Annotated in this window: 55 protein-coding genes and 5 tRNA genes (2 of these 60 cut by a window edge); 13 read left to right on the forward strand and 47 right to left on the reverse strand. The window is 45.4% G+C overall.

The window, feature by feature from the left end; all coding sequences use genetic code 11:
* The 16 genes from AZI87_RS02605 to pyrF all read right to left on the reverse strand — a co-directional run.
* Positions 1-224: the start of a hypothetical protein gene (locus AZI87_RS02605; protein ID WP_155722483.1), read on the reverse strand. It extends 256 nt beyond the left edge of the window; only the first 224 of its 480 coding nucleotides appear in the window; it begins with the start codon at positions 222-224; the stop codon falls past the left edge of the window.
* Positions 225-328: 104 nt separating this feature from the next.
* Complete coding sequence (locus AZI87_RS02610) at positions 329-1852, reverse strand: pre-toxin TG domain-containing protein (RefSeq protein ID WP_063204870.1); 1524 nt, start codon at positions 1850-1852, stop codon at positions 329-331.
* A gap of 562 nt (positions 1853-2414) precedes the next feature.
* On the reverse strand, positions 2415-2783 hold the full coding sequence (gene rplL / locus AZI87_RS02615) for a 50S ribosomal protein L7/L12 (protein ID WP_063204871.1): 369 nt from the start codon (positions 2781-2783) through the stop codon (positions 2415-2417).
* 65 nt (positions 2784-2848) lie between these two features.
* Positions 2849-3373: a 50S ribosomal protein L10 gene (gene rplJ / locus AZI87_RS02620; RefSeq protein WP_063204872.1), complete on the reverse strand. Its 525-nt coding sequence runs from the start codon at positions 3371-3373 to the stop codon at positions 2849-2851.
* Positions 3374-3596: 223 nt separating this feature from the next.
* A complete protein-coding gene (gene rplA / locus AZI87_RS02625) occupies positions 3597-4304 on the reverse strand; it encodes a 50S ribosomal protein L1 (protein WP_041876464.1) in 708 nt (235 codons plus the stop codon).
* Between the two features lie 9 nt (positions 4305-4313).
* A complete protein-coding gene (gene rplK / locus AZI87_RS02630) occupies positions 4314-4736 on the reverse strand; it encodes a 50S ribosomal protein L11 (protein ID WP_038448239.1) in 423 nt (140 codons plus the stop codon).
* Positions 4737-4825: 89 nt separating this feature from the next.
* The gene (gene nusG, locus AZI87_RS02635; RefSeq protein WP_063204873.1) at positions 4826-5359 is read right to left on the reverse strand and encodes a transcription termination/antitermination protein NusG; all 534 of its coding nucleotides are present in this window, start codon (positions 5357-5359) and stop codon (positions 4826-4828) included.
* 10 nt (positions 5360-5369) lie between these two features.
* The gene (gene secE / locus AZI87_RS02640) at positions 5370-5747 is read right to left on the reverse strand and encodes a preprotein translocase subunit SecE (RefSeq protein WP_063204874.1); all 378 of its coding nucleotides are present in this window, start codon (positions 5745-5747) and stop codon (positions 5370-5372) included.
* Between the two features lie 27 nt (positions 5748-5774).
* A tRNA-Trp gene (locus tag AZI87_RS02645) sits at positions 5775-5850 on the reverse strand.
* A 260-nt stretch (positions 5851-6110) separates the two neighbouring features.
* The gene (gene tuf, locus AZI87_RS02650) at positions 6111-7301 is read right to left on the reverse strand and encodes an elongation factor Tu (protein ID WP_063204875.1); all 1191 of its coding nucleotides are present in this window, start codon (positions 7299-7301) and stop codon (positions 6111-6113) included.
* 87 nt (positions 7302-7388) lie between these two features.
* Positions 7389-7463: transfer RNA gene (locus AZI87_RS02655), tRNA-Thr, on the reverse strand.
* A 151-nt stretch (positions 7464-7614) separates the two neighbouring features.
* A tRNA-Gly gene (locus AZI87_RS02660) sits at positions 7615-7691 on the reverse strand.
* Positions 7692-7756: 65 nt separating this feature from the next.
* Positions 7757-7842, reverse strand: a tRNA-Tyr gene (locus tag AZI87_RS02665).
* Between the two features lie 27 nt (positions 7843-7869).
* Positions 7870-7945 (reverse strand) — tRNA-Thr (locus tag AZI87_RS02670).
* A 67-nt stretch (positions 7946-8012) separates the two neighbouring features.
* Positions 8013-8912, reverse strand: coding sequence for a TrmH family RNA methyltransferase (locus AZI87_RS02675; protein ID WP_063204876.1), 900 nt, complete (start codon positions 8910-8912; stop codon positions 8013-8015).
* Positions 8899-9618, reverse strand: a complete 720-nt coding sequence (gene pyrF, locus AZI87_RS02680; RefSeq protein ID WP_253696365.1) for an orotidine-5'-phosphate decarboxylase — start codon at positions 9616-9618, stop codon at positions 8899-8901. The genes AZI87_RS02675 and pyrF overlap by 14 nt, the downstream gene beginning before the upstream one ends.
* Positions 9619-9780: 162 nt before the next feature.
* On the opposite strand from pyrF, the gene AZI87_RS02685 reads away from it, so the two are divergent.
* Together AZI87_RS02685 and AZI87_RS02690 are read left to right on the forward strand one after the other, a co-directional pair.
* Positions 9781-10203: a hypothetical protein gene (locus tag AZI87_RS02685; protein WP_063204877.1), complete on the forward strand. Its 423-nt coding sequence runs from the start codon at positions 9781-9783 to the stop codon at positions 10201-10203.
* A gap of 138 nt (positions 10204-10341) precedes the next feature.
* Entirely contained in the window at positions 10342-10779 is a 438-nt protein-coding gene (locus tag AZI87_RS02690; RefSeq protein WP_155722484.1) for an Ig-like domain-containing protein, read from the forward strand.
* 33 nt (positions 10780-10812) lie between these two features.
* On the opposite strand, the gene purM is transcribed toward AZI87_RS02690, so the two are convergent.
* The 13 genes from purM to AZI87_RS02755 all read right to left on the reverse strand — a co-directional run bounded on the left by purM (position 10813) and on the right by AZI87_RS02755 (position 25783).
* Entirely contained in the window at positions 10813-11814 is a 1002-nt protein-coding gene (purM, locus tag AZI87_RS02695) for a phosphoribosylformylglycinamidine cyclo-ligase (protein ID WP_063204879.1), read from the reverse strand.
* A 14-nt stretch (positions 11815-11828) separates the two neighbouring features.
* Complete coding sequence (purH, locus tag AZI87_RS02700; protein ID WP_063204880.1) at positions 11829-13349, reverse strand: bifunctional phosphoribosylaminoimidazolecarboxamide formyltransferase/IMP cyclohydrolase; 1521 nt, start codon at positions 13347-13349, stop codon at positions 11829-11831.
* A complete protein-coding gene (locus tag AZI87_RS02705) occupies positions 13346-14080 on the reverse strand; it encodes a phosphoribosylformylglycinamidine synthase subunit PurQ (protein WP_063204881.1) in 735 nt (244 codons plus the stop codon). The genes purH and AZI87_RS02705 overlap by 4 nt, the downstream gene beginning before the upstream one ends.
* Positions 14064-17108, reverse strand: coding sequence for a phosphoribosylformylglycinamidine synthase subunit PurL (locus AZI87_RS02710; RefSeq protein ID WP_063204882.1), 3045 nt, complete (start codon positions 17106-17108; stop codon positions 14064-14066). Before AZI87_RS02710 ends, AZI87_RS02705 begins: the two co-directional genes overlap by 17 nt.
* Positions 17108-17728, reverse strand: a complete 621-nt coding sequence (purN, locus tag AZI87_RS02715) for a phosphoribosylglycinamide formyltransferase (protein ID WP_063204883.1) — start codon at positions 17726-17728, stop codon at positions 17108-17110. Before purN ends, AZI87_RS02710 begins: the two co-directional genes overlap by 1 nt.
* On the reverse strand, positions 17725-18957 hold the full coding sequence (gene purD / locus AZI87_RS02720; RefSeq protein ID WP_063204884.1) for a phosphoribosylamine--glycine ligase: 1233 nt from the start codon (positions 18955-18957) through the stop codon (positions 17725-17727). Before purD ends, purN begins: the two co-directional genes overlap by 4 nt.
* 1 nt (position 18958) lies before the next feature.
* Positions 18959-19990 carry a phosphoribosylaminoimidazolesuccinocarboxamide synthase gene (locus tag AZI87_RS02725; RefSeq protein WP_063204885.1) on the reverse strand — a complete coding sequence of 344 codons (1032 nt, stop codon included), beginning with the start codon at positions 19988-19990 and terminating at the stop codon, positions 18959-18961.
* Positions 19981-20700 carry an AIR carboxylase family protein gene (locus AZI87_RS02730; protein ID WP_063204886.1) on the reverse strand — a complete coding sequence of 240 codons (720 nt, stop codon included), beginning with the start codon at positions 20698-20700 and terminating at the stop codon, positions 19981-19983. Before AZI87_RS02730 ends, AZI87_RS02725 begins: the two co-directional genes overlap by 10 nt.
* Positions 20697-22154, reverse strand: a complete 1458-nt coding sequence (purF, locus tag AZI87_RS02735; protein ID WP_063204887.1) for an amidophosphoribosyltransferase — start codon at positions 22152-22154, stop codon at positions 20697-20699. The genes AZI87_RS02730 and purF overlap by 4 nt, the downstream gene beginning before the upstream one ends.
* Positions 22155-22453: 299 nt before the next feature.
* On the reverse strand, positions 22454-23305 hold the full coding sequence (locus tag AZI87_RS02740; protein WP_063204888.1) for a cation:proton antiporter: 852 nt from the start codon (positions 23303-23305) through the stop codon (positions 22454-22456).
* 84 nt (positions 23306-23389) lie between these two features.
* Positions 23390-23932: a hypothetical protein gene (locus AZI87_RS02745; protein WP_063204889.1), complete on the reverse strand. Its 543-nt coding sequence runs from the start codon at positions 23930-23932 to the stop codon at positions 23390-23392.
* Between the two features lie 58 nt (positions 23933-23990).
* The gene (locus AZI87_RS02750) at positions 23991-24683 is read right to left on the reverse strand and encodes a L,D-transpeptidase (protein WP_063204890.1); all 693 of its coding nucleotides are present in this window, start codon (positions 24681-24683) and stop codon (positions 23991-23993) included.
* A 146-nt stretch (positions 24684-24829) separates the two neighbouring features.
* Positions 24830-25783: a hypothetical protein gene (locus tag AZI87_RS02755; protein WP_155722485.1), complete on the reverse strand. Its 954-nt coding sequence runs from the start codon at positions 25781-25783 to the stop codon at positions 24830-24832.
* 16 nt (positions 25784-25799) lie between these two features.
* On the opposite strand from AZI87_RS02755, the gene AZI87_RS02760 reads away from it, so the two are divergent.
* A complete protein-coding gene (locus AZI87_RS02760) occupies positions 25800-26444 on the forward strand; it encodes a hypothetical protein (RefSeq protein WP_063204892.1) in 645 nt (214 codons plus the stop codon).
* A gap of 51 nt (positions 26445-26495) precedes the next feature.
* Here AZI87_RS02760 and proS read toward each other — a convergent pair whose 3' ends face one another.
* The 6 genes from proS to AZI87_RS02790 are packed head-to-tail and all read right to left on the reverse strand — an operon-like array spanning position 26496 to position 33873.
* Positions 26496-27995, reverse strand: coding sequence for a proline--tRNA ligase (gene proS, locus AZI87_RS02765; RefSeq protein WP_063204893.1), 1500 nt, complete (start codon positions 27993-27995; stop codon positions 26496-26498).
* A gap of 14 nt (positions 27996-28009) precedes the next feature.
* Positions 28010-29386 carry a sigma-54-dependent transcriptional regulator gene (locus tag AZI87_RS02770; protein ID WP_063204894.1) on the reverse strand — a complete coding sequence of 459 codons (1377 nt, stop codon included), beginning with the start codon at positions 29384-29386 and terminating at the stop codon, positions 28010-28012.
* Between the two features lie 13 nt (positions 29387-29399).
* Positions 29400-31604, reverse strand: a complete 2205-nt coding sequence (locus AZI87_RS02775) for a sensor histidine kinase (protein WP_063204895.1) — start codon at positions 31602-31604, stop codon at positions 29400-29402.
* Positions 31605-31619: 15 nt separating this feature from the next.
* A complete protein-coding gene (ribH, locus tag AZI87_RS02780; RefSeq protein ID WP_063204896.1) occupies positions 31620-32144 on the reverse strand; it encodes a 6,7-dimethyl-8-ribityllumazine synthase in 525 nt (174 codons plus the stop codon).
* Positions 32144-33274 (reverse strand): 3,4-dihydroxy-2-butanone-4-phosphate synthase, encoded by a 1131-nt coding sequence (ribB, locus tag AZI87_RS02785; protein WP_063204897.1) that lies wholly within the window; start codon positions 33272-33274, stop codon positions 32144-32146. The genes ribH and ribB overlap by 1 nt, the downstream gene beginning before the upstream one ends.
* Positions 33274-33873, reverse strand: coding sequence for a riboflavin synthase (locus tag AZI87_RS02790; RefSeq protein ID WP_063204898.1), 600 nt, complete (start codon positions 33871-33873; stop codon positions 33274-33276). The genes ribB and AZI87_RS02790 overlap by 1 nt, the downstream gene beginning before the upstream one ends.
* 211 nt (positions 33874-34084) lie before the next feature.
* Between AZI87_RS02790 and AZI87_RS02795 the strand changes: the two genes are divergently transcribed.
* Positions 34085-35938, forward strand: coding sequence for a hypothetical protein (locus tag AZI87_RS02795; RefSeq protein WP_063204899.1), 1854 nt, complete (start codon positions 34085-34087; stop codon positions 35936-35938).
* A gap of 60 nt (positions 35939-35998) precedes the next feature.
* Here AZI87_RS02795 and AZI87_RS02800 read toward each other — a convergent pair whose 3' ends face one another.
* Entirely contained in the window at positions 35999-37165 is a 1167-nt protein-coding gene (locus AZI87_RS02800) for a hypothetical protein (RefSeq protein ID WP_253696367.1), read from the reverse strand.
* Positions 37166-37546: 381 nt separating this feature from the next.
* Here AZI87_RS02800 and AZI87_RS02805 point away from each other — a divergent pair, with 381 nt between their 5' ends.
* Complete coding sequence (locus AZI87_RS02805; protein WP_063204901.1) at positions 37547-37900, forward strand: hypothetical protein; 354 nt, start codon at positions 37547-37549, stop codon at positions 37898-37900.
* Here the strand turns inward: AZI87_RS02805 and AZI87_RS02810 are convergent.
* From AZI87_RS02810 to clpB, 3 genes are read right to left on the reverse strand one after another with little or no spacing between them, the layout of a single operon-like run.
* A complete protein-coding gene (locus AZI87_RS02810; protein WP_063204902.1) occupies positions 37897-38394 on the reverse strand; it encodes a hypothetical protein in 498 nt (165 codons plus the stop codon). The genes AZI87_RS02805 and AZI87_RS02810 overlap by 4 nt on opposite strands.
* Positions 38395-38426: 32 nt before the next feature.
* Complete coding sequence (locus AZI87_RS02815; protein WP_063204903.1) at positions 38427-38867, reverse strand: DUF2127 domain-containing protein; 441 nt, start codon at positions 38865-38867, stop codon at positions 38427-38429.
* Positions 38868-38878: 11 nt separating this feature from the next.
* Positions 38879-41464, reverse strand: coding sequence for an ATP-dependent chaperone ClpB (gene clpB, locus AZI87_RS02820; protein ID WP_063204904.1), 2586 nt, complete (start codon positions 41462-41464; stop codon positions 38879-38881).
* Between the two features lie 63 nt (positions 41465-41527).
* On the opposite strand from clpB, the gene AZI87_RS02825 reads away from it, so the two are divergent.
* The 4 genes from AZI87_RS02825 (at position 41528) to AZI87_RS18080 (ending at position 44850) form a co-directional block, all read left to right on the forward strand.
* A complete protein-coding gene (locus tag AZI87_RS02825) occupies positions 41528-41791 on the forward strand; it encodes a hypothetical protein (protein ID WP_063204905.1) in 264 nt (87 codons plus the stop codon).
* A gap of 480 nt (positions 41792-42271) precedes the next feature.
* On the forward strand, positions 42272-43105 hold the full coding sequence (locus AZI87_RS02830) for a flagellin (RefSeq protein ID WP_063204906.1): 834 nt from the start codon (positions 42272-42274) through the stop codon (positions 43103-43105).
* 282 nt (positions 43106-43387) lie between these two features.
* Complete coding sequence (locus tag AZI87_RS02835; RefSeq protein ID WP_063204907.1) at positions 43388-44152, forward strand: hypothetical protein; 765 nt, start codon at positions 43388-43390, stop codon at positions 44150-44152.
* 119 nt (positions 44153-44271) lie between these two features.
* The gene (locus tag AZI87_RS18080; RefSeq protein ID WP_063204908.1) at positions 44272-44850 is read left to right on the forward strand and encodes a hypothetical protein; all 579 of its coding nucleotides are present in this window, start codon (positions 44272-44274) and stop codon (positions 44848-44850) included.
* A 31-nt stretch (positions 44851-44881) separates the two neighbouring features.
* Here the strand turns inward: AZI87_RS18080 and AZI87_RS02845 are convergent, their stop codons facing one another.
* The gene (locus AZI87_RS02845; protein WP_063204909.1) at positions 44882-45421 is read right to left on the reverse strand and encodes a YdcF family protein; all 540 of its coding nucleotides are present in this window, start codon (positions 45419-45421) and stop codon (positions 44882-44884) included.
* 68 nt (positions 45422-45489) lie between these two features.
* Between AZI87_RS02845 and AZI87_RS02850 the strand changes: the two genes are divergently transcribed.
* Complete coding sequence (locus tag AZI87_RS02850) at positions 45490-46656, forward strand: aminotransferase class V-fold PLP-dependent enzyme (protein ID WP_063204910.1); 1167 nt, start codon at positions 45490-45492, stop codon at positions 46654-46656.
* Positions 46657-46833: 177 nt separating this feature from the next.
* Positions 46834-47322 carry a hypothetical protein gene (locus AZI87_RS02855; protein WP_063204911.1) on the forward strand — a complete coding sequence of 163 codons (489 nt, stop codon included), beginning with the start codon at positions 46834-46836 and terminating at the stop codon, positions 47320-47322.
* A 47-nt stretch (positions 47323-47369) separates the two neighbouring features.
* On the opposite strand, the gene AZI87_RS02860 is transcribed toward AZI87_RS02855, so the two are convergent.
* Genes AZI87_RS02860 through AZI87_RS02870 form a run of 3 tightly spaced genes read right to left on the reverse strand, consistent with a single transcriptional unit; the run spans position 47370 to position 52578 of the window.
* On the reverse strand, positions 47370-47882 hold the full coding sequence (locus AZI87_RS02860) for a MarR family winged helix-turn-helix transcriptional regulator (protein WP_063204912.1): 513 nt from the start codon (positions 47880-47882) through the stop codon (positions 47370-47372).
* A 17-nt stretch (positions 47883-47899) separates the two neighbouring features.
* Positions 47900-51130, reverse strand: a complete 3231-nt coding sequence (locus AZI87_RS02865) for an efflux RND transporter permease subunit (RefSeq protein ID WP_063204913.1) — start codon at positions 51128-51130, stop codon at positions 47900-47902.
* A 2-nt stretch (positions 51131-51132) separates the two neighbouring features.
* A complete protein-coding gene (locus tag AZI87_RS02870; protein ID WP_253696371.1) occupies positions 51133-52578 on the reverse strand; it encodes a TolC family protein in 1446 nt (481 codons plus the stop codon).
* A 156-nt stretch (positions 52579-52734) separates the two neighbouring features.
* Between AZI87_RS02870 and AZI87_RS02875 the strand changes: the two genes are divergently transcribed.
* A complete protein-coding gene (locus tag AZI87_RS02875; protein ID WP_063204914.1) occupies positions 52735-53382 on the forward strand; it encodes a TetR/AcrR family transcriptional regulator in 648 nt (215 codons plus the stop codon).
* A gap of 57 nt (positions 53383-53439) precedes the next feature.
* Here AZI87_RS02875 and AZI87_RS02880 read toward each other — a convergent pair whose 3' ends face one another.
* Complete coding sequence (locus tag AZI87_RS02880; protein ID WP_063204915.1) at positions 53440-54468, reverse strand: hypothetical protein; 1029 nt, start codon at positions 54466-54468, stop codon at positions 53440-53442.
* 229 nt (positions 54469-54697) lie between these two features.
* The gene (locus AZI87_RS02885; RefSeq protein WP_063204916.1) at positions 54698-55753 is read right to left on the reverse strand and encodes a sigma-54 interaction domain-containing protein; all 1056 of its coding nucleotides are present in this window, start codon (positions 55751-55753) and stop codon (positions 54698-54700) included.
* 186 nt (positions 55754-55939) lie between these two features.
* Here AZI87_RS02885 and AZI87_RS02890 point away from each other — a divergent pair, with 186 nt between their 5' ends.
* The gene (locus tag AZI87_RS02890) at positions 55940-56815 is read left to right on the forward strand and encodes a tyrosine-type recombinase/integrase (protein ID WP_063204917.1); all 876 of its coding nucleotides are present in this window, start codon (positions 55940-55942) and stop codon (positions 56813-56815) included.
* Here the strand turns inward: AZI87_RS02890 and AZI87_RS02895 are convergent, their stop codons facing one another.
* Positions 56816-57259 carry a hypothetical protein gene (locus AZI87_RS02895; protein WP_063204918.1) on the reverse strand — a complete coding sequence of 148 codons (444 nt, stop codon included), beginning with the start codon at positions 57257-57259 and terminating at the stop codon, positions 56816-56818.
* Between the two features lie 102 nt (positions 57260-57361).
* Positions 57362-57671 carry the 3' portion of a DNA repair protein RecO gene (gene recO, locus AZI87_RS02900; protein ID WP_063204919.1) on the reverse strand. It continues 287 nt past the right edge of the window, so the window shows 310 of its 597 coding nt (coding positions 288-597); its start codon lies beyond the right edge, outside the window; it ends in the stop codon at positions 57362-57364.

Consider the following 57671-nt stretch of genomic DNA (forward strand, 5'->3'; position numbering starts at 1 on the left):
CGTCGCGAAACTTCCCATTTTGCTTGCACTATTTTTTCTAAATACAGATGAAATAGAAAGTACGCAGGAACATGGCGTTTCAGAGAGCTACTGCTAGTTTGGAACACTATCAAGGTAAAATAGGAAGGATAATTTACGGAAATATCCATCCAAACCAGACTTCCCGGTCGACGAAGACTCCATACCCATTCGTCATTTTTACGTTTCTTTAGATATTCAGCCATTTGTTCACAAGGAGTATATCGATGGTCGAAGATTTCAAAATTATACTCTCTCGCGAAATCAGTTATATATTTCTCCACATTTGCGTCAGGAAATTTTTGGTGCTTCATAATTTATTTACCTCTCCGAAAATATTTAATACTTCATCATCATAAAACCGGCTTCGCTCTACCAATTTTTTGGGATTTCCGATGTCAATTACTGTCACCTCATTTTTTACGATCTCATCTACCCAAGACATGTTTTCCTCATACATACTCGTGGTCGGAACTTCGTCATAAGAGACACGAGTCCCACCATTTAATTTACCCAGGCCGACGGAAGCTTCGAGTGATGGTTCGAAAGTCACAACTTTAATTCCGCTTAACTGCAATTTATCAGCAGCTTCTCGAACGGTTCCCATGTCCCGACCTATCACTGCAACTTCTGAAAGATCTTTACCTTCTTTAAAGCGAGCGACTTTCATACTTCCAAGCAAATCGGAAATTTTATCGTAGGATTTTACGGCGCTGTTAATTCCAGTCTTTGCAAAAGGATGCCTAGCTACAATCTTGATGCCCGCGAACGCCAGACCCGCAGCTCCAGGCATTACAACACCTGCCGCCGCTAAAATCCTTTCTGTTTGAGAGAGCTCTCTGCCATCGACGATGCTCTTTCCGGTGATGAACTCGTAAACATCCTTTCCCCAACCGAGAGGGGAAATACCAATACCAATGTCAGCGATAGTTTTTACGATTTCTAATGAGGCTTGTTGAAATACGTGCGCCTGCTCTTCCGCGTGGCCAGTGTATGCACGTTCCGCTTTCTCAAGAAAATACTTCGCCTCATTTAAAACTTTGATTTTGCCCGCGTCATTCTGATAAGCCACTCGGGCGGTCGCAATGGAAGTTTTTATGGCGAGTTGTTTTTCCGTGAACTGAGCTAAATCCCAGTAATATCCTGCATGAGCTCCATCTTCGTAATCGATGTAGTCTGGATAATTCCACCAATCAGGCCGATAACCGAAATCTGCACAGTTAAAAACAGGGGCACAATCTTTAATACCTTCAAGTGGTAAAAAAGATTTACCGTCCACTGATTTTACAAAAAGAGTTTCATCCAGCCTTTCATAAAGATTTTTGTGGCCGAACGCTCCGGGATAATAGACTGTCCCGCTTGAGTCTTTGGCGAATATGACTCCGTCTCCACGATCAGAGTCTTGGCGCGCAATCACGTGGCGTTCTATTCGAGGTACCGAATTCGAGGTGCTAGAACCTCTATCTTCGGAAACACTTTCTAAATCACGATCATCTTCCTTACCCTCATGCCCAGTATCAGAACTATCATGATGATCATCATCATAGTCGGGACCATCATCATCGTAATCTCCATATCCGCCGTCACGATCATCATCTCTTTCATCGCATCCTGAACCGACGCAGTCTCCGTCGATGTGGCCCTCATAAGCATCTTCACCGGGAGTAATAACAAAAGGTTCATCATCAAAAATTTCGATGCGCCCATCATCGTCATGGTCGTGACCATCATTTTCGTCATAAGCATAAGCACTCGGTAAGAACGATGTATGCAGAACCAACAAAATGGCTAAAATATTCTTAGATTTCCAACGATCAAAAAGCCCGAACACCATAAGGTCCTCCGCTTTCGGAGGAGCTATAAAGCAAAGAGAAAACCCACTAAAAACACCCTAAAAAGGGCTTTATTTGAAGATGAAGAACACCAATTCCGCCGAATCGGACAGTGTCCGAGACTAGGGAATAAAGAGAGGATGCCAGTTTTCTATTGTTTAAAAGGAACCTGGTACCTTATTAACACGAAGGGAAGCAGGTACCTTTGGGCAGAGAATAGCAAATCATCCCATCAATCGGCGCGAGAGCGCTGATTCGATAAATGAAAAGGACGTCGTTAAGAAGTTTAATTTTTGATGCAGATAATGCCCCTGATACAGGCTTGATTTTTTCTTTCGTTGTAGCATGGAGCCTTGGATTGGAAGGGTGAGGTATTTTAGAAAATTCAGACCTCCGGCCCCGCAGGATGCGGTATTCAAGGCCGGCGAGCGCCGGAAGCGCGCGTCTGAATTTTCTAAAATACCTCACCCTTCCACTCCAAGGCGGCCCTCGCTACAAACGAAAGGCAAAAAAAAAGCCCCGTGTTTCCACGAGGCTTTCGATTCTTCGCAAGAAGAGCAAAAACTACTTAACAGTAACTTTCGCGCCTGCAGCTTCAAGAGCTTTCTTGATTTTTTCTGCGTCTTCTTTAGTAGCGCCTTCTTTAACAGCTTTGTTACCAGCTTCAACAAGGGCTTTTGCTTCAGCAAGACCAAGACCAGTCAAGCCACGAACTTCTTTAATAACGTTGATTTTGTTGGCGCCAGCGTCAACAAGGATAACGTCAAAAGCAGTTTTTTCTTCAACAGCAGCAGCAGGACCTGCGCCAGCAGCAGCTACAGGAGCAGCAGCAGAAACGCCCCATTTTTCTTCAAGCATTTTTACAAGTTCAGCGATCTCAAGAACAGTTTTTTGAGACAACGCATCAACTAATTGATCGTTAGTTAGAGACATTTTAAAATCCTCCAAAGGATATAAATTTATTGTTAATTCAAATATTCAGCACCCAAACGTAACTATTACGCTTGTGGAGCTTCTTCAGTAGTAGCACCGCCACCAAGTTTCTCAGCGTAAGCATTTAAGCATCTAGCAAGTGCAGAACCTGCACCCAATAGTGTACCGAGGAACATAGCGCGAAGTTGGTCTTTGCCTGGAAGAGTCGCCAAGAATTTGATCTTAGCATCGTCCAACGCTTCACCGTCCATAACACCAGACTTGATCTGAAGAACTTCAACGTCCTTCGCGAATTCAGCCAATGTTTTTGCAGTAGCGTTCACTTCACCGTAAGAGAATACGATGGCGTTAGTACCTTTCATTGAATTAGCAAATGCCTTTTCAATAGCTGGGTGATCTTTGAACGCTCTTTTTGCAAGAGTGTTGCGGACAACCTTCATCTCTGATTCAGCAGCATTCAATTTTTTGCGCAAAGTAGTAACTTGCTCAACCTTGATGCCTTTGAAGTCAACGATGAAAGCTCCTTTAGCTTTTCCGAATTTCTCCGTGATTAGCTTAATCTCTTGCTCTTTATCTGCGCGAGTGATCATAAGTGAGCCTCCTTTCGTTAGATTCTTTCTACTCCAGTTTTGCTGAAGTAGGTTGTGCGATTCAGGTTGGTTTGGAGTCACCTAGAACTAGGAAACTTTTTGCCTTATCTCGGTAGGCCCCACACCGTCGTGGGATTACATCTACTAAAAGAAACCTACTGTCTCTGATCGCAATAAAAACTTAAGCTCCGATTTGCACCGGAGCTTTTAATTACATTTAAAATTATGCGTTAGTAGCAGTTAGAGCTGCTGCCGCATTTGGCTCAATCTTAACACCAGGACCCATAGTTGAAGCTACGGAGATAGTTTTAAGATAGATACCTTTAGACGCTGCTGGTTTAGCTTTAACGATAGCACCCAACAAAGTTAGGAAGTTATCGCGAAGTTTAGCATCGCCCATAGATTTCTTACCGATACCAGCGTGAACGATACCTGCTTTATCAACGCGGAAATCAAGCTTACCTTTTTTCTCGGCAGCTACGGCTTCACCAACGTTCATAGTTACAGTACCGATTTTTGGATTCGGCATCAAACCACGAGGTCCCAAGATCTTAGCAACTTTAGAAACAGTCGCCATCATATCTGGAGTCGCGATACATTTGTCGAAATCCAACCAACCACCTTGAATTTTAGCTACAAGGTCGTCAGCACCAACGAAGTCAGCGCCAGCCGCTTTCGCTTCAGCCTCTTTAGGACCTTTTGCGAAAACAACAACTTTAACTTCTTTACCAAGACCGTGAGGCAAAGAGATCGCGCCACGAACTTGTTGGTCAGATTGCTTAGGGTCAATACCCAAGCGCAAAGCTACGTCGATAGATTCATCAAATTTAGCTGGAGCAGTCGCTACCACAAGTTTGAATGCTTCTTCAACAGAGTATTTTTTTTGAGAATCAACCTTCTTAGAGGCTGCTTCGAATTTTTTACCTGCCATACATCACCCCTATGCGATATCGATGCCCATGCTCTTAGCTGTACCAGCAACTTGTGACATTGCGGATTCAACTTTCAAGCAGTTCAAGTCAGGCAATTTCGTTGTAGCGATTTGCTTGATTTGATCGTTATTGATTTTGCCTACTTTGTCTTTTTGCGGTTGTTTGGAACCAGATTCCAATTTCAACGCCTTTTTGATCAAAGAAGACACCGGTGGTGTTTTCGTAATGAAAGTAAACGATCTGTCTTGGTAAACAGTGATGATGATAGGGATGATGCTATCACCCAACGCTTGTGTACGAGCGTTGAACTGCTTACAGAATTCCATGATGTTTACCCCGTGCTGTCCAAGTGCCGGTCCAACGGGAGGAGCTGGATTAGCTTTCCCTGCCGGTATTTGCAGCTTGATCATTCCTGTAACTTTTTTTGCCATGACCCACTCCTGCAAGAGGTTTGTTTTAAGAGTGCCTCGACCTATTCGAAGCGACCCGTGCTTAAAGTGCTACCTATGTAGCGCTTAAATTATTGTTTTTCAACTTGAATGTAGTCCAATTCCACTGGAGTTGGTCTACCGAAGATGCTGACAAGGACTTTCAGCTTACCTTTGTCCTCGTTCACTTCTTCTACGGAACCCTGGAAGTTGCTGAATGGACCGTCAATAACTGTCACATTCTCACCTACAGAGAACTTCACTTTCGGCTTCGGTTTTTCAGCCACGCCCGCCATTTGCTGCGTTACGCGAAGAACCTCAGCTTCCGGTACTTCCGGAGGACGAGTTTTAGTCCCACCCACGAAGCCGGTCACTTTAGACGAATTGCGTACTAAATGCCAAGTCTCATCATTCAAAAACATCTGAACGAAGATATAACCTGGGAAAAATTTACGCGATTTAGTTTGTTTTTGGCCTTTTACAAGCTCAACAACGCTTTCTGCCGGGATAAGGATTTCCCCGAAGAATTCTTCCATTTTATTGGATTTGATCTTTTCTTCGATCGCCTTTTTAGCGGTGTTTTCACAACTTGTTTGAACGTTAACGATATACCACTTTTTTTCCATGGTCCGTTCCTTACTTCATGAGGTAGTTGATAAAGAAGCCAGAAATCAAATCAAATGAGCTGATGATCACGCTAGAGATAAGAACCATCACCACACAAGCAATTGTCATGGCAGTGGTGTCTTTACGAGAAGGCCATACCACCTTACGAATTTCAGAGACAACTTCTTCACCCCAAGCCATTACTTTAGGATTGAATTGAAGGACTGCGAAGACAACCAAGCCCAAAGCGACCGGAACACCGTGACGGATAACGTCTGAGTCCGCAGCTCTTGCTACAACCCCGAACGCGCCCGCGAAAGCTTTGATGAGAAGAGATGTTGTCAAACCGACCAAGATAGCTGCGATGGCAAAGCTGATTGTCAAAATCTTAGAGTTGGCCTTTTCCATAGTTCCTCTTTGTTTGGATTTCAAAATTGGCAGGGGCGGAGGGATTCGAACCCACGACCTAACGATTTGGAGTCGTTCGCTCTACCACTGGAGCTACACCCCTGCTGATCTTCTTGATGACAATCGCTTATTCCCTTCGTTGCTCGGTCGTCGGCGTACTATTAGTACGTTCTCCTCGGTCGCGCCTCGGGCCTAAGCAATTCTCATCAAGAATCTCCCTATTTGGGAGAACTTTGCAGTCTAAAAGTCGTTCTTAAACTGACTAAAAATTTTATTTTTTAGTCATGCCAAGAAACACCGCGGGGGACCCTTTTGTCAAGGAGTCCCCCAGGTGATTTTAATTTAGCCTATGCTGCGTTATCGTTATTCAACGATTTCAACAACTACGCCGGCGCCAACTGTACGGCCACCTTCGCGGATCGCGAAACGCAATTCTTTTTCCATTGCGATTGGAGCGATCAACTCAACAGCCAATTCAACGCGGTCACCAGGCATAACCATTTCAGTTCCAGCTTTCAAAGTACAAACACCAGTTACGTCTGTTGTACGGAAGTAGAACTGAGGACGGTAACCATTGAAGAATGGAGTGTGACGTCCGCCTTCTTCTTTAGTTAGGATGTACGCTTCAGCTTTGAATTTTTTGTGAGGTTTTACTGAACCTGGTTTAGCCAAAACTTGACCACGTTCAACTTCTTCTTTTTTAGTACCACGAAGAAGAACACCACAGTTGTCCCCTGCTTGACCTTCATCAAGAAGTTTACGGAACATTTCGATACCAGTTACAGTCGTTTTTTGAGTTGGACGGATACCGATGATTTCGATCTCGTCACCAACTTTAACGATACCACGCTCTACACGGCCAGTAACAACTGTACCACGACCAGAGATAGAGAATACGTCCTCTACTGGCATCAAGAAAGTTTTGTCAGTAGCACGAACTGGTTCAGGGATGTAAGCATCACAAGCGTCCATCAATTTCATGATAGCTGGACGACCGATTTCAGAAGTGTCACCTTCCAAAGCTTTCAAAGCAGAACCTTTAACTACTGGGATTTCGTCGCCAGGGAATTCGTACTTAGAAAGAAGCTCACGAACTTCAAGCTCAACAAGGTCCAACAATTCTTTATCGTCAACCATGTCAACTTTGTTCATGAATACAACTAGAGCAGGAACACCTACTTGACGAGCAAGAAGGATGTGCTCACGTGTTTGTGGCATTGGACCGTCAGCAGAAGAAACTACTAGGATAGCTCCGTCCATTTGAGCGGCACCAGTGATCATGTTTTTTACGTAGTCGGCGTGGCCTGGGCAGTCAACGTGAGCGTAGTGACGTTTGTCAGTTTCGTACTCAACGTGAGTTGTAGAGATAGTGATACCACGTTCTCTTTCTTCAGGAGACTTATCGATTTGATCGTAAGACATCGCCTGAGCTTTACCAGCTGCTGCAAGAGTAGTAGTGATAGCAGCAGTCAAAGTTGTTTTACCATGGTCAACGTGACCGATTGTGCCGATATTTACGTGCGGCTTCGAGCGGTTAAATTTCTCTTTAGACATTATTCCTCCTGCAGAGATTTATTATAAAAGTCGTAAACGCTTTAACTAAAAACTTAACTTCAAATTCCAAATTATCCGAGTAACAAGTGGAGCCCATGATCGGAGCCGAACCGACGACCTCACCCTTACCAAGGGTGTGCTCTACCACTGAGCTACATGGGCAAGTGCATCGCCAGATAAATCTTCTCTTCGTTGCTTTGTCGTCGGTGTGCGGTGCACACCTTCCTCGGTCGCGCCTCGATAAGATTTACCTGTCGAAGCACTTCCTCACAACTTAGAAAACTTATCTCGCGATACCCAACTCTGACAAATTTGGAGCGGGAAACGGGTCTCGAACCCGCAACCCTCTGCTTGGAAGGCAGATACTCTAGCCAATTGAGCTATTCCCGCCCTATCAGAGTGCCCGAAGAAGAGTAAACTCCTCTTCCCATTTTCATCTGGGTTAACATTCAAAATGGTGGGCAGGGAAGGATTCGAACCTTCGTAGACGCAAGTCAACGGATTTACAGTCCGTCCCCTTTAGCCACTCGGGCACCTACCCATTTTGTGAATGTTGACCCAGAAAAAATGGAGCTGGTTATGGGACTCGAACCCGCAACCTGCTGATTACAAATCAGCTGCTCTACCAATTGAGCTAAACCAGCCTTACTGAGATAACCGAAATGTTTTACGGATAAAATCTAAGTCCGTCAAAGATAATTATTTGCCAGATTACGATTTTTTTCGGTTTCCGCGCGGTGCGTGCTGCCTGAGAGTTTCAGTTAACGCCATAGCTGTCGCTACAGAAGCGTTATAACTCGCCGAAGAACTAGCCTGCGGAATGAAGACCAATTCATCACAAAGTCTTTCTGTTGTCACTCTCAAACCTTTGTCTTCCGAACCAATCGCCCAAATAACTTTATCTGGAAGATCCAATTCAAAAATAGATCTTTTTCCACGCGGACTAAGACCAAAAATCCAATAGCCTTTTTTCTTTAATTCTTCTGCATAGTTAGCAAAATTGGTCGTTTCCTCAACCGGAACGTGCTCAACTCCACCACAAGCGACTTTATGAACTGTCGGAGTTAGACCCACCGCGCGATCTTCGGGAATCAATACGCCATGAGCACCTGTAAGCCAAGAAGTTCTCATAATTGCGCCCAGGTTGTGTGGGTCTTCGATACCGTCCAACATTAACACGACGGACTTATCGAAACTATCCAGACCATCCATATCCAAAGTCGGTGCGCCATCGACGAAAATCGCAGCACCCTGTTGTGAAGAACCGAACTTTTCGATCACGTTCTCGGGCTTGATATCGACCTTCACTTTTTTCTCTGTCGCTAGATCGTGCATGTCGCGAAGGTCACCGGAATGCTCCCATCCTTGACGGATCCACATGCCTTTCACTTGGTTAGGACGCACGTTTAAGACTTCATTGATCGCATGTGTCCCGATCACGATACGCCAGTCACGTGGAATCTGATTTTCAGAGCGAGCGGCAGGATGAGGACCACGTCCCTGCTGTGGACGACCGCTTTGAGGACGACCTCCCCCAGAGGAGCGAGCACCGCTTTGTTGCGGACGTTGAGATTGAGAACCACGAGACGGACGAGAATTATTTTTCTTCATAAGCAGCCATTACAAAATCTGTTGCAGTTTCCTTGATGTTATTTGATTCAAGGATGGGTCTTCCAACGACCAGTGCCGAAGCTCCTTTGCGAAGAGCTTCTTTGGGACCCATGATACGCTTTTGATCGCCGGAATCCTGCATACTAAATCGAATTCCAGGTGTGACAAGGTAAAGATCGCGGTTTTGTAAAAGGTCCAATTCATGAGGGGAACAAACCACTCCAGAAAGACCTGAAGAACTCACTAAATTCACAAGATCCGTCACATGTTGAGCAATCGGTTGTTCCTTCATATTCCCAGGCACAGAAGCCTGATCCCAAGAAGTCAAAATAGTCACGGCCAAAATCTTAAAAGGCCTTTGGCTTTGCAGTTCTTTTTCAACGGCAGCCATACGCTTTAGGGCCTCGTCTCCACTCAGAGCGTGAACAGTGACTAAAGAAGCTCCTGCTTCGAAACTAGCACGAACGGCTGCCTCCATTGTCGAGGGAATATCAAAGTGTTTGTTATCCAGGAAAATCGGGCCTCGTTGAGCCATCTCTTTTACGAATTCCATGCCATAGCGAAGACAAAGGCGCGGACCCAGCTTAAATCCGCCCACGATCTCACTGAGATCATCAGCAATTTTTAAGGCCTGATCGCGAGTGTCGACGTCGAGAGCTAAAATAATCGGATTTCTCATCGGATGAGCACGAAGATTTTTTTTCAAAGGGACTCCTGACATAATGGATTTTTGCAGTTTCTCATTCGGGGATGCACGAGGCAACTATCGGCGCGGCCCGTCTCACCCAGAGACACCTCTTTTTCCAGCTTAGAGAATTCATTTAGCCGCCTGTGCGCCTGGGATATACTAAGAAAAAGGCTGAAAAGTATGAAAATCTTTAATCAAAGACGTCGGCTGATCGTGAATCGTGAAGTTCAATACGATGTACTTATGTACGTAGGCATTTTTGTGATGTCCATCTTTGCGGTTCAGGCCTTGGCGATGTACATATTTTTAAGTCAGCTTGAACACGTCGTCAGTCATATGACGGCCTTGGAGTTCGTCGCTAAATACAAAGTCAGCATTCTGATTTATCAGCTTATTCCGGTGGGCTTCGGAATGATAGTTGGAGTCTATGTTTTTAACAAACTGACCAGCCGTATTGTTGGTCCTTTATATAACGTTAAAAGAATCCTTCATAATGCCGTTGAGACCCAACAGATTCCGCAAGAAATCAAACTGCGCGAACATGATTATTTCCGTGAAGAGATCAACGACATCAATGTCATCTTGAAAAGAAGAATCAAATAGTTCATTTTTGCGCACAAGCATCAGACTCGTCTTCGACACCAGCCTAGATAGACTTCGCATGAAATAAAAAGAAGAATTCAAAAAAATTTTGCGACTTCCTTTGAAGCAGAAAAAAATAAGGCCATCAAAGGAGGTCCTATGAAATATATAATTCCCTTTCTATTAAGTATGGCTTTATCCCATTCTGCCTTTGCGCAAGACCCAAATGATATGACGGCGCCACGGGAAGACGCGTTTGAAATTGCTTTGGGCGAGCACGGAGAAGTGGAAGCACAAACTCGTCATTTCTTTTACAATTTCGGTCGCACTTACCTCAATCAAACTAAATCCGCCCGTTTTTATATTCGCAACACCGGAGGCCTCCCCATCTATTTCAATGACTTTGACATTAGAGGAAATGGATTCTGGTATAACGAAAACTGCCCGCGTCTGCTCTTCTCAGGACAAAGATGTTCTGTGCGCGTTTACTTTAGACCTAACTACATTGGTAACTTCAATGGCCAATTGGATATCGAAATGACTGGAGCGGAAGACATCCGCATTCACTTACGAGGCCGAGGCATTTGGCCTTTTTAGAATAGAAAGGGGAGTTCAAACTCCCCTTTTCCTTTACAATTTCCAATCCGTCATCTCTATTTGACCAGAACCGCGAGTGATATGGCCGAGCATCCAAGCTTTTATGTTTTTGCCTTTTAACTCTGTCATAACTGCTTCTGCATGGGCCTTTTTTACTAAGACCGTTAGGCCGACACCCATGTTAAAAGTACGGAAGAGTTCTTCTTGGGATAAATCCATGCGCTGAAGCATTGGCTTAAAGACAGGTGCCATTTCTTCCACAGAAGGCCAGCTTGTGATCGTATAGTCGAAGTTTTCACTCATGCGCGGAATATTGTGGATACCTCCGCCGGTCATGTGCGCGGCAGCCAGAATACTACTTTGAAACTTTTGTCGAAGATGCATGAAAGTTTCGACATAGATTTGTGTTGGTATTAGCAACTGTTCTAAAAGCTCTGTTTCTGAATCCTTCACCAGTTTGCGTAACAGCGAATAGCCATTGGAGTGAAATCCGCTTGAAGCCAACCCGATGAGAACATCGCCTTCGCTCATCGCTTCTTCTTTGAACATTTCTGAAGGTGTTAGCTCACCGACACTAAAGCCCGCAAGATCGTACTCACCGTCCTTATAAATTCCTGGCATTTCTGCGGTTTCTCCGCCGATGAGTGCCATCCCTGACTGACGACAGCCATCAACCATGCCAGCAATCAGCTCTTCACTGATGCGGGTATCGAGTTTTCCGAAAGCCATGTAATCTAAAAAGAACAAGGGCCGCGCCCCTACACATAAAAGATCGTTCACACACATTGCTACTAAATCAATTCCGATACCATGGTGTTTATCGAGATGCTGACCGATTTTCAGCTTCGTGCCCACACCGTCTGTACAGGAGGCGAGATACTTTTGATCATTCAATTTGTAAACGGCGGCGAAACCACCAATTCCCTGCAACACTTGATCGTTGAAGGTTGTGGGAACAAGTTTTTTGATTCTTTCCACAAAGGCATCGGCTTTAGTGATGTCAACACCGGCTTCTTTATAATCTACTTGAGACATTTTAGTTCCCTTTCTTAGTGAAGAAAATGACGACGGCCTGTGAAGATCATCGCGATGCCAAGGCGATCCGCCTCTGCGATCACCTCGTTATCCTTGATCGAACCGCCGGGCTGAATGATATATTTCACCCCTAAATTCGCCGCGACTTGAATGGAATCGGCAAATGGGAAAAAAGCATCTGATGCAAGAACCACATCAGAAACATCTTTGATTCCTTTATCGCTTAGACGTGAATGAATCAGCTTTTCAATGCAGTCCACGCGGTTTGTTTGACCCGATCCCATAGTGAGGAGTTCAAACTCCGGGCCTTCTTGTCGGCAAAGCGCGATGGCATTGCTTTTAAGATTTTTAACGGCTAAAGCGGCAAACCCTGCAAGCTTCTCTTTATCCGCTGCAAACTTTTTCTGAGTCACGGTTTTCATTTGGGACAGATCAAAACTATCTTGTTCTTGCATCAGCACACCGCCTTCAATCGAGCGCACTTGCCAAGAGGAATGGGGTGTTAAGCCGACTTCCATCACGCGACAGTTCTTTTTCAACTTTTCACGAGCCGAGTCGGTGAAAGAAGGTGCTAAAATCACTTCGACAAATTTTTCGGAAAAGAATGTCGCGACTTCGTCGGTTACCGGGAAATTCAAAGCAATGATTCCGCCGAAAGAACTTTTTTCGTCGCCCTTCCAGGCTTTTTCTAAGGCGCGCAGAGGCGACTCCGCAATCGCCAGACCGCAAGGCGTATTATGTTTCACCACTACAGCGGTAGGTAAAGCTTTGTCTTTTTGCCATGAATGCACATCTTGCAAAGTCTTTAGAGCAAAATCCGCGTCTAAATAATTATTGTAAGACATCTCTTTTCCTTGAAGGGATTTTGCGTGCGCCAAACCCTCCTCAAATGGATTTTTCAGAACGAAGGCTTTTTGGTGAGGATTTTCACCGTAACGAAGTGCTTCTCCACTTTTCTGAGTCAGAAAACCTGCGATGGCCATGTCATAAAAAGCTGTCATCGTATAGACGCGCGATGCACATTTTTGGCGGAACTCAAAAGAAGTGCTACCCGTATTCTCAAATTCTTGAACAAACTCTGAATACTGATTGGATTCACAAAGCACAGTTACAGACTGAAAGTTTTTTGCTCCCGCACGAAGAAGAGTGGGGCCACCGATATCAATGTTTTCAATACACTCTTCAAAGCCACCTTGCTTTTTCAAGGTTTCATGAAAAGGATAAAGATTTACGACGACTAAATCAATCGGCTGAATCTCGAGCTTTTCAGCCTGCTCGATGTCGCTGGCATCGTCACGACGGAATAAAAGACTTGAGGCAATTTCAAAGCTGATGGTTTTCATTCGGCCTTGAAAGGCCTCTCCATGCCCACTCAATTTTTCAACAGGTGTGACTTTAAGGCCTGCAGTCTCAAGAGCTCTAGCCGTTCCACCGCTAGCGATCAACTCGACATTTTTTGCCGCCAGAGTTTTGGCTAATTCTACTAAACCCGTTTTATCAGACACGCTTAATAAGGCGCGACGAATCTGTCTCATAGTTTTCCCCTTAAAAATTCAACTGCACTTTTAAAAAATTCAAGACCCCAGGCTTTTCCCGCGAATGGCAAATGCCAATCGTGCAAAGCGGCTTCGGGATGCGGCATCAGGGCAAAGACCAGCCCCGAAGGATCACAGACACCGGCAATACGCTCGGTGGCTCCGTTAACATTTTCTTTATAGCGAAGGACGGCTTGTTGGTTTTGTAAGAGACGTCCCAAAACCTTTTCATCCTGACAAACAAAGCGCCCTTCTCCGTGACGGATCGGCAGCACAAATTCTGCAGGTAAGTTTTTCGTCCAAATACAAGGCGATGAAGAGTTTTTTTCAAGTGTCGTCCAATGATCGATGAAGTGACCTTGTTCATTCTTCACTAAGGCGCAAGATCTTTGAAAATCTGCATCTGGCAAGAGTCCCAATCGTACCAGCGTCTGAAAGCCATTGCAGATTCCAAGAACGGGTTTGCTTTTCACGAAGGTCTGCAACTCTTCTTTCAACGTGTTCTCGAGCTTTAACGCGAGAATTTGCCCACTTCCAAGATGATCTCCAAAAGAAAATCCTCCTGGAAAAACCATGGCCTGATGATCCCTTAAAAGCGCGGGATTTTTTAGGAGCTCGTTCACATGCACTTTGCAAGCTTCACCGCCCGCTAGATCAATCGCTCGCGCCGTTTCGTTTTCACAATTGATTCCATCACCCCAAAGAACTAAAAACTTAGGCTTCATAGACATTTTTAACCCCTTCGGACCAAGGTTTTTGCAAGCTCTGTAAAGATGTGTTCGCCGAGGTTCCCGCAAATTCCACTTTGAATTCCGGCTCGTTTAAAACGGTGCCAAGGTGTTTAAACCATCCGGCGAAATGCGTTTCAAAAGCGACTTTTTTACCTTCAGGAACACTGACCACGAACAAGGATCCCGTCTCGGACCAAAGCTCTTCCCAAGAAAGATCTTTGAACGAAAGCTTCATTCCCAAAGAATTTCCGAAACCACTTTCAGCAAGAGCGGTCATCAATCCCCCTTCCGAAATATCGTGGCAAGAAGACAGCACAGAAGCTTGGTGAGCTTCATAAATCTTTTGGTAAAGTTCGATGTTTTTGTGCAAGACAGGATACTCCGGTTTCACATCGCTTTGGACTTCGAACTCTTGCGCAAACGCCGAAGCATACAAACTGTGTGTCAAATTTCCGACGACATAAATTTCGTCGCCTGCGTTCTGAAAAAATCCTGGAGTGATTTTATCGGCGTCAGGAATTTGACCAATCGCTGTCATTAACAAAGTCGGAGGAACAGATATTTTGACAGTCTCTCCGCCTTTTGTTTTTCCGATAAAATCATTTTTCATGCTGTCTTTACCACTGACAAGCGGAGCCTTGTAAGCCAGAGCCGCTTCGTACATCCCTTCGCAAGCGCGAACCAATTGCGCCATCTTGTGAGCGGCATCAGGATTTGTTTTTTTACCAATGGGATCAGGCCAGCAGAAGTTATCTACCAGAGCCATTTTCTTTGGATTAACACCCGTTGCGACAAGATTGCGAACAGCTTCGTCCACCGCTTTTTGTGCCATCAAATAAGTGTCATAGTAAGAAAACTGAGGACACAGCCCGTTGGACACCGCTACGGCGTTGTTTGCTTCACCACCGTGGACAGACAAATCAATGACACCCGCATCGTTAGCGCCGTTTTGAGTTTTACCGGCGTAAGGCTTCACTCTTGTGGCACCTTGCACTTCGTGATCATAGTAGCGCACAAGAGGTTCTCTGGACGCGACATTAGGGGACGCTAAAACATTTTTAAGAGCTGAAAGAAGTCCCTCTGCATTTTTCTGTGGAGCCGTCTTACGAGGAAATTCGCGATGATATTCCTGATAGTTTTTGGGTCCTTCAAAGTGAGCCGGGATCTTCATGCGGCTAAGGCCTTCATGGAGAAAGTGCAGCTCCAACGACGCCAAAGGAGTTTCCCCATAAGAAATATCAAATCGTCCTGAATCCGTGAATTCCCCCAGGACCGTGGCTTCTACACCCATGTCTTTTGCAAGAGACATAAAGTTTTGGATATCTTTTGGGTCCACCGCATAGGACATACGCTCTTGAGATTCGCTGACCAACATCTCCCAGAATTCAAGATTTCCATACTTTAAAGGATGCTGACTTAAATCCATTCTGGCGCCGCCTGAAAACTGCGCCATTTCACCAATGGAAGAACTGACACCGCCAGCGCCATTATCCGTGATAGCCTGAATCCAACCACGGTCGCGAGCCTGTAATGTAAAATCAAGGAGACGTTTCTGAGTGATGCTGTCGCCGATTTGCACGACGTTTGAAGACACTTGGTCATGCAATGCTAAAGAGCTGAACGTCGCCCCGTGAACACCGTCTTTTCCCAGTCGTCCTCCGGCAACGACAATCAAATCGCCGGGTTTGATTTGCTTTTTTTCGCTCGGACGCCCGTGCACCGTCTTCGGCATCACTCCCAGAGAGCCCACAAAGATCAAAGGTTTTGCAGCAAATTCGCTGGCAAAATAAAAGCTCCCGTTCACGGTCGGAATGCCACTTTGATTTCCGCCTTCTTCGACCCCTTGATGAACGCCACGGAAAATCACGGCGGGCTCTTTCAAAAGTTCAGGACGCTTTGGTGAATCTGCAGAAGGAAATAAGTCTTTCTTGGAAAGACAGAAGACATCCGTATTTGCGATGGGTTTTGCACCTAAGCCACAACCAAGGATATCGCGGTTCACCCCTAGAATCCCCGTCAGCGCTCCGCCGAAGGGATCCAGTGCAGACGGACTGTTGTGGGTTTCCACCTTAACACAGACGTTGATGTTTTTATCGAAATCGACGATACCGCCATTGTCTTTAAAAACCGAAACTAGGTAGCCACATGATTCCAGTTCTTTTGTGGCCTTTTGAATATAAGTTTTATAAAGACTTGTGATGTTTTTATTTCCAACGGCGGGGAAGTCCCCTTTTTCTTCGGTGTAATTGACTTCCGCTGCGAAAATTTTGTGCTTACAGTGCTCGCTCCAAGTTTGCGCCAAGCACTCTAGCTCTACTTCCGTGATTTTATTCGCCCACCCTAAAGAAGCTCGCGCTTGATGCATTTCCGAAGACGAGAAGTGCTGAATAATCGTTGTGATTTCTTCATCCACCAAGGCCAGCCCGCGCTCTTCATTGATTCGCTTCAATGTTTCCAAATTCAGATCAAAAAGTTGAAGACGACGATCTTCTAAAACCGGTGACTGCCAAAACTGACGAAATTCTCTCCAAGGATTGGAGCGCTGAAGTTCAGCTCCTCGGGCAATTTCCAGTTTGTGCAAAAGAGGATTTGCCAAAGATTGAAAAAGAATTTTTTCGATTTGTTTTTGAGAATAATCCCCGTCTATTTCAAGTTCCCAGCCACTGTGCGCTTCGATTCCAAAATCCTGCCAAGAAGAATTATGTTGCGAAGAAAAAAGCATCAAAGCTTCGGTTGCTGATCTTGCTAGATTGTCTGTCACGCCCGCTAAGAAACGCAGTTCAACGTAGGTGGATTGAGAGCGGAATTCTGGAAAGCCATGTTGAATTTCTTCAGCAACAGGATCGAAAAAGATTTTATCCATCAATGTGTCTAGGCGAAGTTCTTTGCCGAATCCTGGTTTTTTCTCTAACAGCCAATACACACGACGCAGACGAAGATCTTTCAAAGGCGCTTCTTTTTCAAAAGCCTTTTTTAAAGCATTTTCGGTACTGTGATCATAAAGACTGCGAACAGAAATTCTTTGCATTACGGAGTCTCCTTAAAATAGACCGTATCTTGGCTTCCCAAAGCCACTTTCTCTAGAAACTGACAATAAAGGCGGTGTTCCACTTCATGAAATTGTTGTGCCCATTTCGCAAGATTCACTTCTTCTTTGCGCGAGACAATTTCTTGAACTAAAACCCGTCCCGTATCCATGCCCTCATCCACCAAATGAAGAGTCACGCCGCTTTCTTTGACTCCGTCGTTAAAAGCGCGTGCTATAGAGTCGACACCAGGATAAGCAGGCAATAAAGAAGGATGAATGTTCACAATTTGCTCCGCTCCGGCATGCCAGTGGCGAAATTGCTGAATAAAATCGGCTGAAAGCAATCGCATGTAGCCCGCAAGGAAAATCCAGTCTATGTGATACTCACGAAGAAGTTTTAAGACTTCACTTTCGTGCGTTTTACGATCTGTCTTCTTTTCCACAAGATAAGTTCGCACGCCGGCGTTCTGCGCTTTTTCAAGGACGGGAGCCGCCGATTTGTCAGAAAGAACAAAGGCGACGTCGATTTTTTCTTTTGAAAGCTCTTGAGCTTTTGCGACAAGAGCCATCGCATTAGATCCTGTACCCGAAGCAAAAAGAGCGATACGCACAGGTCTCATAGTCCGATATCCTCGCGCACGTACATTCCTTTAAAAGAAACCTTTTGGATGTCTTTGTAAGCAAGTTCACGAGCTTCTTTGCGCGATGACGCCAATGCCGTCACACCTAGAACCCGTCCGCCAGAATTAACCAAAGCGTTCTGTTTTTCACTGACGCCAGCGTAATACAAATGATGATGGACCTTTGATTCGATCATCACCGGGTGTCCCGTATTCAATGGACCTTGGGGATAACCTTCACTGACGGCCACAACATGCACAGAAGTTTCTGCTTTCACCTCGCACTTTTGATTTTTCAACTCGTGAGTGACGGCAGCGACTATGAGTTTTGCCAAGTCTGTTTTTAGCCTTGGCAAAAGAGCTTGTGTCTCGGGGTCGCCCATACGGACGTTGTATTCTAGAACAAAAAGTCCTTCGCTGGTTTTCATCAAACCCGCAAATAAAAAACCTTGATAAGGAAGATTCTTCGCCTGCAAGCAAGACAAAGTCTTAGAAAAAATCTGTCGAATTGTCTCTTCGTCTTGGGAGGTGATAAAGTCGCACGGGCTGTAAGCTCCCATACCACCGGTATTCGCACTGAAGGGATCCGGAGTGATGCGCTTATAATCACAAGCTGTTCCCAAAAGAACAAAGTCCTTTCCGTCACACAAAGCAAAGGCAGAAAGCTCTTTTCCAATCAAACACTCTTCTAAGAGTAAGGGATAGCCATACTGACTGCCTAAAACACGAACTGCTTCTTGGGATTTTTCTAAACTTTCACAAACCCAAACACCCTTTCCTTGCGCCAATCCATCGGCTTTGACAACGATGGGTTTCTGGAAGTCGTGCTGCTCTAGGAATGTCATCGCTTCTTTTTCAGAGTATCCTACGTGACAAGCGGCCGTAGGAACTTGAGATTCTTTAAGAATACCTTTACAAAAAAGTTTTGAAGACTCGAGTTCGGCCACCTTCGCTGAAGGGGCAAAGCAAGAAATACCTTGAGTTTCCAGTCGTTGTTTCAGATCAGAAAGAATTGCGGCTTCCGGTCCGACGACCACCAAGGACACCTGGTTTTGCAGGCAAAAAGCCTCAATTTCAGCAGGTGATTCGGCTGCCTTACATTGAAGACCCGCGACCTGCATACCGGGATTCCCAGGGCACACCCAAAGGTCATGAACTAAAGAAGACTCTTTTAGCTTTTGCGCCAATGCGTGCTCTCTTCCACCTTTACCGACGACAACGACTTTCATTTTATGACTCCAAAACTTTTTGCGCTTTTTGATGCCACTGTTTTAAATTCAACTCTTCCGCGAAAGGCTTCTTACGGCCGACCACAGAAGCCACTTCATTGGCCAAGGCTTGATACAAAAGTGAACTGACTTCGATTTGTGCGGCATTTAAGCTTTGAGGAACTTCGCGAAGTTCTTCGCGACAGATCCCTTTCCAGTCTTGAGTTTTGCGTTCTTGCGCCATCTCTTTGGCTTTTTTGACGGCGGAATGCCAAGACGTTGGCGCATACAGCTGGCGAAGGAATTCCTTAGATAATGGAAGACCTTCATAAGTCAGACGAAGTTCGTCTGGACCAATAGAATCAACAAGAAGGAGCGTCCTTGCTCCAGAGGGACCTTTATCTCCAAAAGCAAATTCTAATTTTCCATCCCACAATTTCACACCGAAAGACGCAAAAAGCTTTTCCAACTCTTGCACGACGGCTTGGGTGTGAAGACGCAGATTTTTAAGCTCTTCTTCAGAAACAATATTCATTTGTGCGATTTCCGCACGACTGAGATAGCGATCGGAAGTTTCAAGCTTGGTCGAAAACTCGATCAACGCCGGATTAAAAACCGTCGATGCGTTTGGCATTTCTGTAAGCTGCAAATCTTGCAGGTAAGAAGGATTTTTCTTTAAACGACCTTCTAAGGAATTTCCCTGTCCCAGAAATTTTCTAAAAATCACTTCTAAAGGGACCAGACAATTCGTAGGGACATCTTTATAGACAGAGTAGTCGTATTGACCTTCATACCATTCCGGGCGCAGCACCTTAACGGCCTTTACGGCGATCGTATTTTCTCCGGTCGCTTTCACGAAGTGAGAAGGAATTCCTTTATTTGATAAGTATTCAAAGAAAGAAGCCGCCATAGAAGCCAAGGCCGCCCCTTTCATCGGGATTTCATTGGGCATTTCACCCCAATCAAAGATCGAGTAACGATTGCTGTAATTAAAGACCAGGCTGTCGCCGTTTTTATAAAGATCTTTGACTGACCCCTTATAAATTAGTTCCATGCCGATTTCCTCATTTCAGAAAGCTTTTTCCATTGCAAAACAAAGTTACCGATATTGTTGGCACCGACCCAGGCTCCTGAGTGACGTGCTTTTGCAAAGAAATCCAACGCCAAGTTCGAGCTTGTAATTTGCTCTTTTTCGCAAAGGAAAAGGTTTAGGCCGACGACTTTGGGAAGTTCCCAAGGACTGACAATTTCACCCAGACATTTTTCATCTGTGTGTGAACACCACTGAACTTCCGCGCCGCTGTCTTTTTGAATATCCTCTAAAGATCTTTGAATCGGAGAATAAGACTCAAGACTGCGGTTCCAGTGAAGATAGATTTTGTCTTCTGGAAGGTTCTTCCAGCGCAGAAGAAGGTCTGAAATATGTTTGTAATTTTCTTCCGTCACAGCCATGACCGGAACACCCTTCGGCATTTGAACGATCGACAAGAAGGAATCAAGACCCGCAAATGCACCATTCACAGCAACACCGAACACGGGCTTCGTTGTCAAAGAAGCGACAACCCCTGGTAAGTGAGCCGCTAATCCCGCGCCGGCGACAAATACGTCTGCACCGCATGTCGTGACGATTTCGCGCACGCGATCGGGATGACGGTGGGCCGACGCCACTTCCATTTTTACTTCACCAAACTTTTCTAATGAGTGACACAAAGGACCGAAGACTCTTTCATCACTCGCACTGCCGAACAAAACCTGAATTTTCATAAAGGCACCTCGCTTTTACCATCTCCACCAATATTGTGATGTCTTGTTTTCATAAATTTTTCTGTAGCCACTGGAACTGGATAATCTCCGTCAAGGCAGGCACTGCAAAGATTGGATAGCCCTAACCCCTCTTGCAGACGAGGCAATGGCAAGAATACCAGCCCGTCGACTTCTAAAACCCTGGCGATTTCGTCTTCCGATTTTTTGTGAGCTACTAGAGATTCTCCGTCGGGAAAATCAATGCCGTAAAAGCATGGATGACGAATCGGAGGACACGTACTTGCTAGATAAACTTTTTCAGCACCCGCTTCGCGCAAAAGACGAATGATTCGCGCTGACGTCGTTCCCCGCACAATGCTGTCATCCACTAAAAGAATTTTCTTTCCGCGAATTTCGCTTTCTACAGGGGACAGCTTTAGATTTACCATCATTTTTCGTAGCTCGGGTTGATTGACGATAAAACTTCTTTGCACGTAACGATTTTTAATCAGAACTTCACGATACGGTTTTTCCAAAACCTCTGCCAATCGGCAGGCAGCTGCGCGAGACGTATCGGGAACCGGCGCAACGACATCGACATCCAAACCTTTTTTCTGAACCTCTTCCGCTAAGATTCGCCCTAGATTCAATCGGACTTCATAGACCGGACGGCCGTGCCACTCTGTCTCTGACCCCGCAAAATAAATCCATTCAAACATACAGGGACGGGCTTTCTTTTCACTCAAAAGGAATGAATGCAAATTTAAATCTTTATCAACGAAGACGAGTTCTCCGGGGCGCAGATCACGGAAATATTCAAATCCCAGTCCGAAGAACACCTGCTTTTCCGAAGCAAAGCAGTAACTGTACTTATCCCCGCTCTTTTTTCGCCCTAAAAGCAAAGGCCTGATTCCGTGAGAATCACAGAAAGCAAAGAGTCCTTGATCCGCCAGCATCCCAATGGCGCTGTAAGCCCCCTGCACTTGCTGCAAGAGTTCACGAATGGATTCCGAAAGATTTTGCGCAAGTTCTCCAGACTCTTTCCGGGAAGCAAGTCCAATCGCCGTCATGTGCAGCAGAATTTCTAGATCATTGCGGCTAAAAGTCCAACGCAGTTTGCGATTGCGAAGATAATCAACGACTTCGTCGTAATTTGTGACGTTCCCGTTGTGAATCATGCCAATTCCATAGGGATAACTTAAGAACAAAGGCTGAAGATCTTCTTTATCAACCGTTCCTATCGTCGAATACCGGGTGTGCCCTAGGGCCATGGAACCTTTTAATCGAAGCTGCCTTTCAGAAGTGAAAACGTCTTCGACCAAGCCAAGGTCTTTTTCAAGATGAAACTGAGAACGTTCAAAATCATAACTCAGAATTCCCGCGGCATCCTGACCACGATGCTGAAGAGCGAATAAAGCAGGATAAAGTTTTTGACCGGCTTTCTCTTCTCCAATCAGACCAACGACTCCACACATGGATTAGGACTCCCCTTGAAAAAACAAAAACGGCGTCATAGAGACGCCGTTTTTATTAAGATACATATTCAAATTTTTTAGACACTTCGGGTATTCAGACACACGGAGGGTGTGGAGTCGGGATTTTTCCCCCGGACTGCCCCCTGATGGAGGGCCATAGAGCGAATTTCTTAAGAACAGTCGCTGAGCCATACACTCTCTACTTAGAAGATTTAAAAGGATGCCCAACGCTATCGACTGTGACAGAGTTCGGTCAAGAGCCCTAACACAATCCTGACAATTCAACACACCTAGACAATTTACGAATGCGGAGCCGACTTCACCGTCGGAATTGCAAGCAAAGCTGTTGCGATTCCCAACAATACCAATGCCGCAAAAACTTCCGCAGAAATAATTTGGGCTTTGTACGCGTAAGACGCAGCCAGTATCTCCATGGCCCCACGAGCATTTAGAAGAGAGCTTAAGTTGAAAGCTTCCGCATGGGAGGCGCCGGCACATCGAGCCGCCACATAAGAACCCAGATACTTTGATGTCACTGCCGCAGCAAAAATAAGTAGGAACGTCTTGAACTCGAATAAGGCAAAGAAGTTTAAACTCCATCCCAAGACAATAAAGAACACGGGAGCACAAATTCCCATCTGCAAGAAAGCTAATGATTTTTTGGGGGGGAATGATTTAAGACGGCCAAAGAAGATGCCCAGAAAAAATGAGAGAACTACCCAATGGCTGAGCAGCCAGCCCGTAACATCTTTTTTAGGCAATAGAAATGCCAGAATAATCCACGCCAACACATCACACAGACTGGCCAGAGTAATGACTCTTCTTGCCAGCAAAGTGTTGTACAACTTTTTTTCTTTCAAAAGCTGTATCGCCACCGGTAATGCCGATATTGCAAACGCCGTGGCGACGAAAAAGCTTTTTTCGAAAAGAAGGTAACCTGTTAAAAATGGCACTAAAAAAGTACCGATGAAAGTGATGGAGTAAAATCGGGCCTCTTTAAAGAGATGAAAGAACTGAAGCTCCCACCCCGCTAAAAAAAGAAAAAGTGCACCGAAAAACTGAGCCGCTGTGTTGAACCCCGTAGGAAGGGTCAGATTCAAGACACCAGGACCCAGACATATTCCAATGACAATCCATAATAAAAGCTTCAAAGCATCCTCGCTTCAGCGATGGTTTTTCACGATACAGGAAGACAGTTTTCGTTTTCTCATTTTGAGTTCAACTACCATGCGCAACTACATGGCCGAAGACGAACCATCGTCCTTGGGGTCTTTCTTTTTTTTTGATTTGCGATAAGCAAATACCCCTAAAGAAATAAAGGAAAAGGCAATAGCAAGAAGCACATAAATGCGTCCCTCTGTCGTGTCTTCTTCAGCTGACTTGATACCGAAATAAAAGACGGCGGTTTTTGTGACCAAGGTTGCCTGCAGTAAAATCCAAATATAAGAGAAGAGTTCCCAAAAAATTTTGTCTTCTTTGGTTTCAGGCTTCTTTTCTTTTTTAAGTAACCTTTGTTCGCCCCACTGATTTTTATGGAAATCACGAATGACCGAAATCCATGCACTTTGAAAGTCACTGCGAGAAGGCCCTTGCACCTCTGCCGCAAGCTTTTGCATGGCTAGCTTTCGAAAATTTTTGGTTGATTCTAGGCTCCAATGACCACCGGCACTTTGCCAAAGATCCTGAGCGATGGTTTTTTCTAAATCTGCGAGAAAAGAAGCTCCCTCGATAGAAAGGTCTTTGTATTGGCTAAATTCATCTTTGAGGGAATGGCTCATGCAGAATTTCTATCGCAAAGACGATAGCCTGACAAGCCACACCTCTATTGAAACGCGATTAGCGATCTTCGACGATGATCAGAGTACGATAGTTCACCCGACGGATGACGTTTCCACGACGATCTCGAGAAACGGTGCCATTTCGGTTGATCACGGGTACCAGGCCACGTCCTTCGGTTTGGATGCGATTAAAGATAAAAGCGGCATTTTCGTGTTGAAGACGGACACAGCCTCCCGACGCGCGGGATCCCAACTGCTTATAAAGTCCCGGAGTCGTAGCGTGCACGGCGATTCCACCATTAAAAAAGACGGCATAAGGCATCGGAGTTTTCCAAGTTTCTGAATAATGATCTTTATTCAGCATGTAAGGATAAAAATATCCGGTAGGAGTCACGGAGAAATAGGTGCGACCACTTTTAGCCGTTTCCCATCGCTCTCGTCCTGTCGAGACCAGCCAATCATAAGTTAAAAATCCGTTCAGGTATACGCGCATGCGCTGGGCACCGACTCCTGCGGCTTTTTTATTAATGATTAAGATAACGCGAAACTCACGAAAAATATCCATGGATTCGGTGCGCGCGATATCATCGATAGATTTAACGACGATGGGAATTTCCGTGCGCGGAAAACCGCTTTCTTCAGCGATTTCATCGGGTGACATCAAGTCATCTAGGGGTTGAGGTTCTAAGGACTCTTGTGCCTGGGCGTTCAGCGATAGCAACAACAAGAGCGGCAAAAGATATTTCTTCATGGTGTCTCCTTCATATTTTTCTGAGTCGTAAAAAGACCGGACTCAACGCTACTCTCGCGATGAAGGGGGGCTCAAGACGATATTATCTAGTTTGTCTGAATAAACTTTTGACGAGGGCGTACGAAGGATGTCCGCAAAGGCAGCGACTAAAAATGCAGATTCACGTTCACGGTGACGCCAGGGTTTCTAACGAAGTTAGTCTCTCGGACAAAATCGATATTGGGAATGATGTCGTAATCAAGGATACGATTTAAAACGATATGTCGCCATGTCACTGAAAAGTTATAACCTGCTAACTGATAGTTAGGACGATTTGATGATGTGACGAAAATGGCATACGACAAAGAACGACTCTTAGAAAAACTTTGTCCTAAAGACAAACCATTCGTGACCGTAAAAATATGCGGACGACTTTGGTAGTCTCCTTCGTTAATCAAAGTAACTGAGTACTTCGCACTCAAGGGCCAGTTGAAATTCAGCGCCTCAAAGATTCCGGCCCCTTTGCCTGGGGTCGCATAGAACTCAAGCTCTGGATTAATACGATAGGATTTTTCTTCAACGATAGTTTCAAATTTCAAAGAGTGCGATATCGCAGGGGTTCCCTCAAAAGTGATACGCGGCTGAAATGATGTTCTAATATCACCCATTCTTTTAAAAAGGCTTAACGAGGCCCCGTAATTTCTTTCACGTGGCTCCGTACGAAGATACTTGGTTTTTGCATCTCTTTCTTCGTTTTCATCATAACTGGTAAAGGTCAGCTGCCAGTACTCTTCCACGTTCGGAAGACGAAGATCGATATTAAAGTTGAAGGCGCCCGAGGTGCCGTCGAGCTCGGTGTAATAACCCGAAGATTCTAGGGTGACGATGGTTTTATTCGGACGCTGTGTGTACCGTTCTCCCGCCAAAAACACGTCCAAACCGTCGGCCACGCTATCTAGCCACTCGGATACATTGACGTTCTGCCGAATGATGGTCTCTTCGACAGTTTCATAGGCCCCGAGACTTGAAGGCGCATACAGCAAAAATCCAAGACATAAAAAGGCCTTCCACGACGTGAAGTTCCTTTTGCCTGAAGATTTTGATTGTATTTTCTCGCTCAAAATTTAATCTCCCTACATGGACCACTGTAAACTAATTCTTAGTATCTTGTCCTTTATTTTGTTGTTTTCTTTCAATGAAAACTCTGAAGCTTATATTCCCCAAAGAGGCAACGTCCACACATCGATTGGTCCCTACTTTTTTCGCACCAATTATGACGGAGAAGGTTCAGAGCCAGGATATAAAACAGGAGTAAATTGGGTCATTATCGGAGATGTGAATGATCGAGGCAGTCTTGAGTTCACAACGACTTTCATGAACAAACAATTCGTAGGTCGCGACGATGGTTATGTCGTTATTGAAGAAACTCAAGTGGTGCACGCTGCCGCCGGTTATCGCCGCTGGTTTGGGGAAAGATTCAGTGCGGTGATGTCCCTTTATACATCCTACCCTCTTGGAGATTCGGAAAAAATCTATAATACATTTCCCGGAAATCCCGTGACAACGTACGCCCAAGAAAACGCTGAAACAGGTTTGGATTTTGGTTTGCAGGCCGAGCTCTGGTCCCGTGGACGTTATGCCCTCACTACGGAAGGCCGTTACTCCTGGGCTTTAACAAAAAAACACGACGAATTTTCAGATCAATACGGCTTGATGATTGTCATACGCTATTTCTTCCAGGGGCAAAACACACCCCGCGAGGATATAGATATTCTAAAATAAAAAGCCCCAGCTTTGAGGCTGAGGCTTTGTTATCTAGCAAATATAAAATATCTAGTAAGACTTCGCGAACAGGACCCATTTCGTCGCTGGTTTACCAGAGAAGATGCAGTTTCCTGTCACCCCTTCCTGCTGCAAAGGCGCACATCTTGGTGTCACTTTAAGTTTTGCCAACAATTCATGCCCCATGCCTTCTTCACACCATGGCACCATTGCAAATCCTGGAGCCGATGCTTCATCGCCCGAGAAATACTTTTCAAAATCGTTCAATGAAGTGATGCGCTTGATGTTGTCGTCACGAAATTTCTTTGCTCTTTCAAAAAGCCCATCTTGGATTTCTTGAAGAAGATTTCCGATATTTGCGACAAAATCCGCCTTCGTTTGCGAAGCTTTTTCTTTAGGGCCACGATCACGGCGACCGACGAAGACCTCGCCTTTAGCCATATCCCGTGGTCCGACTTCTACACGCACAGGAACACCTTGCTTGATGTACTGCCATGCTTTTTCTCCGCCACGCATATCGCGATCATCAATTTTCACGCGCACTGAAGATCCAGAGAAGTTTTGTTGCTTAAGTTCTTTGGACAAAGTTTGAACATACTCAAGAACTTGGGCTTTTTCTTCGTCATTGCGATAGATAGGAATAATCACCACGTGAAGAGGGGCAATTTTTGGCGGAGCCACAAAGCCGTTGTCATCACTGTGGGTCATGATCAAACCACCGATAAGACGAGTTGAAACGCCCCAGGATGTTGTCCATGCGAACTCTTCTTTGCCTTCCGCGCTGAGGTATTTAATCTCAGAAGCCTTAGCAAAGTTTTGACCCAAGAAATGTGAAGTCCCTGCTTGAAGTGCTTTGCGATCTTGCATCAAAGCTTCGATGGTGTAAGTGTCCACCGCTCCCGGGAATCTTTCATCCGGCGTTTTCATACCTTTAATCACCGGCATCGCCATGTACTTTTCAGCAAACTCTGCATAGACATCCAACATTTGCAGAGTCTCTTCTTGTGCCTCTTTCGCCGTGGCATGAACAGTATGACCTTCTTGCCATAAGAATTCCGCTGTTCTTAAGAACATGCGCGTGCGCATTTCCCATCTCATCACGTTACACCATTGGTTCACCAAGATAGGAAGATCGCGATAAGACTTCACCCATTTTGCGAATTGGTGCCCGATGATAGTTTCAGAAGTAGGACGAATGATCAGAGGCTCTTCAAGTTCTCCGTCGGGAACCAATTTGCCAGTGCCATCACCTTTCAGGCGGTGATGAGTGACCACTGCGCACTCTTTCGCGAAACCTTCAACGTGAGCCGCTTCCTTTTCCAGGAAGCTCAAAGGTATCAACAGAGGGAAATAAGCATTCACGTGTCCCGTGTCTTTGAACATACGGTCTAAAACAGCCTGCATGTTTTCCCAAACAGCATAGCCCCAAGGTTTGATCACCATACAACCACGGACCGGAGAGTTTTCCGCCATGTCCGCTGCTGTGATCACCTGTTGGTACCACTCAGGATAATTTTGTGCTCGTGTAGGAACAATCGCTGTATCTGCCATCTGTCTTCTCTTTCTTAATTGTCTTTAGTATCAATACCGTAGGCTTTGATCTTTCTGTGAAGATAACTTCTTTCAAGACCAATGACTTCTGCTGTCTTACTGATGTTTCCGCTATTTTCAGAAATCTTACGAAGCAGATAATCTTTTTCAAACTGAGCGCGGGCTTCACGGAATGTGGAAAGATCCTGCATCTCTACCGCTTTTTCGTCGTCTTTGTCGATAAGGCCTGCAAAACGCAAGTCATGCACGTCGACGAATTCACCTGGAGTCAAAATATAAACGCGCTCGATAAAGTTTTTCAGTTCGCGCACGTTCCCTGGCCAAGTATAAGCAATCATTTTTTCAATCGCTTTTTCAGAAAAAACTTTTTTCGGATAACCGCTTTCGCGCGACACGTTGTCAGAGAAATAAGACACCAACACAGGGATGTCTTCCATGTGCTCACGAAGTGCAGGAATGCGGAAAGGAATAACGTTCAGACGATAATATAGATCTTCGCGGAAGCGCCCCTCCTTAACCTCTTTCTCGAGATCTTTAGAAGAAGCAGCAATGACACGAACATCATTTTCGATCAGTTCGTTACCACCAACGCGGGAGTATTTCTTTTCATCAAGATATTTTAAAAGTTTCGCCTGACATTCTTTGTTCATCTCGCAGATCTCTGCGATGTAAAGCGTTCCACCTTGGGCGAGATCGAGTTTGCCTTTTTTAACTCGGTCTACGCCCGGCATAGCGCCTTTTTCGATACCGAAAATTTCTGAATCGAGAAGGTCTTCCGGAATACCACCACAGTTGATTTCAACAAACGGACGGCTGGCGCGCGCACTCATGTAGTGCACATTTTGCGCAACAAGCTCTTTACCCGTGCCCGCCTCGCCTTGAATCAACACCCAAGAGTTTGTCGGTGCTACACGCGCGATGATTTGTTTCGTCTGCATGATGGAAGCCGCTTCACCGATAAGCGCGATGGACTTGCGGAGTTTATTTAACAACAACGCTTTTTCTTCTTTTTGTTGTTGGTAACTAAGAATGTTTGAAATCACGATCAGGATTTTATCCATGGACAACGGCTTTTCGATAAAGTCCCAAGCGCCTAACTTCGTCGATTTCACCGCAGTTTCAATAGTTCCGTGACCCGAGATCATCACGAACTCCAACTGAGGGAATTCTTTACGAGCCATCGTCAGCACTTCGATACCATCGTACTTGCCTGGCATCCAGATATCTTGAAAGACGATATCAGGTTGAATTTCACGAATAGCTTTCAGTCCAGACTCTCCATCGTGAGCTAGAAAAACTTGATAGCCTTCGTCTTTCAAAGAAGCCGAAAGCACATCACGAATCGGAGCCTCGTCATCAATAATCAGAATTTTTGTATTTTGAGCTGTCATCTAAGACCTCTTTCTACTCGCCAGCAGGTTTCCAAGCACCTACTTCATTGACTGGCATTTCGATCACCATCTTGACCCCTTTGGGTTCATTGGCTGTCGCACGAATGAATCCATTATGATCTTCGATGATCCTTTTCACAATGGCTAAGCCTAGCCCAGTTCCGCCTTCTTTTGTAGAGTAGTATGGCTCAAAAATGCGACTTCGATCTGCCGCAGGAATACCTTCACCATTGTCTGACACCGTCAAACGCACGGTTTTGATGTCCTTGTCGTATCGAGTCACGATTTCCACTGTGGCCTGTGGCTCTTTTGCAACAGCGGAAACCGAGTTATCGACCAAATTGACGATCACTCGTTTGATCTGATCGGGGTCAAATTTAAAGTCTGGGAGGTCAGTGTCTTTCGAGAAAACAAATTTCACGTTCCCATGAGCTTGTCGATAAAGCCCTAAAGATTCTTCAACCACGCTATTCAGGTTAGCCACCACCGGACGTGCTTGCGGCAGACGCGCAAAATTACTAAACTCATTCACCAGGTTCTTCAATCCATCCACCTGTTTTACAATCATCGTCGTACATTCACTGAATGCCGGATCCGTGATTGAAGCGCCGAACTTTCTTTGCAGGCGCTCCGCGGAAAGTTTGATAGGGGTCAGTGGATTTTTAATTTCATGCGCGATACGACGGGCCACTTCCGTCCAAGCAGCCGCGCGTTGGGCATTGGCAATCGGAGTCAAATCGTCAAACACCAAGATCTTGCCCATCTCGTGGCCTTTTTCATCCTTCAAAATCGAAAGAGTCATCAAAAGAGGCAAGGCCTCCCCTTGCACGTTCAGGCGAAGCTCCTTTTGAATACTTTCGACTTTGTGATCAGCCATGGTCTTCTGCAATTCAGCGAAAGTGCGGAAGTATTCCAACGTTAAAAGATCACGCACAGACTTCCCAATGTATTTTTCAGGATCAATCTTCAAAAGATGAGCCGCATGACGATTGATTGTTGTAACAACACCGTGTTCATCAACGGAGATAACACCCGCGCTGACGTTCTTTAAAACTGTATCTGTGTAGCGCGCGTGCTGATCTAGCTCCTCCAGCGTCTTTTCCAGGGTTACGGTCATCTGATTAAAGCTTGAAATCAAGTCATTGATTTCTTCAGAGCCAGCCTGAATTTGCAAAGGTGTGTAATCGCCCCCGGCAACTCGGCGAGTGGCACGACCTAGTTGCACGATCGGAATAGAAAGTTGTTTTGCCAGATAGAATCCAAACCAGGTTGCGGCAAGCAGGATCACAAAGGTCATCAAAACCAAGATATAAAGGTAGATCGACTTCAAAGGATATTCCAGCGGATTGATATCTCGGAATTCGTCATAAGCCGTCGAGATGTCATTCATCTTGGAAATCAACGACAATGGCAAGAAACTAGAGACGACGATCGCTCCTTTTTCTGAACCTTCTTGCACAGGCACAATCACGCGCACCAAGTTCCCGTCGCCGAACTGGTGAATGATACTGGCTTCGGCCTGAAGCTTAATACCTTTTTGCAAGAACTCCAAAGACACCGCCGGCACGTTTGGGACAGTATCATCTTCGGCCGCAGAAACTACACGCTTACCGAACAATGAAGGATAGTATTCCACGGCATCCAAACTGAATTCTTCACGCAAGTTTTCAATGCGCCTTTTGATCTCGTTCGGATTTTTAACCGTGCGAATAGAGTCTGCGATCTTGTGAGCGAAGTGGTAATTGTCTTTCTTCGCATTAAAGTAATAAGCGTTCGTGACTTCGATGGAGCTTTTTAAAACGCCCGCCATCTTTGCACTGAACCACTTATCAAAACTCGAATTGATATAAAAGACCGAGATGATGAACATCAAGACGGTCGGAACAAAACTAAACGCCACGAAGGCGGCGATCAATTTGGCTTTTAGGCTGCTACCGAAAACCTTCCCCTGTCTTTCGACGAAAACCTTCACAACGTTGCGGAAGATCATGAACAGAAGAAGTAACAACAAGATGATGTTGAAGTTTACAAGACCGAAGAAAAAGATACTGTGAACAAACGGAAGCTGTTGGCTGGTGGCGAAAAGACGAATTTCAAACCACGTCAGAAGACCAAATAAAAACGACACCAAAAGAACTAAAAAGATCTCGCGGCGTCGTTTCTTAAATTCCTGAGGACCAGGAGGCAAAAAATCGTCGTTTACAGGGGTGTTTTCCATCACCCCTATGCTAGATTACTTTTTTGCTTTTTTCTTCTTTTTTTGTGTTTTTGATGCGGCTTTCGAGGACTTCGCCGCCTTAGGTTTGGCCATCATCGCTGCTGTTTTCAAAGTCGCAGGAATCTCTTGAGTCAAACCGATCATTTCCATAACAACTTGAGCCGCTTCTTCACCTTTATTTCCGTGAGCGCCGCCAGCGCGAGCCAAAGCCTGCTCTTCATTTTCCGTCGTCAACACGCCAAAACCGATTGGTTTTTTGTAATCAAGCATCAAACGAGTGATACCATCAGTCACAGAGTTGCAAACATAATCGTAGTGAGAAGTTTCACCACGGATCACCGCCCCCAAAGCAATAACGCCGTCACAGCCTGCATCAAGGAAAGCTTGGCAAGCTAAGGGAAGCTCTACCGCCCCTGGAACCAAAGCCGCGAAAATCTCAACACCTTCGCAAGACTCTAAGTAAGAGATCGCTCCCTCTTCCAGTTTTTCAGTGATTTCATTATTAAAACGAGCTGTTACTACTCCAACTTTAAGTCCCATTACTTGTGCCCCTTTACATTTTCAATAGCTACGATTTCTACAATTTCAATTCCGAAAGCTTTCAGGCCGACTTTCTTTTCTGGCTTGTTCGTCAAAAGTCGAATCTTGTGTGCACCGATTTCGCGCAAAATTTGCGCACCGATGCCATAATCACGTTCATCCATCAGCGGCGTTGAAGGACGAACATCCTCCATACCAACAAGAACATTCAATTCTTGCACAAGACCTTGCGTGCGGTTGTTTCCACGAAGCAAGACAAAAGCGCCCGAGCTTTGCTCATTGATGAGCTTTATACTTTCAAGAACTGTGGAGGCGCCTCTTTGTAAGACCGCCATGAAGTCACGAGTGAAATTATCGACATGAACACGCACCAAAGTTTCAGTCTCAGGTGTGATTTCACCTTTTTGGATCACCAAGTGCTCAAGTCCATCCACGGTACTTCTGAAGACACGAGCTTTTAAACCCTCACCGAAAGAGGCTGGCAAATCAACGCTTGCAAGTTCTTCGACCAAAGTTTCATTGGCCAAACGATACGCAATCAAATCAACGATGGTTCCAATTTTCAGATTATGCTTTTTCGCGAACTCTTTAAGATCACCGACGCGAGCCATGCTGCCATCTGGATTCATGACTTCACAAATCACCGCTGCTGGATTCAATCCCGCTAAACGAGCTAAGTCCACGCTGGCCTCTGTGTGACCGGCGCGCTTTAGAACACCGCCTTGCTGAGCACGAATAGGGAAAATATGTCCCGGCATATGAATGTCGGAAGGTTTTGCGTGAGGGTTCGCCGCCACACGAAGAGTGTGAGCGCGGTCCGCCGCTGAAATACCGGTCGAGATTCCTTCAGAGGCCTCGATACTCACCGTGAACGCAGTTTTGTTCGGCGCAAAGTTCATGTCGTCGCGTACCATCAAAGGAAGTTGCAAACGTTCGATCTGCTGAGCCGTCACCGTTAAACACACAAGACCGCGGGCTTCAGTAATCATGAAATTCACGGCCTGAGTCGTGACGTGATCCGTTGCTAGAATCAGATCTCCTTCGTTTTCGCGATCTTCATCATCGACAAGGATGACCATTTTTCCATTACGAATGTCTTCGATGATTTCAGGGATTGTATTAAATGACATTAGTCTTTCCTTACTTCAAGAGAGCGCTGAATCGCACGAGCCATGTAGTCGGGCTCGACGTTCACTGAAGAACCTTTTTTTATTTCGCCTAAATTCGTGCGTTTGATAGTTTCAGGAATCAAACACACCGACACGATATTGTCTTTCAATTCGTTCACCGTCAGACTGACCCCATTCAAAGTGATGCTGCCCTTCTTCCAAACAAACGGAAGAATGCTGTCTTTCACCTTCACATCAATGAACAGGGATTCGCCTTCAAGATCAGAACGAAGAACCTCACCCAAACTATCTACGTGCCCAGTAACAAGGTGGCCGTGAATACGATCACCAAAACGCAGGGATCTTTCTAAGTTCACTTTTTTGCCAATCCAGCTTTCCGGATTCCAGTTAAGAACTTTGATAGTCTCTGCCGCCAAAGCAAAGGTCATTTGCTCGTCATTGAAAGCTTCAACGGTCAAGCAAACCCCGTCACAGGCGATGCTGTCGCCAAGCTTTATGTCATTGAATTCACTCGGTTTTTTAACTTGAATTCGGTAGGCATTATCGAGTTCTTGAGAACTCAGAATAGGCATCACCGATTCTACGATTCCTGAAAACATAAGGGCCTCGGTTTGATGCCCAGGAAACTACACTTTTGCCCTCGGGAAGGCAAGGAATCCATCCCAGATCTCAGACCTTGTCCGAGGGTTCGGACAAAGTCGAAGCGATTTTCCCGTCAGCTCAAATATAACGCCACTACAGCCGTCCAAGATCCGGAACGCCAAATGCTTTAGAGGGATTTCGCAAAACAAACTCATAAAAGGAGAAACCATGAACCCTTTAAAAAACGCCCTCTTATCATCGGCTCTGTTAGCAGCCCTCTCTGCTTGCGCCCCTCAGGGAGACTCTACTCCCGAGGCCAAACCTAAAGCGGTCAGCATGACCTCTGACATCTACGTGAACAACGAAAAGGTCGGAGAAATTTCCCGACAAGTAAAATCAGAAGCCGAAATAGAAAAATTGAAAGAGAAAAAACGCTCCTCTTCTCTGACTCCGATTCCCGTGTCACCGGAACACTCCGCCACTGTTTACAAACTTTCCGGACAGTCTGTGAAAGACCAGTATCTGGTGTCACCGCGGGTTTTCGTATATAGCGGATCTCGGCTGAATAGTTTTATAAGAAACAGTGATGGTTCGGTTGTTATTCCTTTTAATATCGCTTTGATTGATGGCTTAACAAACCGGGTTCACACCGCCGACGTTTCAGGTCCAACACAAGAGATTCCAGAATCTTTACGCGTAAAAAATTATCGCCAACTTCTTGAAGAAGTCGCCCGCTTTACTGCACAAAAATCAGATGAATTCGCCATCGGCGCACTTCCGGGTTGCCCCTCAAGAATCACCGTGGCGGCAGGCGGACTCAATTATGACGTCACTCCACCCAACTTAACGGAATCGGACTTTTGTGAAATCAATAAACCTTTCACCGTCAGTCTGAAAGTTCCAGAAAATGTAGCGCAGTATATTCTTGGTGATGCTCTTCGCGCCAGCATGGTGGACGTCATAGTCAATTACGCCATCATGGTGCCAGTACCGGTAAGTGAGCTTTCCGTTCGCTTTGATAAGCAAAAGGTCTATGAAGCCATCTTCGTCAATTTGCAGGCGTCCTACCCTCCGTATGGAGAAGCGGAAGTCGAATACGCCGTGGAAAAAGCGATGAAATCAATGAAAATGCACATTCACATCCAAGGTGACTACAACGATCAGATGAAGCGCATTGTGAGCGATGCCATCACCGCTTTTTTTGAAAAAATGCCGCCGAACCCGGACCGCGCTTCCGCAGGGAAATGCTCGAAAATGGTGTGCTTGACCGTAAAACAACAAAAGTTTGAGCATGAAGAAAAATTTGAAGTCCAATGGTCGCAGATAGAGAACATGCGAATGGACAAGGTTCTTCGCTTAGGTTCAAAACTTCGCCCCGTCAACGATGAACAAACCACGATTGGACAAGACAGTGCCATCGGTGCCAGCAATGCTTCAGAGTTCTCGAATAAAAACCTTAACATTAAAACAAATCCCTTCAACGTTTACACCGTAGGGATCACACCTCAAAAAGGCTCTACAGTTCACTTCAAGCCTTCTCTTTACACGTGGGAAAGAAGAAAGCGTGAAACAGAAACCTTAATCAATCATCGCACCTGGAATGATTGTACGGGACGCGTTGGTATCGAAAATCGTTGCAGCTACACCACTCGCCACGAATATCTTTATACTTGGGAATATACGGGAAAGGACATTTGGGTAAGCACGATAAATCCACTGAGTTCCGTGCCGCAATTTTTAAATGGCATCAAGTTGTACTTCCGCTTTGCTAACGGCGAGCAAATCCGTTGCGCGATTGAAGATTTGTACGGAATTAACGAAGAAGGCCGACGTACAATTCGTATTGAGAACACTCCTTCGTGCCCGCTTTTTGATAATGACAGAAAGGTGATCACAAGCTTCGGCATGATCAATGAAATAAAACTTGATGATATTAGCTATATGTCTGGTCAAAGAATGGACTCTAATTATACGCTTCGTTGGAACAAATACGTTCCCGTTATCTACAGCCCGACGGTCCTTATCGCAGGGCAATTAACTCTGCTTGGAGGGTCTTTCGTGTCAGATAGAAGTTTGCAATAAACACGGAACAATAAAAAGGGAGAGTCGTTGACTCTCCCTTTTTATTTTAAAAATCTTAGTTTAGCGCCCTGGCTTCGTCGATGCTCCTGATCCTGGGTTTGGATTCACCGGAGTCACCGGCGTAACGCCGGGATCTGCTGGTTTGTAATCGGCAGCATGGAATTTGAAAAGCTTTACTTTCGCACCAATCACCGCATTTTCATCGTTTTGTTCGATCACGCGGCCACGAGAAATTTCGTCACCCACCCAGTCGATTTCGATTTTTGCCACTGCTGAACTTGCTTGCGCACCACCACCAAGATAACGAGAGTTGCAGGGCTCTCCATCCCAGTAATAGTCTTCGTTATACACAAGCAACTGATCGCCCGCTTCTAGTTTCACGTCCGCCCCACCCACAATAATAAGATGGGTGTCGTGATTCGCCATCACGCGCGTATACCACTCTTCGGATTTAAGTTGGTTATTCAGTGAAGTGACGCCGAGGTTTAATGCATTCTTAGTTACATTCGCAAGTGGCGTTTGATAGTACGCACTCGGTCCCAACGTGAATGCGCCAAAATTAAGGCCAAAGCTCACTTTGGTTTTTGTCTGTTTGGAAGTTACGTTCGCTGCAGCCATCACTTTAGAAGTTAAAGGACGAGTCGCCACCATGGACAAGTCAAGTTGAGCCCATTCTAAGTTGATACCTGCTGATGCCAATCCATTGGTTGGATATGCTCCGCTTGGATTAAACCCCAGAGTGATACCGCCACCACCAATCAATTCAAACGAATTCACTGAGCCCGAAATCTTCGCTTGAGGAATGTTAACCATACACCAAGCCGTCTTCGCATATTGCACACTGTAATTGTCTTTGCCTGCCGCTTCGGCGAACGCCTTCATCATCTGACCGTCTGTTTTAGTCAAGTTGAAGAAACCGACGTCACCCGTTCTGGCCTGAGATGGCGGGACCGCAATCGGCGGGTTGTATTTCAAGGTGAATTCTTTGCTGTCTAAAAGCACGCTGTAAATCTGTTGATTTGCCACGAATTGGAAATCGAAGGCCGTCCCCCCCGGGAACATCACTGAACTAGAACGGATGGAGCCCAGTTCAACTATCTTCTTTAAAGCGCGAGGTGGTGTGGCAACGGGTTGTTGTTCACACTTTTGATTCCCCATCGTCATGGCAGCGCCGGCTACCAGGATCGTTGCTTTAAAAATCTTCTTCGATATATTTTGTGCTTTCATGAGTCCATCCCTTTCCACTCATTGCGCCCCTATGCGATACAGGCACAGTATACGGAGAAAAAGAGCTAGACCTTAAACTTGCGCTAAGTGTTCGAAGCGACTTGCAAAAACAAAACCGATATCAGCCTGAGACACGCTAAGTAATTGATTTCAAAGACAACCTAAAAAATTCGCATTTACCAAAAAAATTATGTGTGTCGAAACTTTGGACTCTTTCATCAAACTTTATACGGGATGTTCGTAGAGTGAACACTCGAGTTGTCGAAGTCTTGTTCAGAAAATTTTGAAATGAAAAGTCTTCGGAAAAATCTTCCAAACACAATCTTAACTTTCAGATTCAAGGCGTCTGTGTTTTAAAGCGGGCACGAAGAAGGAGATCCTATGAAAACTTTGGTTCTTATTTTCACTCTATTAATGGGCTTTTCGGCACAAGCAAACACAGCCTGCCTTTCAGAAGACCAAGCTCGTGAACAACTGCTTTTAAAAGAATCGACAGTGCTAAAAGCACTTCATCAGAAAGCCGGAGTCCGTATTTGCAGAGGCACTCCGAACCAAGGATGCATCACTAAAACTCACTTCGTAAAAGCTATTTTAGCCTCAACATGGAATGAGTATCATCAGGCCTTTGTCTCTAACACTCTGTACGGTTGGGATTGTGCAGCGGGAGCCTCTTGCTGGTTGCAAGCCGGCATATCTTGCCAGGGTGAGGTAAGACTTGTTGAAACGGGCGACTAGAAACTACCGCCGCCCGACAAAGTGATGAAGTACTGGACTTCATCCTTCCCTAAAACAAAATCATTTTTATCCGTGCGGTCTTCTAGATAATGGAAGGCCTGCACACCACCACCGATGCGAAGTCCACCGAGTCCAAAGGTGATTCCGGCTTTTCCAAACACCGCGTTGGATTTTTCCGTCGCCACGCGCAGGCCGGGACCAGCAAAAAACTCAACGCCGAAAGCGCGATTCTGAGTGTACAAGTCATAGTTGAATAAAGCGGCGGAATCCAAACCGTACACCGTTTTTATTTCAGTGCCGAATTGAGTGAATAAAGAGTTCCGCCAGTTCAACCAATTCGTCGCATAGTAATTAAGTCCCAGATGAATTTCTGAGTAGGACTCTCCGTCACGCGTACCTGAAGAACCACTCAAATCATAACTAAAGCGATTTTGCGCCAAAGATGAGAGGGAAACAAAAAAAGAAACGACAAAGAGCAAGATAGAGTTTTTCATTAGAATATTGTGCGGACGGGCTCTAAGGAAGGTCAAACTCTTTTTTGTTCACGCGTGCGCACCAGGTAAACCACGATCGTAATGTTCACCAAAGTGATAAGCACCTTAATCCACGAAAAATGAAATAGAAGTTCGTAAAATTCGTAGGGGAGGTAAATGCCTCCAGACAAGATTCCTAACCATTGAGCCCAAGATTTTTCGCGCCATAATCCATAGGCCTCAAGCCAACGCATAAAACAATAGGCAATAATTCCGATGGCCAAAAGCTGCATGTTTTGGTCAGTAAGACCTGAAATATACTGAGCTAGCGGCTTAGGAATCTGATGATGCGCATTGAGACCCGCGTGTGCTAAGAAGTGTTCGCCGACATGTTGCGCGCGGTAATGCAGGAATTCTAAAAAACCCAGGCCTGCTGTCAGCACCGTCAATCCCTTTAGGAATTCAAACAGAGCAATGACTTGCAGGCCCGACATAGATTTACCTCTTAAAAGCTCAGTTGTTGTCCGTTCCCTTTGACATGAACGGTGTCACCGGCTTTTACTTTGCCAGAAATAATCTCTTTGGAAAGCGGATTCAAAAGTTCTGACTGAATCGCACGTTTTAAAGGTCTGGCTCCGTACACCGGGTCGTAACCTTTTTTTGCCAAGAAATCGACCGCGCTTTGATCAAAATCAATATTGATCTTTTTCGCTTTCAATCTTTGCGCAACAAGGTCTAACTGCACTTTCACAATACCAGAGATTTGTGATTCACCTAAAGAATGGAACATCACGATCTCATCAATACGATTTAAAAACTCTGGACGGAAACGTTCGCGCAAAGCTTCATTCACCGCTTCTCGCTTGGCATTTTCGTTCATGGCTGGATCCAAAATCGACTGCGAGCCAACGTTGGAGGTCATGATCAAAACCGTATTCTTAAAGTCGACAGTGCGACCTTGTCCATCTGTCAAACGCCCGTCATCTAACACTTGCAAAAGAATGTTAAAGACATCCGGATGAGCTTTTTCAACCTCATCCAAAAGGACGACGCTGTAAGGACGACGTCGAACGGCTTCTGTCAATTGACCACCCTCTTCGTAACCCACGTATCCCGGAGGTGCCCCGATCAAGCGAGCCACAGAGTGTTTTTCCATGTACTCACTCATGTCAATGCGAACGACGGCTTGTTCATCATCGAATAAGAATTCCGCCAAAGCCTTGACCGTTTCAGTTTTACCCACACCTGTTGGCCCCAAGAACATAAAGGTTCCAATAGGACGATTCGGATCTGAAATTTCAGCGCGTGCGCGACGAATGGCATCCGAAACTATCGTCAATGCATGATCTTGGCCGACTACGCGTTTCTTCAAAGCGTCTTCCATGTTCAGAAGTTTTTGGGACTCACTTTCAAGCATTTTGCTGACCGGAATACCTGTCCACTTCGCCACAACCTCGGCCACGTCTTCCGGGCCGACTTCTTCTTTCAACATGCGACTTTCCGTCGTGCTCTTTTGTTCTTTGCTACGTTCTTCCAAGCCTTTGAGTTTCTTTTCAGCTTCGGGAAGCTTTCCGTATTTCAGTTCAGCCGCTTTCCCCAGATCGCCCTCGCGCTCAGCGCGTGACACTGCAAGCTTCAAATCCTCGATGTCGGCTTTGAGTTTTTTAATCTGATCAATGCCACCTTTTTCAAACTCCCACTGCTCACGCAAAAGTTGGTTTTGCGCGTTCAAGCGAGTGAGTTCTTTTTCGATGACTCCCAAGCGTTCTTTCGAGCTTTCGTCTTTTTCTTTCTTCAACGCCTCTTTTTCAATACGAAGCTGCATCAGTTCGCGTTCGATCTTATCGATCTCTTCAGGAACCGAGCGAGTTTCAATACCGAGTTTACTTGCCGCCTCGTCGATAAGATCGATGGCCTTATCCGGTAAAAAGCGATTCGTAATATAACGATGAGAAAGTTTCACGGCCGAAACCAACGCTGAATCGGTGATGCGAATACCATGATGAACTTCGTATTTTTCTTTTAAGCCGCGCAAAATGGTAATGGCGTCTTCAACACTCGGTTCTTCCACCATCACTGTTTGGAAACGTCTTTCAAGCGCGGCGTCTTTCTCGATATATTTACGATACTCATCTAACGTCGTCGCCCCGATACAGCGCAATTCCCCGCGAGCCAAGGCAGGTTTTAAAAGCTGGCCGGCGTCCATTGCGCCTTCCGTCTTCCCTGCACCTACTAACGTGTGAAGCTCATCAATGAACAAAATGATCTGCCCATCACTGGAGGTCACTTCTTTAATGACCGCCTTTAAACGATCTTCGAATTCACCGCGGTATTTGGCGCCGGCGATCAAAGCTCCCATATCTAAAGACATGAGTTTCTTACCAACTAAATTGTCGGGCACGTCGTGTTTGATAATTCTTAGAGCCAATCCTTCAGCAATCGCCGTCTTACCCACCCCGGGTTCACCAATAAGAACCGGGTTGTTTTTGGTACGACGAGAAAGAACTTGCACCACGCGACGAATTTCTTCATCGCGGCCTACGACAGGATCCAATTTTCCTTCGGCCGCTAGAGCCGTCAGATCACGTCCATACTTCTTTAAAACTTCGTATTTGTTTTCAGGATCGTCATCCGTGACTTTTTGATTGCCGCGCATTTCCTGCAAGGCTTGCTTAATATTATCCGGAGTAACCTTATTCTTTTTAAACAGGCCGTTTAATTCAGGGTCCCCGCTTTTTAACATCGCAAGGAAGAAGTGCTCGGTAGAGATGTAAGAATCTCCCCAGGCTTGGGCTTCATCTTCAGCTAATTTAAAGACTTTTTCTAATCGGGCACTGGCAAAAAGCTTTTGGCTACCGCCGGTGACTTGCGGAAAACGCTCAATTTTGTTTCTAAGTTCCGTCAGGAATTGGGCCTGTTGCACGCCCACTTTATCCAGCAATCGAGGAACAATGCCTTCGGACTGCTGCACCAGCTCCATAAGAAGATGTTCTGGTTCGACAGAGGGGCTGCCTTTACGCTCAGCCAACTTTGCGGCCGCTTGCATGGCCTCCTGGCTTTTTCGCGTCATTTTTTCAATATCGTTGCTCATACAACCTCCATCTGGAATAAAGGATGAGTCTTATTTTAGCTTTGTCAATGGAGGGTTTTAAGAATGGCTGTGGGAATCGTAAATCCCAAGGGAAAAAACAAATCGCAGCCGCGAATCCACCCTTCTATTAAAAAAGACACTGTGAACCCTCAAGATTACATGCGCTATGAAACACGCTTTTCGTGTGAGGACTGTTCCCACTTTGATGGCGAAAAAGTCGTTTGCACCATTGGCTACAACCCGCAAAATCACCTTCGTGCGGTCCAAACTCACCAGTACGAGACTGCGGGCAATATGGCCTTTTGTCGCTTCTTAGAAATTGACTGAGCCTTCGCCCAGAAAAATCCCGGTTTTCCATCTGAAAGTATTGTATCTAAGTGGTTCAGGACAATCTTACGTCCTGATTCCCCGATCTGTCGTTAGACTAGTATTGTAGAAAAAAGACAAAACCCGTCTGACGTCCTGTCAAGACATCGTCTCAAATCCCGATCAAATGTGTATCAATGATTCACTCAGAAGGAGTCAGAGAGAGAAGGTCACTCTCTCTGTGTAACCGAAAGGAGGGCCTTCAAGGATGAAATAGAAAAGAACAACAGATTGTTCAAGCGCTGGAAGCAGGAACAATAAAGGGAAAGATCCCTGATTAGAAATTCCAGCGAAAAGGTTCGAAAGAATAAAAAGGCCATTACTTTTAGCACAGACTCGGATGTCAGTGCTCGGCGAAGCAGAGTAGGTTCTGCCAAGCCAAAAAAACAAATCAAGGAGGGTATTGAAAATGAAAAATAAATATTAACGGAGGAATTTAAAATGGGAATGAGAGTAACAACTAACATCAGCGCGATCAATGCTCAACGTAACCTAGTTGGTTCACAAAGAGCGATCAACGACTCAATGGCGAAACTTGCTTCTGGTAGCCGTATCAATAAAGCGGCAGACGATGCAGCAGGTCTTGCGATCTCTGAAGGCTTGAAAGCTCAGATTCGTTCTGCAGCACAAGCTCAAAGAAATGCGAACGATGGTATCTCAATGGTTCAAACTGCTGAGGGTGGCTTGAACGAAATCGGTAACATCGTGGTTCGTCTTCGTGAGTTGGGAATCCAAGCGGCTTCTGACACTGTTGGTGAAACAGAGCGTGGCATGTTGAATAAAGAGGTTCAGCAATTGAAATCTGAAATTCAACGTATCTCTTCTGTAACTACTTGGGGTACTACTAAACTTCTAGATGGTTCATCTCCGAAGTTTGATTTCCAAGTTGGTTTGTTCAACAACGCTGAAGAAGATCGTATCTCTTTCAACGCTGGTGAGAACGTTGCAACTTTGGACGCTCTTGGATTGAGTGGTGTAGACTTCTCTTCTAAAGAAGGCGCTCAAGATGCTCTTGCAATGCTTGATAATGCTCAGACTTCAATCTCTGGAACTCGCGCTAACCTTGGTGCCCTTCAGAACAGATTGACTTCGACTGTTGACAACTTAGGTGTTGCTCAAGAGAACTTGTCTGCAGCTAACAGCCGTATTCGTGACACAGACGTTGCTCAAGCATCTTCAGAGATGACTCGTAACAACATCTTGTTGCAAGCTGGTACTTCAACATTGGCTCAAGCTAACCAATCTAACCAATTGGCTCTTAAGTTGATCGGTTAATTGCGCTAGGCGCACAGAGTGCAGGGCGACGCCCGAAACTGAAGTGGCGCTTAAAAACGTAACTTACTAAAAACCCGATGAGTTCGCTCATCGGGTTTTTCTTTTTTTGGCGAAGGACTGACACCAAAAGAATCTGCTTAGCGAACAAAGTTTAGACACCACCCTGTCCAAGATTTGACTTCTTCAAAAAACTGTAAAACTTATTTACCAATAATTTCAAATATTTAGCTCAAGTATCCAGGAATTTCCGCCGAAAATATGTAAGAAGCATGGAGGAATTCTATGAACACGGCGCAAACAGCAAGATTACTGGTGATGGCATTGATGACGACATCCCTACTTGCAGCCTGCAGTAAAGGCGGCTTTGAAACTTTGGCTACGGACGGCAATTCAGGCCAGGGATCTGTAACCCCGGGCGATGATTCTGGCCAAGGCACTCCCCCGCCTGTACCGAGTGCGTTCGATAAATTAGATATGAATGCTTATGTTGGCAGCGGTACTTATGAAAATGAGCAAGTGCTGGCATTGGACAAGGCTAATAAGGCACTTCTTCTTTATCTTCCTTTGCCTCCTGGACCTTTCAGTTCCGTGTACATTGATGTCCCTAGCGTCAAAGGTGTTTCGGTGAAGACGGTTCTGGACTCGCAACAGAAAGCTCGCGTAGCCGTCAGCATTCCGCTGCGCCTGATCGTGAAAGACAAAGTGACCCTCCCACCGGCAACGACTTTGCCTGGTGGCCGAACATTGCCAATGATGCCGAGCGGAGAATACCCTTCCCTAGCCCTGGGTCTTAATCAGAACTCCAGCAACAAGATCTACCTTTATTTAGGTGTCAATGCGGTCGGACTCTTCGTGGAAAGCTCATTCTTTCCTGAATATGTGGGCATCACTGCTCCGATTAAAAACCAAGCAGGTACCAGAACCCTGGGGTACTTTACCATCGTGCCTAAGCAAGGCGTTAACAACGGTGGTTTGTTCCTGTCTTTCTTGATGCCGAATGACTTGGCTGCAATCATTGATGATCACTTGAGTGGTATTATCAACTAAACAAGACTCTGAAAATCTCATTCTAATTTTCTTTGCCTGCCCCCTTAAATGTCGCTAGTCTAAGGGGGCTAATCATTTTTGAACGAAGTTTGACTTCTAGCATTTTCAGGGAGCGATCAATGGCAAAGAAAAAAGCGAAAACAGCTAAGAAAGCCGCAACTAAAAAAGCAGCAAAAAAACCTGCTAAAAAAGCTGCTGCTAAAAAAGCAACTAAGAAAACTGCAAAACCAGCGAAGAAAGCTGCCACTAAAAAAGCAGCAAAACCCGCTAAAAAAGCTGCGACGAAAAAAGCCGCTACTAAAAAAGCAGCTCCCAAAAAAGCTGCGAAAAAGTCTGCTGCTAAAAAACCAGCTGCGAAAAAAGCGGCTCCAAAAAAAGAAAAAGTAGCTAAAGCCGCAGCCGTTGGCGCGGGTGCTGCTGAAGTATTGAAACCTTCCACTTCTCCGGCAGTTGAAGAAATCTCTTCTGATTTCGACGACGAAGCGGAAATGGACAACATGATCGACATCGAAGAAGAAGACACTGGTTCTGACGACGAGTGGGAAACTGAATCCGATGACGAAGACATGGAATCTGAAGACGAAGAAGGTTCTATCGAAGAAGACGAAGAGTCTGAAGACGTCACTTCATCTGACGATGATGACGACGACGAAGACGATGAAGATGAAGACTTCGGCGACGACGAAGGTTACTTCTAATTCTGAAATCTAAATAACTGCGAAGCTCTTTCTAGAAGATTTTATGAAAGAGCATTTGCGGAAAATATTTAAGATTGGAAAAGCGCTCTTTGATGAAAAACAAGAGCGCTTTTTTGTATCTGCGAGGATCTTCTCCAAACGCCTCTGCCTTCATTCCTAAAGACCGAGCCATCGCTAAGGCTCGCGGTTGATGATACTCTGATGTTACAATCAAAACTCTGGGATCTGTCTGAGCCATTAAAGGCCGGCTATTTTGCATATTGTCCCAGGTGTTTTTGCTTTCTCCTTCTTCCAAAAAGTCCGTATGACCTTCCTTCGCTAGAAGGATTTTATAGACGGCCACTTCTCCCCGTCTTTCATCGCCAGAAAGTATCAGCTGCGCATGCGGCCAACGACTTTTAGCTTTTGCCGCATTACTGGCGCGATCGCGGGTCACGGTACTCGTTAAATCCCCGTTCGCACCCAATAAAAGAATATAGTCATAATCAGTCAGTGAGCCGTTGCGGGAAAATCCATAAACATACAGTTCCGCCGCTAGAAAATAAAATAAGAGAATGCCTAGAACAGTCATGGCGATATTGTAGCGCGAAGTGACCGGTCTTTGTAGTCAACGCCCCCGGTTTTGTTTATGATTTTTATATGTACAAGCATCTTTACCAGCGTTTTTTAGAAGCCCATCCCCAAGAACTTCATTTTGCCTGCCACAGTCATCACTATTGGCCGGATGTTTCTCGGGACGCTCATATTCAGTATTGGGATGATTCTGCTCGTTACGTGGATGATAAGTGGGCGCATATTTTTTCGGTGAAGGTGCCAAGGGCGCAGCAGCTGATCGCCGAGGTTTTAAATATCTCGCATTCGGAGCAAATCGTTTTTGCGCCGAATACACACGAGTTCGTATTTCGACTGTTAAGCTCTTTGGATTGGAAAAAGAAGATCCGTATTTTAACGACGGATTCCGAGTTTTACAGTTTTGACCGTCAGATCAACCGCCTTTCCGAGATGGAAAATTTTGAAGTGGTCAAAGTTCCGACTTTACCATTTGAAACTTTCCACGAAAGATTTGAAGCCGAGATGGCGCGCGGTACTTGGGATCTGATTTTCTTAAGCCATGTGTTCTTCAACTCGGGCTTGGTTTGCGAGGTCCATCGCTTAGCCACGAAAGCTCCGCAAGGAAGCATGTTCGTTATTGATGGGTACCATAGTTTTATGGCTGTACCTTTGGATTTTTCTGCGCTTCAAGATCGCGTCTTTTATATCGCGGGTTCTTATAAATATGCTCAAGGTGGCGAAGGGGCTTGCTTTCTTTATGTTCCACCGCAGACGCGACACCGCCCATTTCATACCGGCTGGTTTGCAGAACTTTCTCATCTGTCGGCGGTGGGCAATCAAGTGGGATACCCGCAAGATGCTCTTCAATATGCGGGAAGCACCATGGACTTTTCCGCACTTTACCGCCTGACGGCAGTTTTAGAAAAATTTAAATCTGAGGGTTTGAATGTCGCTAAAATCCATCAAACGATCAAAGACAATCAGCAGACCTTTTTAGCTTCTTTAGAAAAAATTCAACATCCGGTATTAAACCGCAAGAATCTATTTATCTCAGCGTCTGCCACCACCGAGCACGGACACTTTCTGACTTTTGAGTGTCCTAGCGTTGAAGCCACTCAGGCCCTTGTTCACCAACTTAAGCAAGCGAAAGTCCAAACGGACTCTCGAGGGACTCGGTTGCGTTTTGGCTTCGGTCTCTATCATGACAATGGCGATCTTTTAGAACTGGTGCGCAGAATTGAGACTCTAGCATAAATTGCAGCTGACGCTTTTCCCGCATCAGTTGCATTCTCGATTCGGGCCACAGACTTCCGAGTAAAGCATGACGTATTTGTTATCATTCTTTTAGTGCATATATAGTTGTTTCCTATTTTATTGCGGAAGGACGTGAAGGACGATAGATACTTCGTCATTAACAAAACGGAGTTACCCATGAAAACACTTTTATCTATCGCCTTGATTTTGGCCTCTACTACTTCGGCTGTTGCTGCAACTAAAGAACCCGCAAATCTTGAGCTTTGCACTTTAGAACTTTATGAACCTAGCGAAGAACTTTTTATCACTGAAGAAATCTTTGATGTAAGAAAAGCAACAAGCGTCTCTAAACTTGAGCTTAAGATGCTCAACGCTCACTTAAACTACATCAGCTTTGAAGAACCTAAAGAATTTACGTTTGAGGACGTCAAAGCTGCGTTTGCTAATGGCTTCGATGAACTTTACATCCTTAAATTGACATCTCGTAAAACCGGCAAAGTATACTTGGAAACAAAGTCTTATCCAGGTGACAACGCTTACGGATTGGTTTTCGACCTTAAAGGAAATGTGATTGCTCAAAACGGCGATGACTCTTACACACTGATCGGTAAAGATGGCAGTGAGTTTTCTTGCTACGAAGTGAATAAAGACAAGTACGACAACTAAATCTTTGCTACTAAAAAGAAAAAAGCCTCCTTCTCAGGAGGCTTTTTTTATTTGGTTAAAACACCCGTGCTTTTCACCATGTTTTCCAGAACCCCAGTGAATCTGTTTAAGTCTTCATTGTTGATCTGATTCCAGAACGTAGAAATCTTTGGCGCCCATTGCGGGAAGATTTCCTTCACCAAAGCTTGTCCCTTCTCTGTGATCTTGATCACGAAAGAACGTCCATCCTTTTCATGCAACTCACGCTTCACCAATTCAGCCTTCTCAAGTCCATTGATGAGTCCTGAAATCGTGGCCTGAGTTACGCCAACGCGATTTGATAGCTCCGAAGGCATCATTCCCTCTGGTGCGTCCCCTAATAGGAACAACAACGTGAATCGACCGCTGGACAAGTTGTGCGGCGCTAGCAAACTATCTAAATAGTTTTCCATGTCATTTGCCACCTTCATGAAAAGAAGATTCGCGTAGAGCGCTTGTGAATCCACGGCGTCGTGGATTCGCGACGCCGAGACTCTTAGTTCTTCTTTAGAAGGCAGAGTTTGAATGAATAATTTAGCCATAACATACTCCTATTCTATTATCCTTCTGACAAACCTACTTCGTTGGACTCGACAGAACCTTTCGATTCAGAGCCCACTTTCACTTCAACATGACGATCTGCTTTTTCTTTCTTCATATGTGTCGTGAATCGAGAACCCAGGTTATTAGCCCAAATTCTGAAGCGATCGACATAAGTGAACACCGCAGGTACGACGATCAAAGTCAAAATCGTTGATGAAATCATACCGCCGATAATTGCCACACCCATCGCCGTACGAGTTTTCGAAGCCTCATTCATACCGATCGCCACAGGCAGTGTACCTGCGATCAATGCAAAGGAAGTCATCAAAATCGGACGAAGACGTGTCTTACCAGCTTCGACCAAAGCTTCCGCTCTGGATTTACCTTGCGCCATCATTTGGTTCGTATAGTCGACAAGCAAGATACCGTTCTTACCGGCAACCCCGATCAACATGAAGAAACCAAAGATCGCAAAGATCGTTAATGTTTCGCTCATCAAGAACAAGCCCAGGAACGCACCACACAGAGCCAGTGGCAAGGCCACCATGATCGTGATCGGCGTGATGAAGGACTCATACAGACTTGAAAGGATCAAGTAGATGAACATGATCGCAAATCCAAGAGCCAGAACCGTTGATGTCATAAGCTCTTGCATGTTTTCCGCATCACCACCGAATGTGTAACGCACACTTGGAGGGAAAGCATTTGGACCCGTTGTCATAGATTTAACAACGTCGTTCACGGCATCACTTAAACCTACGCCCGGCGCAAGACCCGCTGTCACTTGGATATAACGACCACGGTCTTGACGTTCGATAGATGCAGGGCCCGTCGCCAAGTCGCCTGTCGCTACGTCAGAAAGCTTCACTAATTTTCCGTTCACGTTGGGAACATAAACTTGGTTGAAGGCTTGTTTAATATCACGTTGCTCTGGCAACAGACGCACACGCACTTCATATTCACGTCCCTTTTCACGGAACTTAGCCGGTGTTAAACCTTCCACTTGAGCACGCAATTCGCCACCCATTGTTTTCGTGTTAATACCGTATAATTTTGCAGCTCCTGGTTTCACATGCACTTGCATTTCGGGTTTACCAGGGCGGAAGTTAGAATCCACGTCTTTAAAGCGCGGATCCGCCTTCATTGTCGCGAGAACTTTCGTTGCTGAAGCTTCCAATTCTTTGGGATCTGCAGAGATAATATTCAAAACGAATGGTTGATCACCCATACCGCCGGACGCATCGTACTGTTTCACAACCGGATTTGCATGAGTGAAACCCGCTAATTGTTTACGAATCTTATCGCGGAATTCTTCCGTCGTTAACTCACCACGCTCTTTGCCGTCTTTCATACGCACGTAGAACTGTGATTTATTAGACTCCCCGTACAAGCTACCCACGATTTTCGCGGTGTAGTTCACTTCAGGGTTCGCGCGAAGAATATTATCCACTTCATCCGCCACTTTATTCATACCATCTAAGCTTGTGCCCGGTTCCATTTCCAATGTGACGGCGAACTCACCCGAGTCGTCATCCGTGATAAAGGCACCAGGAACTTTAGTGACAGTATAGATACTAAGTACGAACACCATGAAGGTCGCACCGATCGTCATCAATGGATGACGTAAAGTCACACGCAATAACTTTTCGTAAACGTTTTCTAACCAGCCTTGGAAGCGGTCAAACCCACGCACCAAGCGACCCAGCGTTTTACCATAAAGTGTATTATGATCTTGCGGAGAATGACCGGCACCGTGACCTGCACCACCAAAGTAAGCCGTTAACATTGGAATGATCGTCATCGCCACGAACCAGCTGATAGCCATAGAGAACACGACAGTCATACCGAACTGTTTTAAGAACTGGCCGATAGTTCCCGACATTGTACCTACCGGCACGAATACGGCGATAACAACCAGAGTGATGGCCATAACGGCCATTTGAATTTCCGTTGTTCCTTTTTCTGCCGCTGTCAGTGAGTCCTCGCCGAGCTCCATACGACGGTAAATATTTTCGATAACCACGATGGCGTCGTCGATCAGAAGACCTACGGCCAAAGTCAATGCCAGCATCGATACGATGTTAATCGAGAATCCTGCCACCTTCATAATCATGAAGGCACCGATCAAGGAAATCGGAAGCGAAAGGGCTGTGATCAATGTTGAACGCGCACTGCCCAGGAAGAAGAACACGGTGATGATCGTAAGAACGATACCGATAATGATCGTTTCATTCACGTCATAGATATTATCTTTAATTTTGATTGAACCATTCGTCACGACTTGAACTTTGGGCGCACCATCAAGCTTCGCCAATTCAGGTCCGATACGATCTAATTGTTTAATAACGTCGTCAGCCACACGCACGGTGTTTGAGCCGGATTGACGATACACTTGTAAGAACAACGCTTTTTCGCCATTCAAATAAGCGCGGGATTTTTCATCCTGCATGGTATCGACAACTTTACCTAGATCAGCGACACGTGTTGGAACCTCGTTTCCGTAAAGATTCACAAGAGTGTCTGAAATTTCGGGCACGGACTGGAACTCTCCCAGACCACGGAACACAAGCTCTTTACCACCTTGTTGTTCCACTTTACCACTGGGAATATTTTCGCCTGAAGCGCCGACTTGGCCAGCCACTTGGCTGACAGAAATTTCACGCGCACGCAGCTTATTGCGATCCAAGATCACGTGAATCTCACGCTCACGGCCCCCGAAGATTTCGATGGCACCGACGTTGTTCACTTGCTCAAGACGTGGCTTGATAAACTGGTCCGCGATATCGAAAAGTTGCGCATCATTCAGGTTGTTCGCCGTTAAAGACACCATCAAAATCGGGGTGTCTGACGGGTCAAACTTTTTGATCACAGAATCTTCAGCATCGTCTGGAAGTTTTGGTTTTGCGATATTTACTTTATCACGCACTTGTTGTTCAGCGTACTTCACGTCGACCGAGCTATTGAACTCGACGATAACTTGTGAAACACCTTCTAAACTTTTAGAAGTCAGACGTTTAATACCGGAAATGGTACTCACTTCTTCTTCGATCGGACGGCTGACCAAGGTTTCAATCTCGGAAGGTCCCGCACCAGGATAAGTTGTTTGAACGGTGACAACCGGGATACTGACGTCCGGGAATAAGTCCACGCTCATCGATTTGAAAGAGGCCCAACCCACAACGATGATGGCAATCGTCACACAGGCTGTAAAGATGGGTCTGCTGATAGATATCTTAGGTAAGCTCATGATTATTTTCCTCCTTCAACAGAGGCTTGGTAAAGTTTAACTCTAGCTTGAAGTCCAAGAATCTGAGCGGCCGCTTGCACGCGGTTCACTTCAGATTGCGAGAAGTCTTGTTCAAAAAGAAGAACTTGATAAGTCGTAGTTCTTCCCTGACGAAGACGTGTGCGCTCATTGTCCAATTTGGCTTTTTGCGCGTTGACTATATTTGTAGCCAAACGAAGGCTTTCTTTAGCTTCCGCCATTTGTTCTACTAAATTCGTCCATTCTTGTTCTTGATTGAATTGTTTTGCTTGGTAAGAAAACTCTGCCGCTTTGCTCGCTTTCAGTGCTCCGGCTTTCGCATCGTTCAAAGCGAAAACATTTAAGGGAAGATTGAAGCGCAGGCCTACGAAAGCCGTGTCTCTGCCATCTTCACCCGCTGCTTTTAAAGCGTCGTTAAGCTCTTCGTTACGACCGTTTAAAGCGTAACTTCCGTAAAGATCTAAAGTCGGTTTGTTTTTCTCTTCAGTAACTTTAGCTGAAGCTTGTGCCAAACGAGACTGTGCTTCCGCAGCTTTCACGTCGTAGCGATCACCGGGTCTTGCATTAGGCACTTCAACAGTTCCTAAAGACGAATAGTTGATACCATCCAATGCCGGAGTTGGTTCTTCTGCCTTTCTATTTAGGAAAGTGTTGAAAGCGCGACGAGCGGCTTTTTCGCTATTTTCTGCTTGTTGCACTCCGAAGATAGTGGCTTCCACCATGGCTTTGGCTTGAAGAACGTCGGCGTTTTCGCCTAAGTTCATACGAGCTTTGCGAGAGACATAATCCAAAATACTTTGAGCTTGTTTCAAAGCGCGTTTCTGAACTTGCACAAGTTCCTGAGCTGATGCCAGTGACCAGTAAGCCGCTTCGGCTTCAACCAAAGTTCCAACAGACTCTGCCTCTGCTCCGAATTTTTCTGCGACATTTTGTTGGCGAGTCAATTCTTCATTCGCGCGTGCCGTGCGACCGAAACCATTTCCCCAAAGAGGCATGTTTAGTTCTAGAAGCGGAGTCGCATCCCAAAAGCTGTTCGGAATTCCTGCTGGAAGATCTGCTCCGACAACTTCCGTGCGATCCATCGCATAGGAAAGTTTTGTTTCAAGACCGAAACTGAAATCTTGAGATACTCCGAGAGAGTAATTCTGCATTTTCAGTTCATCATATGTAATGGTGGAACCGAAAGGCTCTTTACCATCGTAGCCAATTCTTGCGTTGGCAAAAAGACGCGGAGTAAAGAACAAGTCTGCTTCGCGTGTCTTTAGTTGAGAAGCTTCGGCCTGCTCAGAGCTCGCCTTGTACCCTAAACTATGTTGTTTAACTTGATCGAGATATTCATTCAGATTCATTGCGGACGCCGAATTTCCAACCAGGGTGGCTGCGAGAATCAGCGAGAAGCTAGCAATGTTTAAAACGTCGGATCTTTTCATTTCATAACTCCGTTATGTAATCGCTTACATACTTAACCTAACCGAAGACCCCTAAGTATGCAATCAATTACTTTCTTGCGTACTGATTTAGCTTATGATACATTATATAAAGATAAGACATTTCAAGTACTTAATTGAATTGTCAGGAGATTTTCAATGACGGATTCATCTCAAGTTAAGATCCAAAATGACGAAAGTCCTGCTCATGTTAAGGGCAAAAAAAGGGACCGTTCTGCTTCTGAAGAAAGATTGATTCAGGCAGGCTTAGAGATCTTTGCGAAAAACGGATTTAATGGTGCAACGACAAAAATGATCGCAAAGAAAGCCGACGTGAATGAATCACTGATCGGTCGTTACTTCGATGGCAAAGAAGGTTTGTTGATTGCCATTATTGAAAAGTTCTTAGAGCAAGTTATTCAAGACGAACTTCCCTACCCTCCTCAGAATACCTTGGCTGCAGAGCTAGAGAACTATGTGCGCTTTCGTGTGAACCAAGGATGTATGCACGAAGAGTTTGCGCGTATCGTGTTTTCGCAGTGTCTAGTGGATAGAAAATTTAAAAAGAAAGCACGTGAAACGATTCCACTGCTCATTGACCCTAAACTTATTGATCGCGTGCAGATGTTAGCTGATAAGGGCCGCTTGAAAGAAGGCGCCAATGTCTTAGAGATCTGTGAACATCTTGATACTTTTTTAGACGGGATTTTCTTTTTCGATCATATCCTGCATGAGGAGCCGCCTGAAGTCACCGGAGAGAAAGCCGCTCGCTTCGTAAGGACTTACTCTCGCCTTTTTGATAAATAAAATATTTTATAACTGAAAAAATAAAAAACCCACAGTGAGAGCTGTGGGTTTTTTGTTTTATTCGTCGAACGCCGGAAGATCGTCGATCGTTGTTGTTGGTGGAGGTGGAATCACTCCAGGTTCTTCCGTTTTTGTCGTGCTGCCAGTACCTGAGTTTGTGCTCGTAGATCCTGTGGAGCCTGTCGAAGTGCCCGAGGATGACGAAGAACCTTTTTTCTTATCTTCCTCTTGCTTTCGTTTTTGCTCTTCCGCTTTTTTACGAGCTTCTTCTTGTTTTCTTAGCTCTTCTTGTCTGCGAGCTTGTTCTTGATTTTGAGTTTGTGACTGACGACGTTGCTCTTCAAGGCGACGTTGTTCTTCGGCTCTACGTTGAGCTTCGCGCTGTGCTTCGATGCGACGTTGCTCTGCCACTCTTTGCGCTTCTTGCTGACGTCTTTGTTCTTCGAGGCGCGCTTGCTCGGCAGCGCGACGTTGTGCTTCTCGACGTGCCTTGATTTCTGGATCGTGTTTCTCTAAGCATGCTCTTGCGACGATATCTGAGTTCTGACCGCGGCGAACTCCATCTTTGATACATGTGTTAAGTTCAAAGTTGGTTTGATTACGGCAAAGTCTTAAGACATCCGTCGTCGCGCGAAGGTTTTCAAATTCTTGTCCGCCGTTGATGTACATATCAGCTGCGCACTCAGCAAAGCGTGGGTTCACCGCCTGCGAACAGATAGAAACGAAATAGTCTTGATAGTCTTTTGAAACCTTCGCAGACAATTGAAGAGTACAGTCTTGAACTCGAGAATCCAAAACTCCTTTTGCGCAGAAAAAACCAGCAACATCTACTTTGCCGTCGCCAAATTTATAACGAGCCAACTCAACCGTACATCTTTGGAACTCGAAATCAGTACGGCCGTAAGAACAAGCTTGATCCGTCAACGACTCGAAAGTACCTAGTTGGGAATATAGATTTGCTGAACACTCTTCACGAGAAACGTAATGAGGCGCCGGCGGTGGCACTTGTCTGTCACGTTTTCCCCAAGCCTGTGCTTGGTTTGCAAATGTTAAAGTCACTAGGACCAATGCAAGAATGTTCTTCATATAAACCTCTTAATCCGGATCTATGTTTTGCAAGGCATAGGCCACGTCATCTCGTTTTAATACGGTTTTTAGGGCGGTGACGTGGCGAGGGTTTTTACACAGTGACAATTCAGTTTGGCTCGTGAAAACGCTGGCTTGGGATGGTTTTTTGGCAAAAAAAAGCCCGAGGTGGGAAGAGAGAAAACCACCTCGGGCTAGCTAGTAATACTCGTACTTTCGTACTTAAGATCTATTTCATGGGCTTCGTGTGAACTGCGAATTTTTCGAACTCGCCGTACTCATGAAGTTTGTTATAAAGAGTCTTGATTGTAATGCCCAAGTTGTTAGCTGCTTGAGTTTTATTACCACCAAAGTGCGCTAGAGCTTTCAAGATATAGCGCTTCTCTAAATCGTGAAGAGTCATTGTTGGATCGTAATCGATCACGTCTTTTTCAGTCTCGCCGTTACGGATATTCTCTGGAATATCGTTCAACATGATCATGTGACCTTCAGAAAGGATCTGAAGTCTTTCGCACACGTTTTGAAGTTCACGGATATTTCCTGGCCAGTCATAACGAACCAAAGCTTTCATCGCTTCTTCATTCACGGAACGACCACGGTTCAAATACGCGTGTTGAGAGTTGTTCAGGAAGTGGTTGATCAACGCCGGGATGTCTTCTTTACGACGACGAAGAGGCGGAGCACTGACCACGATCGTGTTGATACGATAGAACAAGTCTTCACGGAAGTTACCTTTTACAACTTCTTGGTCCAATTCTCTGTTCGTTGCACAGATCAAGCGGATATCTACTTTAATAGGGTCTTTGCCACCCACGCGGTAGATTTCACCTTCTTGGATGAAGCGAAGAAGTTTAGCTTGGATCGCAGGATCCAACTCACCGATTTCATCAAGGAACAAAGTTCCGCCATTAGCCGCTTCAGCCAAACCGATCTTACGGTTGTAAGCGCCAGTGAAAGAACCTTTTTCGTGACCGAAAAGTTCAGATTCAAGAAGAGTCTCACGAAGAGCACCGCAGTTGATCGCTACGAAAGCTTTGTTTCTGCGATTAGAACGATCATGGATAGAGCGAGCGATAAGCTCTTTGCCCGTTCCAGATTCACCAAGAACCAGGATGTTCGCCGTCGAAGGAGCCACGCGGTCGATCATCTTCATCAAGCTTCCCATCACCTCAGATTGGTAGACGATGGTCTTGTTTTCCAAAACTTTGGAAGTTGTATTTGTATTCCACATCACTTGATTTGCATTCTGAGAAGAGGGCAAGATCATAGAGTTGTTGTCGTTCATGGGTTCCACCTTTCGGTAACGTACTTTATAAATCTGGGTGGGTGTCTCAGATTGAATATCTCGTTCTGATACACCGCAGCAACGCATTGAGTTATAACTTTGGTCGTGTAAGTTTTGCAAGTAAATTTTTGCATGGCGTTAAATTTTTTTTAGGGCCTATGCTTCAACCCATAGGATTTCAGCATCATGGCAAAGCCGTTTAAACTGGCCGAAAACATTGATAAATATCTGAAATTCATGACTTTTGTGAAGTCGGCCTCCCCCCTCACAATCAAGCACTACAGCTTAGATCTTAAGCAGGCTTTTAATTATGAGAATTCGTCGGCTTCTTTGAGCGAGGCTGAACTGCTGGCTACGGCTCGCAGAGCCTTCAACCAGTGGGCTCACCTTTCTTTGGCCTCCCGGAATCGCAAAGCCGCCACTCTGAAAAGCTTCTTTTCCTGGGCTTTTGACGAGTCACTGACCGAGAGAGATTTGTCTCTGCAAATCACTTGTCCGAAGGTTCCAAAAAAACTTCCGCACTTTCTAAGCGTCGATGAAGCTCTGGCAGTTTTTAAAAGCTTTGATAGCGACAAAGAGGTTCCACTTAAAGAAAAGGTCTTATTCCTGCTTCTTTATGGTGGCGGCTTGCGCGTCAGTGAGGCTTGCAATCTAAAATGGTCCGAAGTCTTCATGGCGCAGAAAATTCTGCGTGTGACAGGTAAAGGATCTAAAGAGCGCGTGATTGCTCTTCCCACTTTGACGGTGCAAGTGCTGCATACATGGAAGAAAGAAAGTGGCTTCAACGAATTCGTCTTTGGCGAAGAACCGCTAAACCCCCGCACGGCCTACGACATGGTAAAATTAAGTGGTCAGCGTGCAGGGCTTTTAAAGCCATTGCATCCGCATGCTCTTCGTCACAGTTTTGCGACTCATTTATTATCTAGCGGAGCCAACTTAAGAACGTTGCAAGAGCTATTGGGCCACGAAAGTCTGCAGGCCACTGAAAAATACACTCATTTGGGGATCGATCAATTAGCGAGGACGCTAGAGAATCTGCACCCTTTGGGAAAAGGAAAGTGATTACTTTCTGATAAATTCACACGTGATCTGATAACCCGCGCCTTCATCCAGCGCCAAAACCACTTTATCACCGTAATTCGTAAGAATATAAGTCTCTGAAAGATAGGCCTCACCGACAAGAGGATACATGATAGTTTTTTGAGTAAGAACATTTCCGTCGAGGGTTCCGACAACGTCATAAGCAGAGTAATGACCTTCCTTTAAAGTTACGCGGCGAAACCCTTCTTCTAAAAGAAAGCCTACGGCCTCTTCTCCGTATACGTTGATCTCGATGTCCTTCGGATTAGACGTCTGCTTGCTATAACTGATGTAAGCTCTTTTCCCCGGAGCTAATTTACATTCTTCTTGGTTAACGGAGTAAGCTCCTAGGAACTGCTGTAGACCTTGAGCGTGAGAGATGTTTGAAAATAAAACTATCGCGATGAGTGAGGAAACGAATTTCATAAAACCTCCGAGAGGTCTTATAAGCTATCTTCGGCGTAGATCAAAATTCGCGGTGCAAAACTTGTAATAGGTATAAAGCATATTCGAAACTGTCGCTTAGTTTTACAGAGTCGCGTGTTCAAGATAGTGGCGGACCATAGCTTCGACATTGCGAAGTTCCTGATCCACAAGTCCACGTTGGGGAGCAAGCTTGTCCGTATCCGCAAGATGAGCCTTAAAGAACGGCGCCATCCAAGGTTCTGCATTCACAACACCTTGCTGAAGAAGAAACTTGATATAAAAGTGCATCTTTAAAACGAGAGGATCCTTTGCGGTCTCGACAGCCTTTAAAGCATTCCCTAAAAGATTGAAAAGAAACTCAGAAGATTTATCACCTTCCTGACTGACTTTGCTCACACAATCAATCATGTGC

Source organism: Bdellovibrio bacteriovorus, assembly GCF_001592745.1.
In the GTDB taxonomy this organism is placed as follows: domain Bacteria; phylum Bdellovibrionota; class Bdellovibrionia; order Bdellovibrionales; family Bdellovibrionaceae; genus Bdellovibrio; species Bdellovibrio bacteriovorus_B.

Coding starts and splice junctions, on each gene's coding strand:
- AZI87_RS02610 (WP_063204870.1), bottom strand. CDS start 1,852: ATGGTGTTCGGGCTTTTTGATCGTTGGAAATCTAAGAATATTTTAGCC.
- rplL (WP_063204871.1), bottom strand. CDS start 2,783: ATGTCTCTAACTAACGATCAATTAGTTGATGCGTTGTCTCAAAAAACT.
- rplJ (WP_063204872.1), bottom strand. CDS start 3,373: ATGATCACTCGCGCAGATAAAGAGCAAGAGATTAAGCTAATCACGGAG.
- rplA (WP_041876464.1), bottom strand. CDS start 4,304: ATGGCAGGTAAAAAATTCGAAGCAGCCTCTAAGAAGGTTGATTCTCAA.
- rplK (WP_038448239.1), bottom strand. CDS start 4,736: ATGGCAAAAAAAGTTACAGGAATGATCAAGCTGCAAATACCGGCAGGG.
- nusG (WP_063204873.1), bottom strand. CDS start 5,359: ATGGAAAAAAAGTGGTATATCGTTAACGTTCAAACAAGTTGTGAAAAC.
- secE (WP_063204874.1), bottom strand. CDS start 5,747: ATGGAAAAGGCCAACTCTAAGATTTTGACAATCAGCTTTGCCATCGCA.
- tuf (WP_063204875.1), bottom strand. CDS start 7,301: ATGTCTAAAGAGAAATTTAACCGCTCGAAGCCGCACGTAAATATCGGC.
- AZI87_RS02675 (WP_063204876.1), bottom strand. CDS start 8,912: ATGAAGAAAAATAATTCTCGTCCGTCTCGTGGTTCTCAATCTCAACGT.
- AZI87_RS02685 (WP_063204877.1), top strand. CDS start 9,781: ATGAAAATCTTTAATCAAAGACGTCGGCTGATCGTGAATCGTGAAGTT.
- AZI87_RS02690 (WP_155722484.1), top strand. CDS start 10,342: ATGAAATATATAATTCCCTTTCTATTAAGTATGGCTTTATCCCATTCT.
- purM (WP_063204879.1), bottom strand. CDS start 11,814: ATGTCTCAAGTAGATTATAAAGAAGCCGGTGTTGACATCACTAAAGCC.
- purH (WP_063204880.1), bottom strand. CDS start 13,349: ATGAGACAGATTCGTCGCGCCTTATTAAGCGTGTCTGATAAAACGGGT.
- AZI87_RS02705 (WP_063204881.1), bottom strand. CDS start 14,080: ATGTCTATGAAGCCTAAGTTTTTAGTTCTTTGGGGTGATGGAATCAAT.
- AZI87_RS02710 (WP_063204882.1), bottom strand. CDS start 17,108: ATGCAAAGAATTTCTGTTCGCAGTCTTTATGATCACAGTACCGAAAAT.
- purN (WP_063204883.1), bottom strand. CDS start 17,728: ATGAGACCTGTGCGTATCGCTCTTTTTGCTTCGGGTACAGGATCTAAT.
- purD (WP_063204884.1), bottom strand. CDS start 18,957: ATGAAAGTCGTTGTCGTCGGTAAAGGTGGAAGAGAGCACGCATTGGCG.
- AZI87_RS02725 (WP_063204885.1), bottom strand. CDS start 19,990: ATGGAACTAATTTATAAGGGGTCAGTCAAAGATCTTTATAAAAACGGC.
- AZI87_RS02730 (WP_063204886.1), bottom strand. CDS start 20,700: ATGAAAATTCAGGTTTTGTTCGGCAGTGCGAGTGATGAAAGAGTCTTC.
- purF (WP_063204887.1), bottom strand. CDS start 22,154: ATGTGTGGAGTCGTTGGTCTGATTGGAGAAGAGAAAGCCGGTCAAAAA.
- AZI87_RS02745 (WP_063204889.1), bottom strand. CDS start 23,932: ATGAGCCATTCCCTCAAAGATGAATTTAGCCAATACAAAGACCTTTCT.
- AZI87_RS02750 (WP_063204890.1), bottom strand. CDS start 24,683: ATGAAGAAATATCTTTTGCCGCTCTTGTTGTTGCTATCGCTGAACGCC.
- AZI87_RS02760 (WP_063204892.1), top strand. CDS start 25,800: ATGGACCACTGTAAACTAATTCTTAGTATCTTGTCCTTTATTTTGTTG.
- proS (WP_063204893.1), bottom strand. CDS start 27,995: ATGGCAGATACAGCGATTGTTCCTACACGAGCACAAAATTATCCTGAG.
- AZI87_RS02770 (WP_063204894.1), bottom strand. CDS start 29,386: ATGACAGCTCAAAATACAAAAATTCTGATTATTGATGACGAGGCTCCG.
- AZI87_RS02775 (WP_063204895.1), bottom strand. CDS start 31,604: ATGGAAAACACCCCTGTAAACGACGATTTTTTGCCTCCTGGTCCTCAG.
- ribH (WP_063204896.1), bottom strand. CDS start 32,144: ATGGGACTTAAAGTTGGAGTAGTAACAGCTCGTTTTAATAATGAAATC.
- ribB (WP_063204897.1), bottom strand. CDS start 33,274: ATGTCATTTAATACAATCCCTGAAATCATCGAAGACATTCGTAATGGA.
- AZI87_RS02790 (WP_063204898.1), bottom strand. CDS start 33,873: ATGTTTTCAGGAATCGTAGAATCGGTGATGCCTATTCTGAGTTCTCAA.
- AZI87_RS02795 (WP_063204899.1), top strand. CDS start 34,085: ATGAACCCTTTAAAAAACGCCCTCTTATCATCGGCTCTGTTAGCAGCC.
- AZI87_RS02800 (WP_253696367.1), bottom strand. CDS start 37,165: ATGAAAGCACAAAATATATCGAAGAAGATTTTTAAAGCAACGATCCTG.
- AZI87_RS02805 (WP_063204901.1), top strand. CDS start 37,547: ATGAAAACTTTGGTTCTTATTTTCACTCTATTAATGGGCTTTTCGGCA.
- AZI87_RS02810 (WP_063204902.1), bottom strand. CDS start 38,394: ATGAAAAACTCTATCTTGCTCTTTGTCGTTTCTTTTTTTGTTTCCCTC.
- AZI87_RS02815 (WP_063204903.1), bottom strand. CDS start 38,867: ATGTCGGGCCTGCAAGTCATTGCTCTGTTTGAATTCCTAAAGGGATTG.
- clpB (WP_063204904.1), bottom strand. CDS start 41,464: ATGAGCAACGATATTGAAAAAATGACGCGAAAAAGCCAGGAGGCCATG.
- AZI87_RS02825 (WP_063204905.1), top strand. CDS start 41,528: ATGGCTGTGGGAATCGTAAATCCCAAGGGAAAAAACAAATCGCAGCCG.
- AZI87_RS02830 (WP_063204906.1), top strand. CDS start 42,272: ATGGGAATGAGAGTAACAACTAACATCAGCGCGATCAATGCTCAACGT.
- AZI87_RS02835 (WP_063204907.1), top strand. CDS start 43,388: ATGAACACGGCGCAAACAGCAAGATTACTGGTGATGGCATTGATGACG.
- AZI87_RS18080 (WP_063204908.1), top strand. CDS start 44,272: ATGGCAAAGAAAAAAGCGAAAACAGCTAAGAAAGCCGCAACTAAAAAA.
- AZI87_RS02845 (WP_063204909.1), bottom strand. CDS start 45,421: ATGACTGTTCTAGGCATTCTCTTATTTTATTTTCTAGCGGCGGAACTG.
- AZI87_RS02850 (WP_063204910.1), top strand. CDS start 45,490: ATGTACAAGCATCTTTACCAGCGTTTTTTAGAAGCCCATCCCCAAGAA.
- AZI87_RS02855 (WP_063204911.1), top strand. CDS start 46,834: ATGAAAACACTTTTATCTATCGCCTTGATTTTGGCCTCTACTACTTCG.
- AZI87_RS02860 (WP_063204912.1), bottom strand. CDS start 47,882: ATGGCTAAATTATTCATTCAAACTCTGCCTTCTAAAGAAGAACTAAGA.
- AZI87_RS02865 (WP_063204913.1), bottom strand. CDS start 51,130: ATGAGCTTACCTAAGATATCTATCAGCAGACCCATCTTTACAGCCTGT.
- AZI87_RS02870 (WP_253696371.1), bottom strand. CDS start 52,578: ATGAAAAGATCCGACGTTTTAAACATTGCTAGCTTCTCGCTGATTCTC.
- AZI87_RS02875 (WP_063204914.1), top strand. CDS start 52,735: ATGACGGATTCATCTCAAGTTAAGATCCAAAATGACGAAAGTCCTGCT.
- AZI87_RS02880 (WP_063204915.1), bottom strand. CDS start 54,468: ATGAAGAACATTCTTGCATTGGTCCTAGTGACTTTAACATTTGCAAAC.
- AZI87_RS02885 (WP_063204916.1), bottom strand. CDS start 55,753: ATGAACGACAACAACTCTATGATCTTGCCCTCTTCTCAGAATGCAAAT.
- AZI87_RS02890 (WP_063204917.1), top strand. CDS start 55,940: ATGGCAAAGCCGTTTAAACTGGCCGAAAACATTGATAAATATCTGAAA.
- AZI87_RS02895 (WP_063204918.1), bottom strand. CDS start 57,259: ATGAAATTCGTTTCCTCACTCATCGCGATAGTTTTATTTTCAAACATC.